The following is a 57179-nucleotide window of genomic DNA, read 5'->3' on the forward strand; positions in this document are numbered from 1 at the left end:
ACCGTATTGACGCCGCACGGGTGTCACTGATGGACCGTTCTGCCCGCGTAATATCTTTTTGCAGGTAGGCGGTGATCTTCAGCCGTTCAGCGCACGCACCTTTTGTGCCGGTTTCTTCGGCCTTGCTGATCTGGTGAAGACGGGACCGCGTATAGCCTTGATCCTTCACCAATCTGCGGGTGTGATCTGCTGCTGTGTGTACTGTTAGCATCGGCTGCGGTCCTATTAGGGTCGGGACGCAGCATGGCACCACATATGGTGTTGAGTCCATATTTCTGGTACGATAAAAACCTTATTTTATTGATGCTTAGGGTATAGAGTTAATTCTATATGCTACCAGATATAGTTACCAGGTGGCGGTCGTTTTGCACCGGAGTCCAAGACGGATCGTCAAAGTTTGGCGGTCGGTTTGCTCAGTTGAGCAAACCTAATCGTGAAAATCGGTTTGCTACTGTTAGCAAACCTAATCGTCAAAGTTTGGTTTGCCGGGTCCAGCGATTCCAACGCTTCAGAGCGGCCAGACAGTCGTCATCGCCACAGAAATAATTGCCCCGACCGAAATGGCCGATCCTATCCAGCGGCACGATCTGGCCACAGGCATCACAGACGCGTTTGGCCCGACGTTCCAGCACGGGATTGCCTTGCGGGTCCATCGTGCCGTGCGCTTTGAACGTGCGGCCCTGTACGCCGCGATTGTCGCGCATCACTTCCAGCATTGCGGCGTTCTCGGCTGCGGCGAATTGCTCAAGCAGGGTCACGACAACGCCAGATCGCGGACGCCTGACCAGTAGGTCCGAACGTCAATGCCCATCATCGCGGCCACCGCCAAACCGTCGCGGCTCAGAAATATCTTGCTTTCCTCGCTGCCCTTTTCCGCCTGTTTGATGTGTTCCGCTATCACTGCGGCCCACAGGTTCGCGCATGCTTCGGCCTTAAGATCGCGCATTGGCTTGCCTTTCACGTTTTGGCGGGCGTCGTCGTCTACCCATTGGCTTCGGTCCATTGTTGCAAGATGTGTTTGCTGGATTTGCTGTCTGGTGCCACCAGCAGGTATCCCCCACCGCTGGTGATTTCGTGCGTTGTTCCGTCACGGTGATAGGTGGTCGGTTGGCCGGTGTGTCGGGCGATGCAACGCCGCGCGTGTTTGATCATGCTGGACACTTTTGCGTCACGTACGATTTCGGCCAAATCTTCGCGCATACTCACCACCAAGGACACGCCGGGACAGGCGCGTGATGGGGTATCCTAGCACCCCATCGGGTTTCGGCAAGACTCTTTCAAATCGGAAGTCGACTTCGTATTTGGCGGGTGGATATTCGCAACCGATTGCGCATTTGCCGGGTCGGTACCGGCAGTTGACTGCCGATTTGTGTATTCGAGTACACATTTGACGTGATCCGGTGTGATCCGCTCTGATTTGGTGAAATCCAGCGTAATTGAACGGCTGAAACATTGCGTCAACGCAACTTTTAGACCGGTTTTTATAGCTTTTTACCGAAAGGCATTTTTGCCGTTAGTTCTAAAGATTCACTCCCCCGCGCGGTGGACCACCCTCGAACTATGTTTGGTGATGCCCTCCCCACCGTTTGACGATCACCGTCGCCAACACACGCAGCGTCACGGCATCGGATCGCACGCAACACACGTGACAAATCAACCAACACAACAGATCACATCAGATCACGTAACCTATAGCGTAACGTCTATACCCTCTTTCGATCCGTGATGGTGCCGCTGCTTGTCGGGCCTACCGTTCTGTCCGTCGCTGTTGCCAAAACATATAGGCGTTTGACTAGGGGATTTGGGGTATAGTTGGATTGGTATATGCCCCGATTTGGACCCCTTTGCACGTCATGCACGTCGTAATCCAATAGAGGTTAAAAACGCTTGCACGTCTAGATGCACGTTGCTCGTCTAAATCACACCTATAGCCAAATTCCTAAGCTATAAACCTTTGATATTATTAGATAGTAGAACCCGTTTTCCTCCAATGGAATCTAGACGTGCTGACGTGCATGGCATATGTTTGGAATTTTATACCCGAATTACGACGTGCAAATGCACATCACGACGTGCGCTCATAAACGACCTTTCCACGGTGCGCACCAGACCATTGGCGACCCTTACTGTAGAACCCCAAACCTTCCAGACATGCGATCATTTCTTGCTGCTTGCGTGGCGTCTGATCCTTCACAGCCATACCCATCAGGGCGAAACATTCACCAACGGTTGTCTGTATACGCTGGGCCAACAGGCTGGCCAGAGTGTCCATCCACGGATGAGCAGCCACACGTTGTTTCTGTACCTGTGTGGCAATCGCTTCGATAGCTGGGTCCAGATACCACTGTTCGCCGCTCTGGTACGCAGCAAACGCTTCGGCCCAAAGCTGATCGCGCACGTCCTTCAAATCAGCGATCCGAAACTGGCCGTCTGTCTGGACGATCCAGAAACGGCGTTCGCCTGCGTGATCCTTCAGGTAATCGTTGCGGTTGGTCGATCCGGCAAAAACGCAGCGTCGTGGTCTGCTGCCAGTTCTGCGGCCATAGGCTTCACGGTAGCGTTCCACACGGCGCGTGATGAATGACCGCATGCTTTCCAGTTCGGATCGGTACACGCTGGTCAGTTCTGCCATTTCAACGATCCACACCCCGTCCAGATGTTCTGCGGCGTCCTTCTGGTGGAAGTCGGGCAAGCTGTCGCTGAACCATTCCTTGTGCGGTACCAAGGCGCGCAGGGCGGACGATTTACCGCGTCCCTGTGGACCTTCAAAGATCAGGCAATAGTCAGCCTGACAGCCGGGTTCCATCGCCCGTGCAATGGCACTGATCAGCCACTTGCGGCCCACGGCATTGATATAGGTCAGGTGGGTCAGGTCTTGGCTGGTGACGCCGCAGTATTGGGTCAGCCACGATCCGATGCGTGGCACCCCGTCCCATTGCACCCCGCTCAGATAATCTTGGACAGGTTCACGGGTGTTGCTTTTCGCGGCCAGTTCCACGGCGTCGATCACATCCGCCTTGCCGATCTTGGCGAACACGTGCCGCTGAAACCATGACCGTATCGCAATGTAATTGTCATCCGTCAGTTCCCGGTGCCTGCCGTTATCCACGATCATGTATCGGTTGGTGAACGCGTCATAGTACAGCCGTTCGCGCCAGTGATCCTGATTGATCAGATACGCATAGACGTTGTGCATGTTCGGGACCAGATTCCCGTTGCTGTCGTACGCGTAGTCTTCCACGTGCTGCTGATCTGTAACGGCAATTGTCGGTGCCGCCATCGGCATTCCAGCCTTACTTGCTTCGGCCAATCGTGCCGCGTTGCGGACCTGTCCGTCCAAATTTCCAGGTAGCTGTCCACCACACGCATGACGGGCCAGAAACACCAGTTTACCAAAGCCGTTCCCACCGTCAGGCTTGAAGCCCTGCCACGTCCGCTGCGTAAACTTCGGATCGTCCTTTGGTGCCTTTGCTGACCACTTGGCGAACACGGGCCACGCCGCATCCCCCATCGCGTTTTTCATCGCATAGGCCACAGCGATCCATTCATCATATTCAAGGTCATCATTGGGGATCAGATCGCAGACCGGTTCGAACAGGCTCTGGTCGGCTGGCTGCGCACCGTGGCGGGATATGCCGTCATTCATCTGGTGGACGTTGGTGGCTTTGCCTCTGGTCCAGCCGCGTGACTCGGCCACCTTCAGCATTTCTTCGACCAGCATGTCCATCTGTGCCAGCGTACACGTCTGCACCTGATCGGCCTGCGGCCAGCGGTTCCACTGGTATTCACTGCCCGACGGATGGACACCAAAGATCACGGCCTGTGTGGGCTGTTCACGGGCTGTCAGCCCCATGACTTCGACCCGTTGCGTTTCGCCCTCACGCTTGATCGGGTACTGCTTGCGGCGGATCGTTTCGCCCGGTGCGATCCGAAACAGGACAAAGAATTTCGGCACCGCACCCCATCGGATGAAATAAGAATCCCCGCCCAATTCATTCACACGGTTCAACATGGCCTGTGCGGTCACATCGTCGGTTATGTCGACATCCAGACCACACCAGTTGTGACCCATCTTCAGACCGACGTTGGTTCCGTGCTGGTCCCAGCGTGCCACCTTTACGGCGTCCATTTGATAGCTGGGCCAGCTTCCCATGCCATCGAACGCGCCACCGTAGAAGTCGCACGGCACCTTGCCGCGTGCCTTCGGATCGACCTTGCTGTGTTCGTGCAGTTCGGCCCATGGCGGCATGACCGGTATCGTGTCGGTCAGCCCTAATGACAGCGCATGTGCATGCCATGTGTAGCTTTGTTGCGGGCTGATCTGAGATTGTATAATGTCGTTCATATCTGACGACCCTTTCGGCAAAACAGGGTTACGATTTCGGCCCGCTGCGCAGCACACGCAGCGGGTTTTTCTTTGCCGTCGGATCGCGTCAGTTTGGACTCTCGCCCACCACCGTCAGCCCTTCCATCATTGGTAAAACCGGATTGCCGAGCAAGGCAAAAAATCCTATAAAAACAATGCTATATGCAGACTTGAGATTAGCTAGATTAGGAAAAATCAAATGGACTTAGATGCTCTGATCCAGCAGCGCGTTGACGCGTTGATTGCCGAAAAGTTGGGTATCCGTGAACACGACGCAGCAAAAATTGCAAATCCGTGTACACCGGTTCGATTCCGGTACTCGCCTCCAATACCTCCAACGACTTGCGATACTTTTTCCTCCTCGAGGTTCAATATCCAACCAACTATTGGATTTTTCGTGTTGCGATCTTGTTCTGTTCCATCCGACTGCGAGCATTCTGGGCATATGCCGCCAGCTTGCGTTTAGGCAACACCCCGCCGTACTTCCTTGGCATCTTCACCTCGAAATGATCAGAATTGGTGACCTGAATTATTTGTCCGGCCCGTTTAGGTGTAAACCATTCTTGTGGGCAGTTTGCGATCAGGGACGGCCAAGCCGGCCCTTTGCCCGGTTCAGGCGGCGGCAGAATGGTACTGCAAACAAAGCTGTCGGATTGTCTGTTGTTCGTGGCTGGAATTGACTTGCCATTACCTGTGCTGCTTCGACCTTGTTGGAACGGCATCGCGCCGGTACGAAACGTGCTGGTTTCTTCATGCAATTTGGTCAATCCTTCTTTCTGACGTGTTCGTCAAACGGGGTTCCCGAAAGCACTGCTCCCACAGCAACCATTGAGCAACATTATGTCTCAACATCGCCGAAAAACGAAACTTCATGACAAGTCAGGAGGGATGAACTAGGACTCTAACAAAGAAAAAGTTCTGGACGTATTGTGGAACATATTGCCTTTACCTTCGAGATGGGGGTCGTTTGCACCCTTCTGGCTTTCACCGTTTTTCTGTTCGTTTCCGAGATCATAAGGATCGACCTTTCCGCCATATTGGTTCTGGTTCTCATAGGCTTGCTCAGCTACGCGCCCGGGCTGGAAAATCTGGCGGATGTCACCCTTCTGTTCGACGGCTTCGCATCCAATGCCGTCATCTCGATCATTGCGGTCATGATCGTCGGGGCCGGTCTGGACAAGACGGGGATCATGAACAAGGTGGCTGCCGTCATACTCAAATACGGCGGCAAATCCGAAGGCAGGGTTGTACCAATTATTTCCGGCACCGTTGGCGTCATATCCTCGTTCATGCAGAATGTCGGCGCCGCTGCTCTGTTTCTGCCGGTTGTCAGCCGAATTTCCACACGGTCAGGCATACCGCTGTCGCGCCTGCTCATGCCAATGGGATTCTGCGCCATTTTGGGCGGCACAATGACGATGGTCGGGTCGTCTCCTCTTATCCTGCTGAACGATCTGATCCTGACGGCAAATGACAGTCTGCCGGCCTCTCAGAAAATGGAGCCCTTCGGCCTGTTCTCGGTCACGCCGATCGGTGCGGTTCTGATCCTGACGGGAATTGGTTACTTTCTGCTGTTGGGACGCTGGGTTTTGCCCGAGGCTGAAGGACCTGACAATACGGGTACCGGACAAGGGACACAGGAATACCTGCAAAGGGTCTATGGCCTCAAAGCTGATGTGTTCGAAGTCGTGGTGCCCGAGGACAGCCCCCTGGTCGGCGAGATTCTGGCCGACATCAACCACGAAAACCACCTGTACATCATTTCAACCTTCTATCGCGGCAAAACCTCGATGGTTCAGGTTTTGACAGCGGAAATTGCAGCGCCGTGTCGGCTGGCCATCGTCGGCCGCCGTTGGGAGGTCGAGAAGTTCGCCGAGAAATACGGGCTGACCGTTCTTCCGGACTTGGACATTTTCGTCGAAGAGTTCGCCCCAACCAATGCAGGCGTGGCCGAGGTGGTCATCACGCCTGACAGCAAGCTGATCGGCAAATGCCCCCGCGAGCTTTTGTTTCGCAAGACCTACGGGATGTCGCTGCTGGCCATTCACCGCGGCGAAGAGACGCTGAGCCATGTCGAGACCGAGGATCACGAATCCACGCAGATCGGGCTCGAAAAGTTTCAGGCGGGCGACATGCTTGTGGCCCATACCAGATGGGACAACCTGATGCGGATCAAACGAGATCCGGATTTCGTCGTTGTGACGACAGACTTTCCTCAGGACGAGCTGAGGCCGCAAAAAGTCGGCTGGGCCCTGGCATTCTTCGCCATTTCGCTGTCGTTGATCCTGTTCACGGACGTCCGGCTTTCACTCTGTCTTCTTACCGGCGCGGTGGGCATGATGCTGACCCGTGTGCTCAGCGTGGACGAGGCGTACCGCGCGGTCGGATGGAACACCGTATTCCTGCTCGCCTGCCTCATACCTTTGGGACAAGCCGTGCAGAACACAGGCACGGCCGCGTGGATCGCCCAGCAGATCATGATAATTCTGGACGGCTGGCCGCTCTGGTCGTTGCAAACCGGCATCGCCATTCTGGCGACGGCCTTTTCTTTGGTCATGTCCAACGTGGGGGCCACGGTCCTGCTGGTGCCTCTGGCAGTATCGATTGCGGTGGCGGCGGGTGGAAACCCGGCCGTCTTTGCCCTGACGGTCGCCATATCGACCTCGAACAGCTTCATCATCCCAACCCATCAGGTAAACGCGTTGATCATGGGTCCGGCCGGATACAAGGTGATGGATTTCGTCCGCTCCGGCGGAATAATGACGGCGCTGTTTCTGGTCGTCTCCCTGCTCATGATCAACGTCATCTATTAGCGCAAGAGGATCTGCGGTGTTCGGTGGTCTTTTCCCATCATCGGGACAGGTTCAGTCAAGGCACTCGTTCACCATAGTCTACGCCCCTTGCTAACATACTGTTCGTCGCCCGGCCCATCTCAGGCTGGGTCCCGGCACGCCATGCCGCCCATCGACGCCCACAGGTCGCTTTCCATGCCTCTGCATCATTGTTGCGCGCGACTCGCTTGACAAGCAGGCCAGCGGTGCCGCATGTCCCTTTCGTTGGTGTCGGTGACAGCCGATGAAAAGGGAATGCGTCAACGGTCTTGCCGCCAAACGCAGCCGCCCCCGCGACCGTGAACGGAGAGGATGCCCAATGCCACTGGCCCGAAAGCCGGGAAGGCGGGACATCCGACAGAGGCCCGCCTCTGGCATCCGCAAGCCGGGAGACCTGCCAACAACCGAAGTTGAAACCGGGCGGGGTGTTCCGGTGTCGGGTCCATGACCATTCGTGGCCCGCATGAAACCCCGTCCCCCGCGAAGAGGATTTGGGGGGATGAGAGACATGACCGATACCGCACCAGTCGAGTTGCTGGTCTGTACCACCTGCCGTCGCGGCCTGCCTGTGGAAGATGACACGCAACGCCCGGGCGCTTTGTTACACAAGGCTCTGGAACAGGCGGACCTGCCCGACGGTGTCACCCTGAAAGCCGTTGAATGCCTGTCAAACTGTGATCAAGGCTGTTCGATCGTGTTGCGCGGGCCGGGCCGCTGGACCTTCGTGTATGAAAACCTGAACGAAACAGATCATGTCGACGTCATCGTCGACGGCGCGACCAAGTATCTGGCCACCGAAGATGGTTTGGTGAAATGGCGCGAACGCCCCGAACATTTTCGCAAGAACTGTGCCTCGCGCATTCCCCCCATTGGAGCCTGACATGTCGAACCTCGAAAAACTCCCCGTCACAGTGATCACCGGCTTTCTGGGCTCGGGCAAGACCACTTTGGTGCGTCACCTGATGCAGAACCCACAGGGCAAGCGCCTTGCTGTCGTGGTCAACGAGTTCGGCGATGTAGGCGTCGATGGCGACATCCTGAAATCCTGCGCCATTCCTGATTGCCCGGCGGAAAACATCATGGAACTGGCCAATGGCTGCATCTGTTGCACCGTGGCAGATGATTTCATTCCCACCATCGAGGCCCTGATGGCGTTGGAGCCACGCCCGGATCACATCCTGATCGAAACCAGCGGTCTGGCCCTGCCGAAACCGCTGCTCAAGGCATTCGACTGGCCTGACATCCGCTCGAAGATCACCGTCGACGGCGTGATCGCCCTGGCCGATGCCGAGGCCGTGGCCGCAGGCCGCTTCGCGCCCAATGTCGAAGCAGTGGATGCGCAGCGCATGGCCGATGACTCGATCGACCACGAAACGCCCCTGTCCGAGGTGTTCGAGGATCAGATCTCCTGCGCTGACATCATCCTGCTGACCAAGCCCGACCTCGCCGGCCCCGAAGGCGTGGCCAAAGCGCGCGAGATCATCGCCGCCGAGGCGCCGCGCCCCCTGCCCGTCGTCGAAGTGGCCGAAGGTGCCGTGGACGTGCGCGTTGTGCTGGGTCTGGAAGCCGCCGCCGAGGATGACATGGACGCCCGACCCTCGCATCACGACGGCCATCACGATCACGAGCATGACGATTTCGAAAGCATCATCGTCGAGCTGCCCGAGCAGACCGATCCGGCCCAACTGGTCGCCAATATCGAACGCCTGGCCAATGAACTGAACATCCTGCGCGTCAAAGGGTATGCCGCCGTTCAGGGCAAACCCATGCGCCTGCTGGTCCAGGCAGTGGGTGCCCGCGTGCGTCACCAGTATGACCGCCCGTGGGAACCCGGTGAAGAACGCCGTTCGCGTCTGGTCGTCATCGCCGAGCATGACGATATCAAAGAGGCGGAAATCCGCGAAATCCTCGTGGGTGTGCGTGAGGCCGCCGAGTAAGCCATGCACGTCGTCTTTCGCGAAAGCCACGGGCTCGAGGAAACCGAGACCCCAACCGATCTGGGCCAGAGCCCGGCGGACCTGGTGGTGCTGTCCTTTTCGGACAGCGACCTAGGCGCTTTCGCGGCGGGCTGGCATCGTGGTGGCGGACCGGAAGGGCGAATGCCGACCCTGCGGCTGGCGAATTTGACGGCTCTGAAACACCCGCTGTCGGTCGATACCTATGTCGAACAGACGCTTCAAGGCGCCAAGGGCATTCTGATCCGTCTGATCGGCGGGGTGCCCTACTGGGCTTATGGGTTGCAGCAGGTTCTGGCGCTGGCGCAGGCCAAGGGCATCGCACTGGCGGTGCTGCCCGCCGACGGGCGCGAGGACACGCGGCTGGATGACTATTCCACCCTGCCGGTCTCGACCCTGCGGCGTCTGGCGCATCTGTGCGATACCGGCGGCGAGGTCGCGGCACAGGCCGCGCTGGCGCAGATGGCTTTGGCGGCGGGGCTTTATGCCGGTCCGGTGATGGGCGCCAAGACCTTGCCCGAATATGGCGTGTGGTGTCCGGATCGCGGCGTAATCCCGGTGGAAACCGCATTCGAAGGCACGACCAAACGAATCCTCGTCACCTTTTACCGCGCTTACCTGACCTCGGCAGACACCGCCCCGATCGCAGCCCTGATCCGCAGCCTGCGCGCCCGTGGATACGCGGCGGTGGGCCTGTTTGCCCCGTCTCTCAAGGCGCCTGTGGCCGCCGAATGGTTGCGGGAACAGGTTGTTGCGCTGAACCCATCTGCCATTGTCAACGCCACTTCGTTTTCGGGAAAAGGTGCGTCGGGAACGTCGCCTCTGGACGCTGCAGGCGTGCCGGTGTTTCAGGTCGCTCTCGCCACCTCGCGCCGCAAAGCCTGGGCCGAGGCGGAACGCGGTTTGTCCCCGGCCGATCTTGCCATGCATGTGGTACTGCCCGAGGTGGATGGACGGATCTCAGCAGGAGTTGCGTCTTTCAAGGAACCCGGAAAACGCGATCCGCATCTGGAATACGCGCGCTTTGCACACCGTCCCGAACCGGACCGGATCGAAGCGATCATCGACCGTGTATCGGGCTGGCTTGCACTGAACGACAAACCCAAGGCAGATCAGATTCCTGCGTTGGTCCTGTCCACCTATCCCGGCAAAGACTGGCAGATGGCCCATGCGGTTGGCCTCGACGCGCTGGCCTCGGCCCAGGCGATGCTGTCCGATCTTGACGAAGAAGGCTATGACATCGCGACTGGCGAGCCGATTGCCGACACTCTTCTGGACGCACGGATTTCGTGGTCGCTTGGGGATTATCAGGATGCGCTTGCGGAATTGCCCGAGACCCTGCGCGCTGATCTGCACACCGTTTGGGGCGCGCCCGAAGATGATCCGGCCTGTGCCGATGGGGCCTTCCATTTCACCGCGCTTCGGCGCGGCAAGGCGCTGGTCGCGCTGCAACCCGAACGCGGCACGCCCGAGCTGCGGGATGACGACTATCATGACCTCTTGCGCACCCCGCGCCACGGTTATGTCGCCTTCTATCTGTGGCTGCGCAAAGGGTTGGGTGCCGATGCGCTGATCCATATCGGCGCGCATGGAACGCTGGAATGGTTGCCCGGAAAATCGGTCGCCTTGTCTGCCGATTGTTGGCCCGAGGCGCTGATCGGCGATCTGCCTGTAATCTACCCGTTCATCGTGAACGACCCGGGCGAGGCCGCGCAAGCCAAGCGCCGGATCGGAGCCGTCACACTGGGCCACATCCCGCCCCCGATGAAGGAAAGTGGCACGCCGGATCGGATGGTGCGGCTTGAATCGCTGCTGGATGAGTTTTCGAACGCCGACGGGCTTGACCCCAAACGCCGCGACCGCTTGCAGGAAGATATCCGTGATGAGGCGCAGGCGATAGGGCTGGAAAGCGATCTCGGCCTCGATCAGGCTACCTGCACCGCCGAGGCCATCACCCGCATCGACCGCTTTGTCTGTGACATCAAGGAAAGCCAGTTTGGCGACGGGCTGCACATCTTTGGGCGCGTGCCCGAGGTGACGGGCAGTTTCGATCCGGCCCCTTCGGCCCACGCCGAACGCGACGCGTTGATTAAAACGCTCGAAGGCAAGCGGATTGATGCCGGGCCTTCGGGGTCCCCCTATCGTGGCCGGTCAGATGTTCTGCCCACCGGGCGGAACCTTTACACCACCGATCCGCGGTCGGTTCCGACCCGTGCGGCCTATGCTCAGGGTGTGAAACTGGCCGAGGAACTGGTGCGGCGCCATCTTCAGGAAGAAGGCGATTACCCGAAGGGGCTGATCATCGATCTGTGGGGGTCAGCCACCATGCGCACGGCGGGCGAGGAATTCGCCATGGCCTTGCACCTGCTGGGCGTCAAACCCGTGTGGGACAAAGGGTCCGAGAGGGTTTCCGGCATCGAGGTTCTGCCGATCACCGACCTGAGCCGCCCGCGCCTGGACGTGACCCTGCGGGTCTCGGGCCTGTTCCGGGATGTTTTCCCGACGCTGTCCGCTTTGTTTGGCCAAGCGGTTCGCGCATTGGCCGCGCGCGATGAAGCGACGGATTGGAACCCCTATGCCGGGCAGGCGCCGGCAGCGCGGGTCTATGGACCTGCGCCCGGAAGTTACGGCGTCAATATGACCGAACTTTCCGAAGTGTATACCGACGAGGCCCGTGCGCAGGCCGGTGAAGCATGGCTAGAGGCCAGCTCTTTTGCATTGGAAGGCGAACACATCTCGCAGGACAAGGACGGCATCACCCAACGCGTTGCAAATGCGGACAGCTTTGTCCACTTGCAGGACCTGACCGAAACCGATCTTCTTTTGGCCAACGATTATGCTACGCACGAGGCAGGCTTTGCCGCCGCCAAGAAGGTCGCCGGCGGAACCGCGCAGCTGTACCATCTGGACAACACCAACCCCGAAAACCCGCGCGCCCGAACTTTGCGTGAAGAAATCAGCCGAGTCGTCCACGCCCGTGCCGCCAACCCCTGCTGGATCGCCGGAATGCAACGCCATGGTTTCCGGGGGGCGGCCGAAATCGCGGCAACGCTGGATCATATGGCTTCTTTCGCGCATCTGTCTGGCACGGTCGCACCACATCTTTTTGACCTCTACCACGATGCCACTCTGGGCAACGAAGAGGTCGACGCGTTCCTGCAAGAGGCCAATCCCAAAGCGCGTCAGGCCATGCAGGACCGGTTTCGCGCGCTGCTTGAGGCCGGGCTTTGGAACACGCGCCGGAACTCTATCAGGGCTGATCTGGAGGGATTGAGATGAGTGCACCGATCGTTCAGGGCTGGTGCCCGGGCGCCCATCGTCCGATGATGTCCGGTGACGGTCTGGTCGTCAGGGTCAGGCCCCGGCTGGCGCGTCTGGACGCCGATCAGGCACTGGGACTGTGCGATCTGGCTGACCGCTTTGGCAACGGCTCGATCGATTTGACCAATCGCGCCAATCTGCAATTGCGGGGCGTGGAAGAGGAAGACCATCAGCCTCTGCTCAAAGAGCTTGCCGCGCTGAACCTGCTGGATGCGGAACCCGGTATCGAAATACGCCGCAATATTCTGGTTACACCGCTCTATCAGGCGGGCGATTTGACTGCTCGGCTGACCCATGAACTGATTGACCGGCTTGCGGAGCTGCCGGCCCTGCCGGCAAAGTTCGGTTTTGCAATCGACACGGGCCCCGAACGTCTGCTGGCGTCGGATTCGGCTGATATTCGTCTGGAAACCAGTGCAGGCGGCCTGATCCTGCGCGCCGATGGCTGCGAAACCGGGCGGAGCGTGACCGAGACCGACGCCATTGACCACGTGATCGCGCTGGCGATGTGGTTTGCCGAAACCTACACGCCCGAGACACGCCGCATGGCGCGTGTCATCGACGCCCTGCCGCAGGAATGGCAAGGATGTGCGCCCGGTTCTGTTGGCGCAAAGCTTCAACCGGGCCCCTGTGAACTGGGTGCCCTTTACGGCGCGGCTTTTGGGTCGCTGCCTGCGCGCAAGCTGTATGACCTGATCGAGGACAGCGGCGCTTGCGCCCTGCGCGTCACCCCGTGGCGGCTGATCCTGCTGGAAGGCGGGGCGGCGATACCTGCCCCGGCCTTTGTCGAAAATGGAACCGATCCGTTGATGACCACCGACGCCTGCCCCGGCGCGCCGTTCTGCCCGCAGGCGCAGACCGAGACGCGCGACATCGCCCGGGCGTTGGCGTCGCGGGTGGCCGGACGCCTGCATGTTTCAGGCTGTAGCAAGGGATGCGCTCGCATGGGTCCTGCCGACATCACATTGGTGGGCGCAAACGGACGATTTGATCTTGTCAAACAGGGCCGCGCGGGGGATGAGCCCAGCCAACGCGGGCTCGACCCGGAAACACTCATGACTATGGACTTCACCTGATGCCCTATACATACGAAACCGATGGCGCGGCGATCTACAAGGAAAGCTTCGCCACCATCCGGTCAGAGGCTGATCTGGCCCGGTTTGATGCCGATGAAGAGCAGGTTGCCGTTCGCATGATCCACGCCGCGGGTATGGTCGGACTGGAAGAGTTCGTGCATTTCTCGCCCGGCTTCGTGCAGACGGCCCGCACTGCTTTGGAAAATGGCGCACCGATCCTGTGTGATGCGCGCATGGTCAGCGAAGGTGTCACCCGTTTCCGCCTGCCCGCCGACAACCAGGTGATCTGTACCCTGCATGACGAACGCGTACGCCCCCTGGCTGCCGAGATGAGCAACACCCGTTCCGCCGCTGCGCTGGAGCTGTGGCGGCCGCATCTGGAGGGCGCGCTGGTCGCCATAGGCAATGCGCCCACCGCACTGTTCCATTTGCTGAACATGCTGGAAGACCCGGATTGCCCGCGCCCTGCCGCGATCATCGGCTGCCCGGTTGGCTTCGTCGGCGCGGTGGAATCCAAGGATGCGCTGTGGCAGGCGCAACCGGTGCCATCCTGCATCGTCAAAGGTCGTCTGGGCGGCAGCGCCATCACGGTGGCGGCCATCAACGCCATCGCAAGCCGGGCGGAATGAAGATGGGCACCATATACGGTGTGGGCCTTGGCCCCGGCGACCCGGATTTGATGAGCGTCCGGGCTGATCGCCTGCTGCGCAATGCAAAGCATGTGGCGTATTTCCGCAAACCAGGTCGCAGTGGTCAGGCCCGCAAGATCGTCAACGGGATGATCCCTGAAGGCGCGGTCGAGTTTCCGATGGAATATCCCGTAACCACCGAGATCCCGGTGACAGACCCGCGCTACAACGAATTGCTGGCAGCTTTCTACGAAAACTGCACCGCCCATCTCAAGGCCCTGTCCGAACAGGGCGAGGATGTGGTGGTCTTGTGTGAGGGAGATCCGTTTTTCTACGGCTCGTTCATGCATCTATACAATCGGTTGCGTGACGAAGCTCCGGTCGAGGTTGTGCCAGCCATCACCGGCATGTCCGGTGCGTGGACGGCCACGGGCGATCCGATCACCTGGGGTGATGACGTGCTGACCGTGCTGGTTGGCACCCTGCCCGAAGAAACGCTGGCGGAACGCATGGCTCTGACCGATGCATTGGTCGTGATGAAAATCGGACGCAACATCGACAAGGTGAAACGCGCTCTGAAGACCGCTGGCCTGTATGACCGGGCGTGGATCGTGGAATATGCGCAGATGCCGAACCAGACGGTGACAAAGCTGTCTGAAGCCTGCGAGAAGATCACCCCGTATTTCTCGATCATCGTCGTGCACGGTCAGGGGCGGCGACCATGAGCGGTTGGGTCAAGATTGCCGGTCTGGGGCCGGGTGACGAGGCGCTTGTTACACCAGAAGTAACAGCCGCGCTGGCCGAAGCCACCGATGTTGTGGGCTATATCCCATATGTGGCGCGTATTGCCGAGCGCCCCGGCCTTACACTGCATGCCAGTGACAACCGGGTCGAAATCGACCGCTCGCAACACGCGCTGCAAATGGCTGCCGATGGCAAACGGGTGGTCGTTGTATCCTCGGGCGATCCCGGCGTGTTTGCCATGGCGGCGGCCGTCTTCGAAGCACTGGAAAACGGCCCTGCGGAATGGCGTGACCTTCAGATCGATGTGCTGCCGGGGATCACGGCGATGTTGGCTGCATCCGCGCGCGCGGGTGCCCCGATGGGACATGATTTCTGCGCCATCAACCTCAGCGACAACCTCAAACCATGGTCATTGATCGAAAAACGCCTGCGCCTTGCCGCACAGGCGGATTTCTCGATGGCCTTTTACAATCCCCGCTCGAAGTCTCGCCCGGAAGGCTTTGTAAAAACGCTGGAAATCCTGCGTGAAGAGTGTGAGCCCGAACGTTTAATCCTGTTCGCCCGCGCCGTATCGCGGGCCGATGAAGAGATGCGCATTTCGACACTGGCCGAAGCCACGCCCGACATGGCGGATATGCAGACTGTGGTGATCGTGGGGTCATCCCGAACGCGCGTCATCGAGCGCGATGGCGCACCCATCGTTTACACCCCTCGCTTCACTCCTGGTGAGGATTAGGGATGAGACAGCCAGTCCAGAACCTGTGCGACCTGCGAAAACTCGGTCCGCTTCGGCAGAACCGGGCGGTCGATCATCAGCACGGGCACGCCCAGCGCCCGCGCCGCGTCCAGCTTGGCGCGCGCGCCCGTGCCGCCTGCGTTCTTGGACACGACCAGCTGCGTCCCATGGCGCTGCATCAACGCCCGGTCGTCGGCTTCGGTAAACGGCCCTCGGGCGACGACCACCTCTGCGTTCGGCAAGGGCAGCTCATTGGGCGCATCCACCAGACGCAGCAAATAGCGATGCTGGGGCTGGACCGTGAAGTCCTCAAGGTGCATGCGGCCAACGGCAAGGAAAACACGCTGAGCATCGCCGGACAATGCGTCGACGGCGGCAGCGATGTCGGGCACATGACGCCAGACATCGCCGGGCTGCGACACCCAGGCCGCGCGGGTCAACGCGGCCAATGGCGCCCGCGTCGCGGCGCATGCCTCGATCGCGTTCCGACTCATCCGGGCCGCAAAGGGATGGGTCGCGTCCACGACATGGGTGATGGCATTCTCAAGGATATAGGCAGCCAGACCCTCCGGACCGCCGAAACCGCCGACCCTTACCGGCAAGGGTTGAGGACGCGGGTTTTCCACCCGTCCGGCGTAGGAATACACAGCCGCAATGCCTTGTTGCGAAACAGCTTTGGCCAGCGCGTTGGCCTCGGTCGTGCCACCAAGGATCAGGAGGGTTGTCATGTCTGAATCTCCGTGGCTGACCGTTCTGGGACTGGGCGAAGATGGGTTTGATGGCCTGTCGCCATCCGGCCGTCAAGTGCTGGACCGGGCCGAAGTGATCATGGGGCCGCCGCGCCACCTGTCATTGCTGCGCGAAACAGGGGCGGAGCGTGTCGAATGGCCTGTGCCGTTCTCGGAAGGTCTGCCGATCCTGAAAGGATTGCGTGGCCGGCAGACCGTTGTTCTGGCCTCGGGCGATCCGTTCTGGTTTGGCGCAGGCTCTGTCATTGCGCGCAATTTCGATGCCGGTGAATGGACCGCCCTGCCCGGCCAATCCACCTTTTCGCTGGCGGCTGCCCGGCTCGGCTGGCCTTTGGAAAGCACACTGACCTTCGGCCTGCACGCCGCGCCGCTAACCCGTTTGCGTCCTCATCTGGCACCGGGAGCGCACGCGATCCTGTTGCTGCGTGACGGAAAGTCCGTGGCGGAACTGGCACGGTATCTGACCGAGACAGGCTTTGCCGACTCGGCCCTGCATGTGATGCAGGCCCTAGGTGGCCCGCGCGAAAACACCCGAACAGTCACGCTGACCGAGGCGCTGTTGGGTACGTTCGACCATCCGGTCTGCGTCGGTCTGGAGGTTTCCGGTGCAGGACCTGCCCTTTCCAAGACGTCTGGCAAACCGGACCACATCTTCGAGACGGACGGTCAGATCACCAAACGCCCGATCCGCGCCCTGACACTCTCGGCGCTTGCCCCGCAACGCGGCGAACATCTGTGGGATATAGGTGGAGGCACAGGTTCAATCAGCATCGAATGGCTGATGTGTGATCCGACCCTTTCCGCGACGTGTTTCGAGCCCCGTGCCGACCGGGCTGAGCGAATCCGCCGAAATGCAGATACGTTGGGGCAAGATCGATTGAATGTAGTACACGGAACCGCACCAGAAGCGCTGTCAGGTGTCGACCTGCCGGATGCCGTTTTCATCGGCGGAGGATTGAGCGCCAATCTGCTGGCGTGGCTGCGCGATGCGCTTCCTAAAGGCACACGCCTTGTCGCCAATGCAGTCACATTGGAAAGCGAGGCCCTGCTGGCACGTTGGCACGAAGACTTGGGCGGTGACCTGCTTCGGATAGAACTTGCACAATCAGCCCCGCTGGGACCAAGGCGCGGCTGGAAGTCCGCCTATCCGGTGGTACAGTGGAGCGTGACGCTATGATCGTTGCTGGCCTCGGTTTCTCCTCTTCTGCGACAGCCGACAGCTTGCGTGAAGCGTTTGACGCGGCAGCCGCAAACCACGACGTCGCCGCCTTGGCAACCGTGGCCGACAAGGAAGGTCATCCGGCCCTGACATCCTTTGCAGAAGAGGTGTCTCTGCCCTTACATTTCGTTGCCGCAGGCGATCTGGCCGGTCAACGTACACTCACCTGCTCAAACCGCAGCCGCGCAACCTATGGCACCGGAAGCGTGGCCGAAGCATCCGCCTTGGCTGCCGCCGGAAAGCTTGTTGGCTCGGGCGCGCGGCTGCTTTCACCCAGACAGATTTCAGACGACCGGCTGGCCACATGCGCCATAGCCATCGGAGGACAAACATGACCGTTCATTTCATCGGCGCCGGACCGGGCGCCGCCGACCTGCTGACGCTGCGCGGGCGCGACATCATCGCATCCTGCCCCGTTTGCCTTTATGCAGGTTCCCTGGTTCCGGAAGAAATTCTTGGCCACTGCCCCGAAGGCGCAAGGATCGTGAACACCGCGCCAATGGATCTGGATCAGATCATGGCCGAGATCGAGGCCGCACATCAGGCCGGCCAGGACGTGGCCCGCCTGCATTCCGGTGACCTGTCGGTCTGGTCGGCGATGGGGGAACAGATCCGCCGCCTCAAGGAAATGGGCATTCCGGTCAGCGTAACCCCAGGCGTTCCGTCCTTTGCGGCGGCTGCGGCGGCTTTGGGAACCGAGCTTACTCTGCCCGGGCTGGCGCAATCCGTGGTTCTGACCCGGACGCCGGGCCGTGCATCTTCCATGCCCGAAGGCGAGACGTTGGAGAATTTCGCACGCACGGGGGCGACACTTGCCATTCATCTGTCCATCGGCAATCTGGACAACGTCATTGCCGATCTGACCCCGGCCTATGGGGCCGACTGTCCGGTCGCCGTGGTCTATCGCGCAAGCTGGCCGGATGAACGGATCATCCGCGCGACGCTGGGAACGCTCAAAGAGGCGCTGGATGACAGCATCTCGCGGACTGCGTTGATCATGGTCGGTCCGGCACTGGCGGGCGAAGGTTTCGACGAAAGCTGCCTGTATTCGAAAGATTACGACCGCCGCTATCGCCCGCAAAGCGCCGAGAGCCCCTGGTCAAGCTGGAGCCATGGTGATGATTAACCCTCCGGGCCTTCTGATTTCCGCCCCGTCTTCGGGCACGGGCAAGACAACGGTCATGCTGGGCCTGTTGCGCGCGTTGGCCGAGGATGGCCTGACCGTTCAACCGTTCAAGAGCGGACCGGACTATATCGACCCTGCCTTCCACCGAGCCGCGTCCGGGCGGGCTTCGTTCAATCTTGACAGCTGGGCGATGGGCGATCCTTTGTTGAACGCGATCTCTGCGCAGGCCGAAGGCGCCGACATCGTGGTGGCGGAAGGTTCGATGGGCCTGTTCGATGGCGTGGCCAAGCCGGGTGAGTTGGGTCATGGGTCCAGCGCCGAGACCGCTGCACGGATGGGTTGGCCGGTTGTGTTGGTGCTGGACGTCGGCGGTCAGGCGCAATCTGCGGCGGCCACCGCGCTGGGGTTCAGGATGTACAACCCCGATCTGCCCTTTGCCGGCGTCATTCTGAATCGCTGTGCCAGCCCCCGGCACGAGCGTCTGACCCGGCTCGGGATGGAACGTGCAGGCCTGCCGGTTCTGGGTGTGCTTCCGCGCAGAGGCGATCTGACCCTACCCGAGCGGCATCTGGGGTTGATCCAGGCCGTCGAACACCCGGATCTGGAAAGCGCCATCGTGGGCTATGCCGCATTTCTGCGCGAACATGTGGATCTCGAGGCGATCAAACAGGCGGCTTCCTCAAGCCCCATTGGGCCATCGTCAGACGCGCTGCCGCGCCCTCCGGCCCAGCGGATTGCATTGGCACGGGATGCGGCTTTTTCTTTCACCTATCCACATTTGCTGGAAGGCTGGCGCACCGCCGGGGCCGAAATCCTACCCTTCTCGCCGCTGGCTGACGAAGCCCCGGCGGCGGATGCCGACCTGGTCTGGCTTCCCGGCGGATATCCTGAACTGCATGCCGGGACGTTGGCTGCCGCCCAAACGTTCCTCGCGGGTCTGCGCAAGCACGCGGAAACAAGGCCTGTGCATGGCGAATGCGGTGGGTATATGGCGCTGGGTCATGCGCTGATCGACAAGGATGGCGTGCGGCATGAAATGGCTGGCCTGCTGGGGCTGGTGACGTCGTACCAAAAACGCAAATTCAACCTGGGCTATCGCAAAGCGGAACTCTTGGCCCCGATGCCGGGATTTGCACAGAATGCGGCGCTGCGCGGGCATGAGTTCCACTATTCCTCGATCGTGGATCAGCCTGACGCGCCACTCGCCCGTGTGTTCGATGCCGAAGGCGCAGAAGGACCTCAGACCGGCTCTGTTCGCGGCAATGTCACAGGTACGTTCTTTCACCTGATTGCGGAGGCAACTGCATGAGCGGATTTGTGTCTTTCATCGGCTCGGGCCCCGGCGATCCGGAGTTGCTGACGTTGAAGGCCGTCAACAGGATGCAAAAGGCCGATGCGATTTTGTTCGATGACCTCAGCAGCGGGCCGATTCTGAGCCACGCGCGCGAAGACGCCGATCTTGTGGGCGTGGGCAAACGGGCCGGTCGCCCCTCGCCCAAACAGGACCATGTCAGCCGGTTGCTAGTGGACTACGCCCGGACCGGCCAACATGTCGTGCGGTTGAAATCCGGCGATGGCGGCATGTTCGGGCGGCTTGAAGAAGAGCTTGTTGCCCTTCGTGATGCGGGCATTGAATTCGAGATCATCCCCGGCATCCCGTCTGCGGTGGCTGCCGCAGCTGCCGCAGGTATCCCGCTGACGCGCCGTCTGACCGCACGGCGCGTGCAGTTCGTGACGGGACATGACGTCAGCGGCGCGCTGCCGGACGATCTGAACCTGACCGCACTGGCCGATTCTCAGGCCACCACCGTTGTATTCATGGGCAAACGTACTTTCCCGCTTCTGGCAGAAGCGCTGCATTCACACGGCCTGTCATTGGACACGCCTGCCCTGATGGCTGAATCTGTTTCGACCCCGGATCAAAAGCTGACGCGCACCACCATCGGTGCTTTGGCCGAACAGCTAAAATCCGAGATCGGCACGGCTCCGGCCCTGATCCTTTACGGGCCGCTGGCGGAGTTCGAAGATGATTGATCTGAGCCTGATTGGCATCGGCACCGGCAACCCGGATCACGTGACCTTTCAGGGCGCGCAGGCGATCCGGTCGGCCGATCTGATCCTGATTCCCCGCAAGGGCGAAAACAAGGCCGATCTGGCCGGGCTGCGTGAGGACATCATCGACCGGGTAACCGAGACACCGCCAAGGTTAGCCTATTTTGACATCCCAAGGCGCCGGGCGGACGATGGCTATCTGCGCGGCGTGGACGAATGGCACGACGCCATTGCGCTGCGCTGGCACGAGGCGATCGAGGCTCACCCGGGGGCGCAGCACATTGCTCTGCTGATTTGGGGCGACCCGTCCCTGTATGACAGTTCGCTGCGCATTGCGGCGCGGCTGGACCCCAAGCCCAACACCAGGGTGATTCCGGGCATCACGGCCTTGCAGGCTTTGACCGCGGCTCATGCGATCCCGATCAATGACCTGGGCGCACCCTATGTCGTGACCACCGGGCGTCGTATCCGGGATGAAGGCTGGCCTGAAACCGCTTCGAAAGTCGCTGTCATGCTGGACGGGGAATGCTCGTTCCAGTCCCTCAGGATGGCAGAGTATGACATCTGGTGGGGGGCCTATGTGGGCATGAAAGAAGAGCTGCTGATCAGCGGCCCTTTGGATCAGGTCGCGCAGCGGATCCTTGACACGCGCGCCCGCGCCCGAGCCGACCATGGCTGGATCATGGATATCTACGTGCTGAAGAAACGCGACGTGCAGCAGCGCGCGGCGAACACGGATTCGTGACTGCGCAGAACTCTCAAGTCTGGCACACAGGTCAGAGCAAGATACCGGAGACGCGTTGATGAAAGTCTTCATTCCCCTGCTCTGCCTGATCGCGTTGCCCCTGTGGGCTCAGAATGCGCCCGAGGGCTGGGCCGTATACCCAACCCAGAAACCGTATGCGGAACTGGTTGACGCAACCAAAGCCGCGATCAAGGAAAACGGGCTGATCGTCGTGACTCAGGCGGGCCCGACCAAAGCGGCGGCAGCACGTGGGATATCGATTCCCGGAAATCGCGTGATCGGCGCGTTCAACAATGACTACGCCGTGCGGGTTCTGGAAACCTCGGTCCACGCGATGATCGAGGCCCCGATCCGGTTTTACGTTACCGAGAACAAAGACGGGACGGCGAACCTGTCGTATAAAACCCCCAGTTTCGTCTTTGCGCCCTACGCCTCGGAAGGCGGTCAGAACCTGATGGATATTGCAGCAGAGCTTGACTCGACGTTTCAATCGATCGCTGAACGCGCAGTCAAATAGTCACACTGGCGTGAACCGCCTTGCGTCCGGGAACGTCCTCCGCAATCTGCTTGAAACGGTTCTATCGGAGCATGACTGATGCAAGACCCCTCGCCCCGCGCTGCGGATATTCTGGCCCAACGCTTATATGAAGCGGGGTGCCGACACGCATTCGGGATGCCGGGGGGCGAGGTTCTGACGCTGGTCGATGCGCTGGAAAAGGCTGGGATCACCTTTCATCTGACCAAGCACGAAAACTCTGCCGGGTTCATGGCCGAGGCCGTTCATCATCGCGACGGTGCACCTGCGATTCTGGTGGCCACTCTGGGTCCGGGCGCAATGAACGGGATCAATGTGGTAGCGAACGCTTTGCAGGATCGTGTGCCGATGGTCGTTCTGACCGGATGCGTCGATGCGGACGAAGCGTTGACCTATACCCATCAGGTCATGGATCACAGCCGGGTTTATCGCTCAATCACCAAAGGCACTTATACGCTGACAGCCAAAGGCGCGGATATCATTGCCGACAAGGCGGTGTCGCTGGCCATGCAGCCACGACCCGGCCCGGTTCATATCGATGTCCCGATCTCGGTTGCCGACACGCCTGTTAACGGCGTGAAACGCCGCCGGCTGGCCAAGGTCGCGCCGGTCAGCCCCGGTGGGGAATGCCTTGAGAAGGCCCGCCGCTGGGTGGCCGAGGCCGAACGCCCCATCGCCATCATCGGTCTGGATGTCCTCTATGACGACTCGCGCAGTGTCGTGCAGGCGTTCCTGGAGCATTTTGGCATTCCTTTCGTGACGACCTACAAGGCCAAAGGCGTCGTGCCCGAGGATCACGCGCTGTGTCTGGGCGGCGCGGGGCTGTCGCCGCTGGCTGACAAGCATCTTGTGCCTCTGATCGAACAATCGGATCTGGTATTGTGCCTGGGATATGACCCGATCGAAATGCGCCCCGGCTGGCGTGAGATCTGGGATCCGGAAGAAAAGCGCGTCATCGATATCTCTGCCGTGGTCAACGACCACTACATGCATCAGGCTGGATTGAACCTTGTTGCCCACACGGGCGAGACATTGGAGGCAATAGCCAAAGGCAACCCGGCCCGTGAAACATGGCCGGGCAACGAACCCGCGCAGGTCAAAGCCGCGCTGGCAAAGGCCTTCCCCACCGATGAAAGCTGGGGGCCCGCTGCCGTCATTGCCGAAACCCGCGCTGTCCTGCCGCCTGAAACACTGGCCACGGCCGACAGCGGTGCACACCGCATTCTGCTGAGCCAGATGTGGGCGTGCAGCGAAGAACGCGGGCTGATCCAGTCCTCGGCGTTGTGCACGATGGGATGCGCCGTACCCATGGCCATTGGCTTGAAACTGGCCGAACCCGACCGCCCGGTGATCAGCTTCTCGGGGGATGCGGGGTTCCTGATGGTTGCGGGCGAGTTGTCGACAGCGGCTGAAATGGGCGGCAACCCGATTTTTCTGGTCTTCGTGGATGCCAGCCTTGCCCTGATCGAGCTGAAACAACGTCAGCGACAGATGCGCAACACGGGCGTGGATTTCGGCCATCATGATTTTGCTGCCATGGGCCGGGCCTTTGGCGGCAATGGCCATACGGTTCGTAACAGGACAGAGTTGCGCGCCGCACTGGAAGCTGCTGTAAAGGCTGAGACATTTACGGTGATTGCTGCTGAAGTTGAGCGTGGAGGCTATGATGGCCGCATCTGAAGGCCCGTTGAAGGGTGTCAAGGTTCTGGACCTTAGCCGGATCCTGGCAGGCCCAACATGCACGCAGCTTCTGGGCGATCTGGGCGCAAGCGTCATCAAGATCGAAAACCCGGCAACCGGTGGCGATGACACGCGGCAATGGGGCCCGCCCTACGTAAGCGATGCCCAGGGCAACCGCTCGGATCTGAGCGCCTATTTCATGTCTGCCAACCGCAACAAGAAATCCGTGGCGCTGGATATCTCCTCGGCCGAGGGTCAGGCGGAAATCAGACGCTTGGCGTCACATGCGGACATCCTGATCGAGAACTTCAAACCGGGCGGGCTGACCAAATACGGGCTGGACTATGCCACCCTGTCGCAAGAGTTTCCAAGCCTCGTGTACTGTTCAATCTCGGGCTATGGTCAAACCGGCCCGAATGCCAGCAAGCCCGGCTATGACCTGATGGCGCAGGGCTATGGCGGGATCATGTCGCTGACCGGCGACCCCGAGGGCGCGCCCATGAAAGTGGGTGTTGGCATTGCTGACGTGATGTGCGGGATGTATGCAACCGTGGGTATCCTGGCCGCGCTGCGCCACCGCGACTTGACCGGCGAGGGCCAGCAGATCGATCTGGCGCTGGTGGATTCTCAGATCGCCTGGCTGATCAATGAAGGCGTCAACTATCTGACGTCAGGCAATGTTCCGCAACGACGCGGAAACGGGCACCCCAACATCGTTCCTTATGACGTCTACGAAACCGCCGATGGGCACGTGATTCTCGCGGTCGGAAACGACGGCCAATTCAAAAAACTCTGCAACTTCATCAATGCTCCTGAACTGGCAGACGATCCGAGATTCGCGACCAACCCGGCCCGTCTGGAACATCGTGATGCGCTGAATTCGATTCTTCGCCCCGCAGTGAAGGCGCTGGACACCCACACCGTCATTTCCGGTCTGGAGGCTGTCAAAGTGCCCGTCGGCCCGGTGCAGACGCTGGATCAGGTGTTCAACACGGAACAAGTGGCCGCAAGACAGATGCAGATTGCCATGCAGGCCCAGCCGGGTCAGGTCAACCTGATCGGGAATCCTCTGAACCTGTCTCGTACACCTGTAACATATCGAAACGCCCCACCGGTCTGCGGGGCCGATACTGAGGCTGTTCTGAGCGCCGAAAACCCGTTCGAGGATTGAAATACTTGCACATCTAGGCGACAAGTCGCTGAAACATGTCCTTGAATCGGCGGTTTTTTTCATCTTTTTCGCACACGTCATTTCACCAATTCGAGAGCAGCGTCGATACTGTTACGTCCCTCTCGCACACTCTGGTACATCGAACAGTGTCAAATATCGCAATCAGATTGGACCCAAGTATGAAACAAGACGTTTTCGGACAGATGAACACCCTGACCCAGCCGGCGGCAGTCGAAGCGTGGAATGGTGTTCTGCTTGGGTTCATGGCTCATGCCGCTGTCACGCCCCAGCACTTGGGCAAAGTGCTGGAACTCGAGCCCGACTTCGCGCTGGGTCAAGCGGTCAAAGGTCTGTTCATGGCGCTGCTTGGGCGGCGCGAGATGATGGCGGTTGCTGTCGAAGCGCTGGCTGCTGCCAACGCAGCGATGGAACGTCAACCTGTAACTGAACGCGAACGTCTCTACGTGGATGCGCTGGCCTTGTATCTGGCCGGACAACAGGCACAGGCGGTTCAGAAATTTGAAGCGATTCTGCGTGACCATCCGCAGGACACCCTGGCGATGAAACTAAGCCATGCGACCCGCTTCGTTCTGGGTGATGCAAACGGGATGCGCCGCTCGATCGAGCGTGTGATGCCCGCTTATGAGCCGGACCACCCCGGGCGCGGCTATCTGCTGGGCTGTCATTCTTTCGCGCTGGAAGAAACAGGCGCTTATGAAAAGGCCGAAATCGCGGGCCGTCAGGCGCTGTGGATGGTGTCCGATGATGCCTGGGGCCTGCACGCGGTGGCCCATGTCCACGAAATGACGGGCAATGCGCAGCTGGGCCTTGACTGGCTGGCCGGTCGCGAGGCGGCCTGGGCCCACTGCAACAACTTCCGTTACCACGTGTGGTGGCACAAGGCACTGATGCATCTGGATCTGGGTCAGGTCGATCAGGTGATCGAACTGTATGACAACCATATCCGCAAGGACAAAACCGACGATTATCGTGACATTTCAAACGGCACTTCGCTGTTGATGCGGCTTGAACTTGAGGGGGTAAATGTCGGAAATCGCTGGGAAGAGCTGGCTGATCTGAGTGCCGCACGAACGGAAGACGGCTGCCTGATCTTTGCGGATCTGCATTATCTGCTGGCGCTTACCGGTGACAATCGCGCTGATGCCACGGCCAAGATGCTAAACCGCATGAACAAGGATGCGGCCCGCGCCGACGACGACACCACCCGCCGCATGGCAGACCCCGGTATCGCTGCGGCCATGGGCCTGGAGGCCTTTGGTGACGGCCACTATGGAACCGCCTTTGATCATCTGCTCGCGGCGCGCGATTCCATGCAACTGGCCGGTGGCAGCCACGCGCAACGTGATGTATTTGAACGCATTACCATTGATTCCGGCCTGCGCGCAGGTCGCCTGGACGCGGTGGAACGCATTCTGGATGACCGTCGCGCCAAGCGCGCCGGGGGCGAAGACAATTATGCCATCGCGCGTCGCGCCCTGATCGACGCGGCCCGCGACAGCGGTGACGTCCAAAGCGTCCCCGCCGAATAACAAGAAGACCAAGAAGGACAGAAAACGTATGGCGACCATATCGCCCGCTTCTGATTTTGTACCCGCTGCGGCCCCGGCCGCAGCCCCTGCCAGTGCGCGTGATCCGCGTCTGGATTTCTATCGCGGCATCGCGATGTTCATCATCCTGATCGCCCATATTCCCAACGACCCCTGGGCAAAGTGGATTCCTGCCCGCTTTGGGTACTCGGACGCAACCGAGATTTTCGTGTTCTGCTCGGGCATGGCCTCGGCCATTGCGTTTGGCGGGGCATTTCTGCGCAAGGGATGGTGGATGGGCACCGCCCGAGTGGCCTACCGCATCTGGCAGGTCTATTGGGCGCATATTGCCCTGTTCTTCTTTGTTGCAATGACAATGGCCGCGTTGGATCAGACCGGCGCGTTCGAGAAAACCTATGTCTCGTCGTTGAACCTTCAGCATTTCTTCAATGACCCGGCCCCGCAAATGGTCGGGATTTTCACACTGACCTATGTGCCGAACTACTTCGATATCCTGCCGATGTATCTGGTCGTACTGGCGCTTATGCCGCTTTACATGGCGCTCTATCGAGTCAGTTTCTGGCTGATGGCGGCAGTTTGCGTGGCCATCTGGTTCGTCGCGCAAACCGGCGCGCTTGCCCTTCCCGCTGAACCCTGGTCCCAGCGCCAGTGGTTCTTCAACCCCTTCGGATGGCAATTGCTGTTTTTCACCGGCTTCGCCTTCATGCGCGGTTGGATTCCGGCCCCGCCCGTGTCGAAATCCTTGATCTGGGTGGCGATTGCCTTTGTCGTGTTGTCAGCCCCGTTCGGGTCATGGAAAGTCTTCACCTGGATCAACACGGCTGCACCCGAGCTTGGCGCAGTGATCCGCAAGGGCTGGCCCCTGACCGAAGAGCTGCGTGGCAAAACCGAGTTCGGCCTTCTTCGATATGTCCACTTTCTGTCGCTGGCCTATCTGGGATGGGTTGCAGCGGGCGAACACGGCCACCGCCTGATCGCGACGGGTCATGGTCTGGGCGCACGTATCTGGCAATTCCTGCTGGCCGTCGTCACCAAGGTCGGCCAGCAATCGCTTGCCGTATTTGTGTTTTCCATGGCTGCGGCACGGCTTATCGGTGTCGCGCTGGATCAGGCTGGGCGGGATGTCGCCACTGTCTTCGTCGCCAACATTATTGGGTTTGCGATGATCATCGGCGTTGCCTATCTGGCAGCTTGGTTCAAGTCACAACCCTGGAAGTCGAAGAAATGAATTTTACCCGTCGCGCATTCCTCGTCTCGACGACTGCTTTGGCCTTCGCTCCATCCGCTTATGCGACGAGCGGTGAGACGCCTTTTGACCGCGACTATGTAATCGAGGTGGCCCGCGATCTGGCCAGCCGCCCCTATGTGGAACGCGAGATGGTACCGCAGGAATGGCAGGATCTGACCTATCAGCAGTACCGTTCCATCCGGTTCCGGCTTGACCGGGCGCTGTGGTATGAAACCGACACGCCCTTCAACGTGGATTTCTTCACCCCCGGCCTCTATTTCCCGCGCACCGTCAAGGTGGAAACGGTCGAGAACGGCATGACCAAGCCGGTCGCCTTCGATCTGGAAATGTTCGACAAGTCAGAAGACGTGCCGCAACTGCCGATCGATGACACGCTGGGCTTCTCGGGCCTGCGCCTGCGAACTGAAATGCACCGCCCCGGCAAGACAGATGAATTCTGCGTCTGGCAGGGGGCCAGCTATTTCCGCGCCATTGGCCTGCACGAGGTTTACGGACTGTCGGCGCGGGGTCTGGCGTTGAAAACCGGCGATCCGGATGGCGAGGAATTTCCCGAATTCATCCGTTTCTGGCTGGAACGTCCCGAACCGGGCCAACGCAACATGGTCGTGCATGCATTGTTGGACAGCCCCAGCGTGACCGGCGCCTATCGTTTCAACGTCACGGCGGGCGCGGATTGCATTATGGATGTCGAGGCAACGCTGTTCCCGCGCGAAGACCTGCCCCATGTAGGGATCGCTCCGGGAACTTCGATGTTCCTGTTCGACCAGACCAACCACAGCCGGTTCGACGATTTCCGCCCTGCTGTGCACGACAGCGACGGGTTGATGATCCGCAATGGCGCGGGCGAGGTCCTGTGGCGTCCGTTGGCCAATCCGACCCGATTGCAGGTCTCATCCTTCGTCGATACAAACCCACGCGGGTTTGGTCTGATGCAGCGCAAACGAGAGTTTTCGGACTACGCCGATCTCGAGGCCAATTACCACAAGCGCCCGGGCCTGTGGGTCGAGCCCCAAGAAGACTGGGGCAAAGGCTCGGTCACGCTGGTCGAGATCCCGGCAGATCAGGAAATCTATGACAACATCGTCGCCTATTGGAGGCCCGCTGAACCCTATGCGGCAGGCAGTCAGGTTGATCTGTCCTATCGCCTGATCTGGGGGGAAGAACCCCAGCGCACACCGATGCCGCGCGTGATCAACACCGCGATGGGCGAGAACACCTTTGGCGAAGGCCGGCTGGCCATCATCGATTTTGAAGACAGCGAACTGTTCGAGGACCTGGGCGCAATCACGGTCTTTGTGGATTCGCCACATGCGGAAACTTCGGAAGGCGTCTTGCAGCGCAACCCGGATACCGGCGGTCCACGGCTGGCGTTTTCATTCCAGCCCGGCGAACGCAACCATGTCGAGTTGCGCGCACAATTGTTGAAAGACAAACAGCCTGCCTCAGAGGTCTGGCTGTACCGTTGGACCACATGAGCCGCGATCTGCATATCATGCCGCCCGAGGCCCCTCTGGCGATGCCTGCGCAGAACTTCAGCGCACGGTTCCGGGATGCCGATGCGCCTTCCGGTCAGCACAAATCCGCTGCCGGTTTCTGGCGCGCGCTGGCTTTTTCGCCCGCGATGGCCGCCACTCTGGCCTTGCTGTGGGTCATGAGCGACTGGTTCGGCGCGGAAGGCATCAACGTGGTCGAAGCCATCCTTTTGACCTTGATTTCGTTCAACTTCTTCTGGATTTCCTTTACCGTCTGCACTGTTTTGCTGGGCATGGTGTCGCTGGCGAAACAGGAACGGCCCGAGCGTCGGACCGCGGCGCAACCCCTGCGGGTGGCCCTGCTGACCCCGGTCTACAATGAAGTCCCCTGGAACGTGTTGGGCAATGCCCGCACCATGCTGGAGGATCTTCAGGCGCGCGGCGGTAAACACCACTATGCCATGTTCATTCTGTCGGACACGCGCGATCCCGAGATTGCGGCGCAGGAACAGGCCAGCGTCGAAGCACTGCGCACCACCCTGGCACCCGGGCTTGAGCTGTATTATCGCCGCCGCGAACAGAATACCGACCGCAAAGTAGGCAACATCGCCGACTGGGTCAGCCGTTGGGGCGCGGATTGGGATGCCATGCTGGTGCTGGATGCTGACAGCCTGATGACCGGGCGCGCAATCCATCGCCTGACTGATGCACTGGCATGCGATCCGGGTGCGGGCTTGATTCAAAGCTATCCGCAGCTGATCGGCGCACAGTCAGTCTTTGCCCGGATGCAGCAATTTGCAAATGGTGTCTATGGCATCGCCTTTGCCGAAGGTCTGGCCCGTTGGTGCGGGCAAGAAGGCAACTATTGGGGCCACAACGCGATTATCCGCACCAAAGCTTTTGCCACCAGCGCCGGCCTGCCCAAGCTGCGTTCGTTCAGCGGTCAGGACAAGCTGATCATGAGCCACGATTTCGTCGAGGCCGGCCTGCTGCGCCGCGCTGGATGGGCCGTGCGATTTCTGCCGCGTATTCGCGGGTCATATGAAGAAACACCGCCGACCCTCATCGATCACGCCATGCGGGATCGCCGCTGGTGCCAGGGCAACCTGCAACACCTGAAACTGCTCGGTTCTTCCGGATTCCGTGCGGTGTCGCGGTTTCACATGTTCCACGGCGCGGTCGGCTATCTGATGTCCCCGTTGTGGTTTGCACTATTGTTGATGTGGGCGCTGATCGGTCAGGGTCAGGATGCCTCTGTCCTGCATTATTTCAGCCCCGACAATCCTCTGTTCCCGCAATGGCCCGAGATGTCGGAAACCCGTCACGTGCTGATCATTCTGGTCATGTACGCGATGCTGTTGGCCCCCAAGGTTCTGGGCGTTCTGGCCCTGCCGTTGAGCGGTGTACGCTACGCGGATTTCGGTGGCGGGCGCAAATTCCTTGCCTCTTTCCTGGCCGAGGTTCTGTTGTCGATCCTTTACGCTCCGATCCTGATGGTTCAACAGATGATCGCTGTGTTCCGTACGGCTTTTGGCATTCAGCGCGGCTGGTCGCCTCAGGCCCGCGACGGTGGCACCTATGGTCTGCGAACGCTGATCCTGTGCCATGCGCTGGAAACCGTAAGCGGAGTGGCGCTGAGCGTCGGTATCCTGTCCGGTCTGGTGTCGGTCTGGCTGGCCCCGATCGCCATCAGCCTTGCGCTGGCTATCCCGTTGTCCGCGCTCAGCGGTGTCTCGGCAGGTGCCGCGCGCAAGATGGTCGGAATGCGGGAAGACTTCAGCGAACCCGCCATTACCCGGTCAGCGCGCCGCTATCGCGATGAACTGAAGCGACTGGTCGAAGGCAAAGGCAACATGACCCCGGCCGAGTGATCAACTGCCGGGAAGCCCTTCGTACCAATCGATTATCATGTCGGCCCAGCCCGCGGGAACGGTGTGCCCTCCGGGGAACAGAGCAAATTCCAGCGCACTGCCTTCGGCACAGGTGGTCCAGCGGCGGCGCATGAAATCACCCGTCGCGCTGAACCCGGTCGGTTTGTGATCGACACAACCGTTCGCATCGCGCCAGATTTCGAGACCCGCATAGATATCACCCTGCTGAAAGCGTCCTCCGCCCAGCAAGCGCCCTTCCAGCGGCACCACATTGTCGGTCCAGCCATGCGTATGGAACATACGGATCGGACCATTGCAGGTTTCAGGGTGCGGGCGCCAGAAACCACCGGACACCGGGACATAGGCCGAAAACGTATCAGGGCTCTCGCAGGCCAGATAGTTGACCATGAAAGCTCCGGCGGAAAACCCGCCCAGCAGGACACGGTCAGTGTCGATGCCAAACCGCCGTGCCGCGTCTTGCACCGCTTCAGTCAGAAAGGCGGCTTCGTCCCGCTCACCAAAACCGGGATAGAAATTCCAGCTTTTGGTGCCGCCCCGGTCGGGCCTATCCAACCCCTCAGGGGCCATCACCGCATAGCCGCGCTCCAACAGCGGTTCGACCATCCCGCGATTGCGCATCGTGCCCGACCCGCTGCCGCCATACCCATGCAGGAACACCACCATTGGCGCATTGTCCGCGTCGGGCAGTTCGATGTGATAGGCACCCATGGGTGTCTCACAGGTATCCTCTTGACCGGCACACCCCGCGAAAGCGGTCTGCCCGGTCACTGCCAAGGCCAACGCCAGACTGAATTCCCGGATCATCCTGCATCCTCATCATATTTGCGCACCGGCAATCCGGCCCGAACCCATCCCGGCCCTGCGGCCGAACCCAACATACCCTCGGGCACGTCGATCACATTGGTGAATCCAGCTTCGATCAGGCGGTTGCTCAGGCGTGCCGAGCGCACGCCGCGCGCGCAAATCAAGGCCACCGGGGTCGCCGGATCGCCGCCAGCCAATTCCGTCAGTGCTTTGACAAAATCCTCGCGCCGCATGTCCAGCGGCACGGCACCTTCGCCTATGCCCGATGCGCGCCATTCACGCGGCGTGCGGATATCGATCAACAGAACGTTTCCCTTCGAGGCCTGCTCATGGGCCTCGGCAACCGTTATCCGGCCGCCGTCGTGGTCTTCGGGGATCAAACGGTATTCCCTGATCGCAAACCCGCCTGCAATCGCCGCGCATGCGCCGATCAACATCCATCTTCGGGCTCGGTTCACTTTCTCGGCCAAGCTTCAGCCTCCTGTTCGCTGACATGTGTTCTATCACAGATGGTCTGAAACGGGGGCGTTGAAAAACCCGGCCCGCATCAAGATCACGTCATTTTTTCGAATCCTTGCAGAGTTTCTGATGGGGCCAATAGGACTCTGTAAAAAAGTTACAATATCTGGACAGTCGGGAAAATATCCTTACAAAATTGGCTTCACACTGACCGCCCAGACCGGAGTATCGCACTTGTCCCTATTCCTTATCGCGGCCCTTCCCTTCCTCGGCGCTGTTTTTCCTGCCCTGCTGATCCGGGCAGGTCGGAACGCAGCCGCCTCCGCCGCCGGGTTAACCACATTCCTGGCCCTGATGGGCCTGTTGATCCATGCCCCTGCGGTGATGCGCGGAGACGTCGTGACCGCCCGGTTCGACTGGATACCGGGGCTGGGGCTGAACGCGAACTTCATGCTGGACGGCCTGGGGTTTTTGTTCGCGTTGCTGATCCTCGTCATTGGATTGCTCATCATTCTCTACGCACGGTTCTACCTGTCGCGCGAAGATCCGATGGGGCAGTTCTATACCTACCTGCTGCTGTTTCAGGGGGCGATGGTTGGTATTGTCCTGTCCGACAATATCCTGCTTTTGATTGTTTTCTGGGAGCTTACATCGCTCAGCTCATTCCTGCTGATCGGCTATTGGAAGCACCTTCCCGAAGGTCGGCAGGGCGCGCGCATGGCCTTGGCCGTCACCGGCTCTGGCGGCTTGGCGATGATCGCCGGGATGCTGATCCTCGGCAATATCGTGGGGTCTTACGATCTCAGCGTCATTTTGCAGAACAAAGAACTGATCCAGGCCTCACCCTACTACATGCCTGCGCTGATCCTGATCCTGCTGGGCTGTTTTACCAAGTCGGCGCAGTTCCCGTTTCATTTCTGGCTGCCGCACGCCATGGCCGCGCCGACACCGGTTTCAGCCTATCTGCACTCTGCCACCATGGTGAAAGCGGGCCTGTTCCTGATGGCACGGATGTGGCCGGTTCTGGCAGGCACGGATGCGTGGTTCTATATCGTCGCCACGACGGGGCTGGTCACCATGCTGATTGGCGCGTCTATCGCGTTGTTCAAGGACGACCTTAAGGCGCTGCTGGCGTTTTCGACCGTTTCGCATTTGGGCCTCATCACCATGCTGCTGGGCTTTGGCACAAAGATTGCAGCCGTCGCTGCCGTGTTTCACATCATCAACCATGCAACGTTTAAAGCCGCCTTGTTCATGACCGCCGGGATCGTGGATCACGAAACCGGCACACGCGATATCAAAAGACTGGGTGGCTTGCGCCACCTGATGCCGATCACCTTCACCATTGGCACGATTGCCGCCCTCTCGATGGCCGGGCTGCCGCCTCTGAACGGTTTCCTGTCCAAAGAAATGATGCTTGAGGAAACCGTGCACACCACATGGATGCACTCTCATTACCTGGTGCCGGGGCTGGCGCTGTTGGCTGCATTGTTCTCGGCCGCGTATTCCTTCCGCTTCGTCAGCCACGTCTTTCTTGGACCTCAGCGGGAAGATTATCCGGCACATCCGCATGATCCGCCCGTTGGGTTGTGGATTGCGCCCGCTTTCCTGGTCGTACTTGTCATTCTGATCGGCCTTTATTCCGCGACCATTGTCGGCCCATTGGTCGCAGTAGTGTCCAGCGCGGTGATCGGCGGCGAGAAGCTTCCGTATTACTCGCTGAAACTCTGGCATGGCTTCACACCGGCGCTTTACATGTCGGTCGTGGCCACGCTGGGCGGTCTATTCCTACTGGCGTTGCACAGACGAGGTGAGCGGATCTGGAACGCCCTGCCCCGCCCCGAAGCCAAGCAGATCTTTGAAACAATCATAGAAGCGCTGACCCGGCTGAGCCGCTGGATCACCGATGAGATGCACAACGGGGTCCTCAGCCGCTATGCGATCATCTTTGTCGCCTTTACCGTTGGCCTGGGCTATTACGCGTATTCGACCGGAACCATCGGCATTGAAACCCGCGTTCCGCTGCCGGCTCAGATCATTCCGATCATTGGCTGGATCTGCCTTGTGGGTGCGACGCTGGGCATTATGTGGTTCCACCGGAATCGTCTTTTGTCACTGGTATTGATCGGTGTCGTCGGCCTGATCGTTTCGATTGCCTTCAACTATCTCTCGGCCCCGGACCTTGCCTTGACGCAAATCTCGGTCGAGGTGGTGACAATGATCCTTTTGTTGCTGTCGCTGAACTTCCTGCCGACCGAAACGCCCTGGGACAGTTCAGCGGCGCGGCGCTGGCGGGACGCGGCGATTTCTGTGGTCGCGGGCCTTGGCACCGGTGCGTTGATCTACGCGATGATGATGCGCGATTTCGCGTTCCCGACGATTTCAGAGTTCCATCTGGCCAATTCCTACAAAGGCGGCGGCGGCACCAATGTGGTCAATGTGATCCTCGTCGACTTCCGGGGTTTTGATACCTTTGGCGAGATCATCGTTCTGGGCATCGCCGCGCTGATCATCTTTGCGCTGACGGAATCCGTTCTCGGGACAAATGTCCGCAGTTACCTGCTGAACCGCAAACCGCATTGGCCGCAATCCGGGGATTCGCATCCGCTGATGATGGTTGTGGTCACCCGCGTCATGATGCCGATCGCACTGATGGTCGGGGCGTATATCTTTTTCCGCGGGCACAACCAGCCCGGCGGAGGCTTTATTGCCGGCCTGATCGTCGCCATCGCTTATCTGATGCAATACATGGCCAGCGGCTATACCTGGGCCATCGAGCGGCAGAGGTTCTATTACCACGGCACCATCGGCTGGGGTGTTCTGATCGCTGCGGCAACCGGGTTGGGCGCGTGGTTCAACGAACGCCCCTTCCTGACCAGCGATTTCGGCTACATCAACTGGCCTCCGCTTGAGGAATTCGAATGGGCCACCGCCATGCTGTTTGATACAGGCGTATTCCTGGCGGTTCTGGGTGCGGTCATGCTGGCATTGGACAGCCTGTCCCGCTTTGCGTGGCAACCGGGGATGGCACAGGAATTCCCGATGGATATCAATCCCCTGCGAGACAACCCACCGGAAGAGCAACAAGAGAAGGAGCAGGCCTGATGGAAGCGCTCGTAGCCTCTGCCGTCGGTATCATGACCGCCGCCGGGATCTTCCTGATCCTGCGCCGCCGGACGTTTCCGGTCATTCTGGGCCTGTCTCTGATCACATACGCGGTGAATGTCTTCCTGTTCGCGACCGGACGACTGGCGCTGAACGCGCCTGCGGTTCTGAACAAGTACAAGGACGTGCCCTATACCGACCCACTTCCACAGGCGTTGGTCCTGACGGCCATCGTGATCTCGTTCGGGATGACCGCCGTGATCGTGATGATCTCGCTCAGCGCATACCTGTCCGCCAAGAATGACCATATCGACATGACCGCCCAGGACAATGTTGACGCGCCGGGAGATGACGCATGAACCACTGGATCGTTGCGCCGATCGTCCTGCCCGCGATTCTGGCCCCTTTCATCATCATGGTCCTGCGATACCATCTGGACTTGCAACGTATCTTCTCGGTCGCGGGTGTCGTGGCTTTGCTTGGGATTGCGCTGACAATCACGGCTCAGGCCTCGGGCGGGGAAATTCAGGTGTACGAGCTTGGCGACTGGCCCGCCCCCTTTGGCATCGTTATGGTGCTGGATCGCATGTCCGCAATGATGGTTCTGCTGACCGCCCTGCTGGCCCTGCCGATCGTGCTTTATGCCATCGCCTCGGGCTGGGATGACCGGGGCAAGCATTTCCACGCGCTGTTTCATTTCCAGCTCATGGGCGTCTGTGGCGCCTTCCTGACCGGCGACGCCTTCAACCTTTTCGTGTTCTTCGAGGTGCTGCTGATCGCGTCTTACGGCCTTATGACCCATGGCGGTGGCGCGGTACGGTTGAAAGCGGGTGTGCAGTATGTGGCGTATAACCTGTTGGGGTCGACCCTGTTTCTGTTTGCCCTTGGCACGATCTATGGCGTGACCGGAACGCTGAACATGGCGGACATCGCCGTGCGCGTTGCGGAGATCCCAGCCGAAGATACCGCATTGTTGCGGGTTGGTGCGGTGTTGTTGCTGCTGGTCTTCTGCATCAAGGCTGCCGTTCTGCCGCTGCACTTCTGGCTGCCCGCCAGCTATGCCAACGCCCCGCTGCCGGTTGCGGCCCTGTTTGCAATCATGACCAAGGTAGGAGCCTATTCGATCCTGCGAATGTACACTCTGGCCTTCGGTCCCGACGTCGAAGTCACGCAGGGTCTGGTTGGCGATTGGCTGCAACCCGCGGCGCTGCTGACGCTTGCCGTCGGTGCCATCGGCATTCTGGGTTCGCAGCATATTGCCCGCATGGTTGCCTTTTGCGCCATCGCGTCCATGGGTACTTTGCTGATCGCGATTTCACAGTTCACGCCCGGCGCGACGGCTGCCGCCCTTTATTACGTGTTCCATTCGACACTTGCGACCGCGTTGCTGTTCCTCATTGCTGACCTGATCATAGAACGGCAGGGAGGGGCCATAGCCCCCAAGCCGCCGATGCCGCAAAGCGGGTTGATTGCCGCCCTGTTCTTTGTCGGCGCCATTGCGATGGCTGGAATGCCGCCGCTGTCCGGCTTTGTTGGCAAGCTTTTGGTTCTGGACGCTTCGCGCGATGCATCCGATGCCACCACGGTCTGGGCCGTTATCCTGATTGGATCATTCGTCACCATCGTCGGGCTGGCCCGTGCCGGGACGCTGATCTTCTGGAAAAGCTACGACGCTGAGGTTGTCACAACCGATGAAACCGCCGAAGGCGAAAACGCGTCTGTCGCCGCCGCCCCCGAACCGCACCCCGGCCTTGCTTTTACGGCTGTGTTCGGGGCCGTGGCAGGTCTGGTCCTGCTGACCCTGTTCGCGGGTCCGGCCCTGGAGTACACGAGCAAAACCGCAGAGCAGTTGTTTACCCCTGAAAACTACATCTCTGCCGTCTTGGGAAGGGAAGAGTGATGAAACTGCTGCGCCGAATTTTCCCGCACCCTCACCTGACGATTTTGCTGACGCTTGTCTGGATTCTGCTGGCGAACAAGCCTTCGCTGAATTCTTTGATCTTTGGCCTGATCCTCGGGATCATCATTCCATTCGTCACACAACCCTACTGGCCGGATCGTCCCAAACTTCGCAACTGGCCAATGGTTGTGGAATACATGCTGGTGGTGCTTTGGGATATCGTGGTTGCGAACGTGACGGTGGCCCGGATCATCCTGTTCAAACGCAATGACAACCGCCAGCCCAACTGGGTCTGTGTCCCGCTTGAGCTGCGCACACCCGAAGCGATCACGGTTCTTGCGGGCACCATCACGATGACTCCGGGCACCGTTAGTTGTGATTTGTCAGCTCAGGGGCATAATCTGCTGGTGCACTGTCTTGATGCCCCCGACCCCGAGGCCGTGCGGGACCAGATCAAACAGCGCTATGAACGTCGCCTGAAGGAGATTTTCGAATGATCGACTACGCGATTTATTTTGCATTTGCCTGTTTCGGTGCGGCGATCATGATGTGTCTGTGGCGTATCATCACCGCTGACGGGGTCGGCACCCGGGTTCTGGCCTTGGACACTATGGTAATCAACACAATCGCCCTGATGATCCTATATGGGTTGGATCAGGGGACCGAGATCTTTTTCGAGGCCGCCATGATCATTGCCATGCTCGGTTTTGTTTCCACCGTGGCCTATGCGCGCTTCATGTTGCGCGGCAACATTATCGAATGAGGGCGGGATGACATTCTTCGTGGAACTGCTGATCGCCTCTTTCCTGATCGTCTCGGGTATCTTCGGCTTTGTCGGGTCTTTTGGCATGATCAAGCTGAATGACCCAATGTCCCGCCTGCACGCCCCGACCAAGGCAACGACCTTGGGGGTGGGCGGCGTGCTTCTGGCTTCGATCGTGCATTCTGTTCTTCTGGAAGGAAAGCTGTCCCTGCACGAGCTGCTGATCACTCTGTTCCTGTTCCTGACCGCTCCGATCACGGCCCTGTTCATTGCAAAATGGCACATACACCGGCATGAAAAACCCGAGGACCTGCCGGATGCCGGCGAGGATGAACTTTGGGCCACCCACGCCGTCGAGCAGGTCGAAGACGTTCCGGATCATAGCGCGAATTGAAACCGATGCATATTCCTCCGCTGCCCCTGACCCGCGATCTGGTTCTTGTTGGCGGAGGCCACACCCACGCGCTGCTGCTGCGCAAATGGGGGATGGACCCGTTGCCCGGGGCGCGTGTGACCGTGATAAACCCCGGCCCGACGGCCCCGTATTCCGGAATGCTGCCAGGCTATGTCGCCGGGCACTATGACCGGTGGCGGCTGGACATCGATCTGGTCAGACTGGCCCGCTTCGCAGGCGCACGCGTCATTCTGGGCGCGGTCGATGGAATCGATACCGAACGTCAGGAAATCCATGTTCCCGGGCGTCCTCCGGTGGGTTTCGATGTGGCATCGATCAATGTTGGGATCACTTCGGACATGCCCGCAATGCCCGGCTTTGCGGAACATGCTGTACCGGCCAAACCACTTGGACCATTCGCGGCAGAATGGGCTGCTTATCTGGCGGGCAACGGCCCTGCCTCGGTCGTCGTGATCGGCGGTGGAATCGCCGGGGTTGAACTGGTCATGGCGATGGCTCATGCGCTCAGGGCCAAGGGTCGGTCAGCGCAGGTTACGCTGATCGACAATGCCATTGCCTTGACGGCCACCAAACCCAAAGCGGCAGAGACGATCCGCCGTGCGATGCAGGATCTTGGTGTAGAGGTGATCGAAAACGCCGCGATCAGCCGGATCGCTTCGGATCACGTCGCTTTGCAGGACGGGCGCAAAATCCCGGCCGGTTTCGTGACAGGTGCGGCCGGAGCCCGCCCCTATGGCTGGATCGAAAAGACCGGGCTGGACCTTGAGGATGGCTTCATCCGGGTAAACAGCTACCTGCAATCCAGCGATCCCGTGGTTTTTGCCGCCGGTGATTGCGCCTATCTTACGGACAATCCCAGACCCAAAGCCGGTGTTTATGCAGTGCGCGAAGCACCGGTTCTGTTCGACAATCTGCGCGCGGCGTTGGGGGCTGGACGGATGCGCAAGTACGTCCCGCAGAAAGATTACCTGAAGCTGATTTCACTGGGCGGCAAATCAGCGCTGGGCGAGCGGTTGGGGTTGTCCCACAGCGGAGCGATGATGTGGAAATGGAAGAACCACATCGACCAGACTTTCATGAACAAGTTCCGGGACTTGCCGCAGATGAAGCCCCCCGCGCTGCCGCGCGCACATGCCGCCGGGCTTGTCGAGGCGCTAGGCGAAAAACCGATGTGTGGCGGATGCGGTGCCAAGGTCGGGCGCGGAGCATTGCAGGTGGCGCTGAAATCGCAGCCCGATCCCGTTCGCCCGGATATCATCCCCCTGCCCGGCGACGACGCGGCTCTGCTTCAGACGGGCGGGGTTCGGCAGGTCATGACATCAGATCACCTGCGGGCTTTTACCAATGATCCCGCACTTATGGCGCGCATCGCCGCTGTACATGCCCTGGGGGATGTGTGGGCCATGGGGGCCGCACCTCAGGCTGCCACGGCAACGATCATCCTTCCGCGCATGTCTGCTGCCCTGCAACGCCGTACCATGGCGGAAATCATGTCGATCGCAGGAGACGTCATGCGGGACGCCGGTGCCGATATCGTGGGCGGGCACAGTTCCATGGGTGACGAGATGACAATCGGATTCACACTGACCGGCCTGTGCGACGCCGACCCGATAACACTGGCCGGCGGGCAACCGGGCGACTGTCTAATCCTGACCAAACCCATAGGAAGCGGCGTTCTTATGGCGGCCGAGATGGCAGGCCAGGCCAATGGTGTCTGGGTCGCCGCAGCCTACCGGCACATGGTGCAGCCGCAGGGAAAGGCGGCCCGCATATTGGCCGGGGCCCATGCGATGACCGACGTGACCGGGTTTGGTCTGGCCGGACATCTGCAAGGTATCTGCGACGCTTCCGGATGCGGGGCCACGATGGATCTGGATGCCGTGGAGTTGATGGATGGCGCGCTGGAACTGACGGACCGGGGTGTTCGATCAAGCCTTTTTGCAGACAACCGGGCAACAGCACCTGCCCTGCCCGCCGAGGGCAAAGCCGCCCTGATATTCGACCCGCAGACAGCAGGCGGCCTGCTGGCCGCAGTGGCGGCAAAGGATGCCGATACCGTCCTGGAAGACCTCAGGAACGCCGGATATCCGGCCATGGCAATCGGCGAGCTCACCGATGCACCGGGACTGCGCCTTCAGGACTGATCCAGCAGGGTTTCGATCCGGGTGGCCGCCTCGCTCAGGCCGGCATCGTTCAAAAGGGCGATCTCAATATCGGCCAGAACCTTGACGGAACGGGATCGCCGCGCCTTTGCGTATGCCGGGTCGTAATGCTGCTCCATCAGGGCCTGGGTCAGCACCTGTTTTTGACCTGCTTCGATCAGCTGCATCCAACCATCCACGACCTCGTGCCCGCGATGAAAGCGCAGCGGCGACAACCGGTCCCGCAAACGGTCGCCGTCAGACAGGATGTCGTCGTAGGCCTGAACGAGATAGGCGGCGCGCGCCTCGAGCGGAGCCGTGATGTTCACCCGTGGGGCTGAACACAAAGCGTTCCACAGGCTGGGCGGCAATATCAGGCTGCCGATCTTGGACGATTCCGCTTCGATGACGACCGGGCGCGCCGTATCCATCGCACAAAGCGCCCCTGCCAGGGCCGATTCAAAAGCTTTCTGGCTGGGCTGGCCGCCCGGTCTTTCCCCCAGCAGGGAACCCCGGTGATTGGCCAGTGCTTCGAGGTCAAGAACCTGCACCCCGCGTGACTGCAAAAGTGCCAGCAATTCTGTCTTGGCCGTTCCGGTATAGCCATCCAGCGCCACCAACCGATGGGGCAACGGATCATCGTACAAATACGCATTCACCAGCCTGCGGTAGGTGCGATAGCCGCCCTCGATTACATCCGCGCGCCAGCCGATTTGTTGCAGCATCCATGTGAACGACCCGGAACGCTGTCCGCCGCGCCAGCAATAGACCAGAGGGCGCCAGCTTCCTTCGTGGTGACTTAGATGTTGCTCGATGTGGTTGGCCGCATTGCGGAACACCAGAGCGGCCCCGAGTTTACGCGCCAGAAACGGGCTTTCCTGTACATACATGGTCCCGACACGGGCGCGTTCCTCGTTGTTCAGAACCGACAGGTTGATCGCGCCTGGCAGATGATCTTCAGCGAACTCTGCCGGGCTGCGCACATCGATGACCGTGTCAAAACCATGCGCATAAAGCTGTGTCAGATCAGAAAAGGTCAGGGCCATGCCGAAGGTCTAGCTTGCCGCGTTTGCAAAGAAAAGGCCGCACGCCCTCACTCGTGCAAAGGCTTGATCAGATCAGGTCCGCTGGCCCGGTTCGAGTTCACGACCGGATCAACGCGATGAAACGTCAGCACATCCTCTGCCCCCGGCTGCATCAGACGAGCAGCGCCCTTTCCCGCTTCTCCCAACCACAATGACCAATGCTCGGGTTCGAGGATCAGGGGCATCCGGTGATGGATGGTGCCAAGGTTTTCGTTGGCCGCCGTCGTCACGATGGCACAGGTGCTCTGACGGTTTTCATCCACCCCCCAGTCCTGCCAGATCCCCGCAAAGGCAATGGGGGCGCCGTCCCTGCGATGGATGTACCAGGGCAAGCGCTTTCCCTCGTCCGTCTTGGTCCATTCGTAGAACCCTGTTGCGACAATCAGACAGCGACGCGACCGGCAGGCATCACGAAAGGCAGGCTTTTCCGCCAAAGTCTCGGCACGGGCGTTGATCAGCAAAGGCCCGGCGGTTTCCGTCTTGTACCAATGCGGCAAAAACCCCCAGCGCAGCGCATCCAGACGCCGACCTGAGTCACCACCCCGAACCACATGCACCTGATTTGTCGGACAAACATTGAAGTTCGGCACGGTTGGCAACGCGTTCGCCGGGCGCGCGGAAAACAGCTGCGCCATCGCGTCATTGGGAAGAGTTATTGCAAACCGTCCGCACATGGGTAATCAACCGACGATACAATCTTGATACTGGTACAGGATCTTACGGGGTCATATGGATAACCAAATAACGCAATCCCTCAAGAGCAAAGCAATGGCCCTTTTGGATGCGGGCAAGCTGCCACAGGCGCTGAAATAGGCCCAGCTGGGTATCAAGAAATTCCCAAAGGACGCTGACTACCAAGCCATCGCCGGTTTCGTTTTGACCGAAATGAAGCAGTACAGGAAATCCATTCCGCATTTCATTGAAGCCTCGCGGATGAAGCCCGATGATCCACAATTTGCCGAGAATCTGGCTAACGCCTTGATGCAAACAGGGCAAATTGTGCAGGCATTGACCTACGCAGAGAAAAAGATTGAACGATTTCCAAACAATCGGGAACTCACCAGAGTCATCGACGAAATTCAGCGCCAAGGGGAAAACTGGCGATCCATCATCCAGTTCACAACACACAAACTGGCGTCAGATCCGGACAACGCGGAATTGCTTTCAAAGCGTGCCCGCGCCTTCCAAAGCATCGGTTTTGTCGAAGAAAGCACGCGGGATATCCAACGCGCGTACGAGTTGGCACCAAAGAACACAACGATTGCATTGCAAACGGCCATCAATCTGCATCAGGCCGGTGACAGAGCCCAAGCGATCAAAGTTCTGCAAAACATACTGGAAACCGATCCCCACAACCCGAATGCCCTGTTGCAATCCGCAATATTGACCGCACCGGAAAACGTGCCGCAGATGATCCCTGCGTTGAACGAAGCCATCGCTCAGACAGATCAACCATTGCAAGAGCTCGAGTTTGCCAAAGCACATCTGATCGAAAAAAGCGAAGGCTTGGCCAAGGCTTTGCCGCAATTTGCAAAGGCAAACGCAATCCAACAGAGTATTCTGCCCTACGACCCCGAAATCGAAGAGAACAAAATATCCGATATTCTGAACCTGTTCCCTGAAGGGTCGCCTGGGGTCAGTGCAGAGCAAAACAGTATGCCGGTACCAATTTTTGTTATCGGTCAGCCGCGATCCGGAACCACTTTGATGGAGATGATGCTGAGCTCTGCGCCCGGTATCGCCGGTTGCGGCGAGCTAATGCTGATGACCGACCTTTCCGCCAAGTTTTATTCGTCTGGCACGTCGCTCGATTCAGAAGCCGCGAAGGCGATTGCCCAAAGCTACCTGGACCAGATGCCTGGGATTCCGGCGGATTCAATCGCCTTTGTCGACAAGATGCCGCACAACTATCAAAATGTCGGCTTCATTCTTGCAGCCTTCCCGAATGCCCGGATCATCAACATGTTGCGGGATCCACGCGATGTCGGTTTGTCAAAATGGATCCAGCGGTTCCTAGCAGATGGCATGAACGACGCATCCAACCTTGAAGCGATCGCGCATACCGCAAATCTGTATCGCCGTTACATGTCTCATTGGGATAAGCTGTTCGGAAACCGCATTCTGACAATGCCCTATGAAGAACTGGTGGCGGACCCCCTGACCCACAGCCAGCGCGTTGCCGAGTTTTGCGGTATTGAGTGGTGCCAATCCATGGTACATCCCGAAAAGAACACCAGACAGGTGCGAACGGCCAGCGTGGATCAGGTGCGCAACAAGATCTCGACCAAGTCAATCGGACGCTGGCGCGAGGTCGCGGATCAGATCAAACCGATGCTGGATGGCTTTTACCCGGAACTTTGGCCGGAATACGATTTCAGTTGATCCGCAATAAAAGAAAAGCCGCATCATGGTGACGCGGCTTTTGTTCTTTTCAAAAACAGAGTCACTTCTGCTGGATGCGTCCGTCGACATAAGGCTGGTACGGCGCGTTTTCGGCCAGATATTCCGCGGTTACATCCGCAAGATCCGGACCGAAGTCATAGGCGTTCTTGTCGTCGCCCTCGAACATTGAATACCCATCGCCGCCATTGCGGACGTAGTTGTTGGTTACGGCCAGGTAGGTTTTGTTCGGGTCGATCGGAACGAACCCATCACCCTCGGCGACCATCACATCAATGATACGCCCTTCGTTCGGCGCTACGCTGGGATCCCAGGTAAAGCGCAGGCCTGCCACTTGCGGGAACCGGCCCTTGACCTCTTCCACCTGGCTTACGCCGTTTTCCAGCGCGTCAATAACGGTCTGCCCGGTGATCTCAAAAGTAGACAGCGTGTTCTGGAACGGCAGCACGGTCAGCACTTCGCCCATGGTCACGTCTCCGGGGTCGATAGACGCCCGCAAACCACCCGAGTTCGCGATGGCAATCTGAACGCCCTGATCGGCAACCCGCGCCAGCATCGCATCGGCAACAAGATTGCCCATCTGGCATTCCTGTACGCGACATACAGAGCGATCCCCCTCGATGGCCTCGGCCGCGCTGGCGACAACCTTGTTTCGGATTTCATCCAGAGGCTGAGCAAGTTCCGCGATCCGATCCAATGCGGCCTGATCCTCGGTCACGGTGTTGTCCATGATCAAGGGTTCACCAACCGCTTCGACCACATTGCCGTCATCATCAAACGTGACGTTCAGTTCGCCCAGAAACTTGCCGTAGGCATAGGCTTGAACGATCTGCACACCGTTGACCACCGTCGGATAAGGGCCCACGGCCTTGTCCGATGCATTCGAAAGATAGGTGTTCGAATGGCCGCCAACGATCACGTCGACGCCGCTTGTCTCAGCCGCGACACGCTGATCGACGCCATAGCCCGAATGGCTGAGTACGATGATCTTGTTGACGCCTTCGCCCGTCAGCTTGTCGACCTCGGCCTGAACCGCGGGCACCGGGTCTGAAAAGGTCACGTTGGGACCGGGCGACGCAAGTTCATGCGTATCGATCGGCGTCAGCCCGATCAGGCCAATCTTTTCGCCCCCCACCTCGATCACGGTGGATTTCTTGATGTGGTCAGTCAGAAGTTCTTCGTCGCGAATATCGGCATTGGACATCAGGACCGGGAAATCAACCGCGTCGATAAAGCCACGCAACACTTCCGGGCCGTCGTCAAACTCGTGATTGCCCACGGTCATGGCATCATAGCCCAGCTTGTTCATGAACTCGGCAGCGACCTTGCCCTTGTAGTACGTGTAGAAAAGAGACCCCTGAAACTGATCGCCGCCATCCACCAAAATCGAATTGTCGGCACGTTCACGTGCGTCTTTCACGGCTGTGACCAGGCGCGCCGATCCACCAAAGCACTTCCCTTCGGCATTGTCTTCCGCATCGCATCCGCTGTCGTATTTGTTGATCGGCTCGAAACGAGCATGAAAATCGTTGGTGTGCAAAATTGTCAACTTGTAGTCGGCTGCCGCAACTCCGGCGGTCAGGCTCAGAACCGCGACTGAAGTCAAAATTCGGGTCTGCATTATGGTACTCCCAGTTATTATTTGTGGTGATCGTGCGCGCATGACGGCAGAGAGTCAAAGAAGAAATCCGACTTGATTCCATCTTCCGCGCGGGGCATCAGGTCCGTATGCTGATTTACAAGATTTTCCGAGCCGAAGAGTGGGCCGCCTTGCAGAACCAGGGTGCCTCGGACGGTGCTCCGATCGACGTCGCTGACGGGTTTGTCCACTTTTCCACCGCTGAACAAGCCGCTGAAACAGCAGCCAAACATTTTGCCGGTGTCGATGGTCTGGTTTTGCTGGCCTGTGACGCAGATGCGATGGGCGACGACCTGAAATGGGAGGTCTCGCGCGGCGGTGCCCTGTTCCCGCATCTCTATCGCCAGATCCGGATGAGCGATGTTGTCTGGTCACGCCCTCTGCCGTTTGACGGCACCGCGCACCAGTTCCCAAAGGATATGTCATGACATCCTATATTGACCCGGACCGCGACCAGTTCGAGGCCTTCAAGGCATTGGATCGGGACAAGCCGATCGAAATGCTCAACCTGGTGAACTTTCGGGCCAAGGCGCAGCACCCACCCGCGCATGAACTGGCGGATGCAGACCTGACCGGAGCGCAAGCCTATCAGAACTACGGGGCTGAAACCGCTGCGATCATTGAACGTATCGGGGCGCGCATCCTCTGGCGTGGGGTGTTTGAATCAACCCTGATTGGCCCGGCGGACGAGGTGTGGGATGCCGTTTTCATTGCCCGCTATCCGACGGCACATGCATTTTTGGAAATGGTCACCGACCCGGCCTATCAGGCGGCGGTGATCCACCGTCAGGCGGCGGTGGAAACGTCGCGCCTGATCCGATGCGGTTCTGGTGAAGCCGGGGCGACATTCGGATGAAACTGATAGAAAAACTGGGCCTTGCCGCCCTGCACCGCATGGACCCCGAGACCGCCCACGGGATGTCGATCAGGGCGTTGAAGGCTGGGCTTGCACCCGCACCCGGGGCGGTAACGACGCCGCGCCTGAAAACGGTCGTTGCCGGGCTGACCTTGCCGAACCCGGTTGGGCTGGCCGCCGGGTTCGACAAGAATGGTGAGGTTTTGGCCCCGCTGTCCCGCGCCGGGTTCGGTTTTGTCGAGGTCGGGGCGGTCACGCCGCGCCCGCAACCGGGAAACCCCAAACCCCGCCTGTTTCGCCTGACCGAGGACAAGGCAGCCATCAACCGCTTTGGCTTCAACAATGAAGGCATGGAGGTGATGGCCAAACGGCTGGCAGACCGCCCCAAAGACGCGGTCATCGGCCTGAATCTGGGGGCCAACAAGGACAGCGAAGACCGTGCCGGAGATTTTGTCAAAGTGCTGGCCCATTGTGCCGAACACCTAGATTTTGCAACCGTCAACGTATCATCCCCGAATACGGAGAAGCTGCGGGATTTGCAGGGCAAAGCCGCTCTCACCGCGTTGTTGAGCGGTGTGATCGAGACACGTGACGCGCTGCCGCGCCCGCTGCCGATCTTCCTGAAAATCGCTCCGGATCTCACCGAGGCGGAATTGCAGGACATTGCCGAGGTCGCACGCGAAACCGGGGTGGACGCTGTGATCGCCACCAATACCACCTTGTCCCGCGACGGGTTGCGCAGCGCGCAGAAAGACGAACGTGGTGGTTTGTCGGGCGCCCCGCTGTTTGAAAAGTCGACCCGCGTACTGGCTCGGCTGAGCAAACTGACGGACGGGGATATCCCCCTGATAGGCGTGGGCGGCATCAGCAATGCCGAGCAAGCCTATGCCAAGATCTGCGCCGGGGCATCGGCCGTGCAGTTCTACACCGCAATGGTGTATGGCGGCATTTCCCTGGCGGCCGACATCGCCAAAGGGCTGGATGACTTGCTGGCGCGTGACGGTTTTGACACTGTATCGCAAGCCGTCGGCAGCAAACGAGAGGATTGGCTGTGATCGAATACTGGCACAACCCCCGCTGTTCCAAATCCCGCGCCGGTCTGGCGCTTTTGGAAGAAAACGGTGCACAGGTCTGCGTTCGAAAGTACCTGGAAGACGCGCCGTCAATCGACGAGTTGCGCGCTGCGCAATCCGCCCTTGGGCTGTCGCCCATCGAAATGATGCGCACAGGAGAAAAACGGTTCAAGGAACTGGGGCTGGCCAAAACCTCGCCCGACGAAGATCTGATCCGTGCCATGGCCGAAGACCCGATCCTGATCGAGCGCCCTCTTGCAATTGCCGGAGACAAAGCCGCCATCGGGCGTCCGCCGGAAAACCTGTTGACGTTGCTCTAGGCCACCTTGGCCTCAAGCTTGGGATAGCGCCAGCCCATCGTCACACCACGCGCGATATTGAGAACCATCAGCGCAGCCCACAGGCCATGGTTGCCGAAGACAGGCACCAGCATGAACAAAGCGACCACATAGATCGCCACCGACTGAATCATCGCGTTTCGCATGGCGCGGGTCCAGGTGGCGCCGATGTAGATACCATCGAACATCCAGCTTGCCACCCCGATCACCGGGGCGATCGCGGCCCAGAACAGGTATTCGCGCCCGGCTTCACGCACCTGTGGTGAAGTTGACATCAGGTCGATCAGTGCCGGTCCGGCAACGAAGAAAACCGCCGCCAGCAACAGCGCCCCCCCGACACCCCATTGCGAGGCCATGACAGAGGCGCGACGCACCTGATACCTGTCTCTGGCACCGACTGCGCCTCCGACCAGCGCTTCGGCGGAAAAGGCAAACCCATCAAGCGCAAAGGCGGTGATTTCAAGAAATTGCAGCAAAACTTGATTGGCCGCCAGATTCACGTCACCCAGATCCGAGCCAACAAAAAGGAATGTCGTGAACGATCCGGTCAACAGAACCGATCGCAGCATGATATCACCGTTGACCTGCAACATACGCCGCAGCCGGGCGGCATCGAAAACCCGAGCCCAATCGCGCCAGATTCCATCTGCGAACCCATCCCGGCAAAGCCACAACCCCAAAGCCAATCCGGTCCATTCTGCAATCAGGGTGGCAATGGCAACCCCCTCGACCCCCCAGCCAAGGCCCAAAACGAACCACAGGTCTAAACCGATATTCAACCCGTTCATCCAGACCTGAAGGATGAACACGCCGCGCGTACGTTCGACGGCGATCAGCCAGCCGGTAACGGCATATAACGCGATGGTGGCGGGCGCCCCCCAGATGCGGATTTCCAGATAGGATCGGGTCAGGGCTTCGACTTCGGGGCTTGCCGGGGAAAGCGCGAACGCACCCGCAAACACGGCCACCTGCGCAAGGATAAAGAACAGCCCTGCCGCGCCTCCCAGGATCAGGCCGCGCATCAGCAGCGCCCGGGTTTCGACGGTATCGCCTGCCCCGCGTGCCTGCGCCACCATCCCGGTCGTGCCCATCCGCAGGAAACCGAAGATCCAATAGACTGTGGACAGGATCACAGCCCCGATGCCGACCGCCCCGATCGGGGCCGCCTCGCCCATCTGACCGACAACGCCCGTATCCACCGCACCCAGTATCGGCACGGTGGCATTCGACAGAACAATGGGCACCGCGATCTTCAGCACCCGCCTGTGCGTGATGGGCGCCGAGGTGTCCTGCACGGTCAGCTCTTATCTCTGGGAGGTTGCGGCATCAGGAAATGTCCGGAAGCCTGCGCAAACAGTTTCGCATGGTTATCCTGCCAGGCTTCGACCCGGACCGAGGCATACCGCCGCCCGGATCTGCTGATGAAGGCCCGTGCATATGCGTCCCGTGGAAGGCCCGAGCGCAGATAGTCGACAGTAAAGTCGATGGTCTTGGGAAAGCGGATATTCGGGTCGGTCACAATCGCCTCTCCGTCGATCTCGCCACTTTCGATACGTGGGAACATATGTTCCCAACTGAGGGTAATGACGGCGGTCACTTCGAGGAATGCCGCGGTTACACCGCCGTGAATCGCAGGCAGAAACGGGTTGCCGATCAACTTGTCGTCGAAGTTCAGAACACCGGTCAGTTCGTCCCCGCGCCGGTCGAAGCTGATATTGAGAAAGCGGATATACGGGACGCCGTCAACCAGCGCTCGCAACGCTGCATCGCGTCGCTGCTTGACCACCTGCATTGGTTCGGGACGAGGTCTTGCCATGTTATTTCCCCTCAACCGTAAAGGACCCCGAGGCCGTGGCCACCGGCAGGTCTTTGTCCTGGTCCCTAGCCGTCGCGCGTACAAACGCCACGTTCCGCGTGATGTGATAGCAGACGGCGTGCGCAGTCACCGTCTGACCCGGTGTCGCCGCGCGCATGTAGTCAATGCGCAGATCGATCGTGGCTGTCCCGCCTGGGGCCGACGGGTGGCTCATCACGGCAGCACCGCAGCACGTGTCCAGAATTGTGGAAATCGCTCCACCGTGAATTACCCCTGTGCGCGGATCACCGATCAGATCCTCATTGTAGGGCAACGTGATCTCTGCCTCGCCCTCGCCGATCTGCGTGAGCTTGAGGTTCAATGCCCGCGCATGGGGGATCGCCTCGATAAACTGGCGGGCTAAAACTGTCTTGTCGACCATAGGTTTGCGTCCTGTTCTCTGCCCCTCCTTTATGAGCCGCTGTTTCCGCAAAGGGCAAGCCCACCTGTTGCGCTTGGGATCGGGACCGCCTAGGTTGCTGACAAGGAGATCGGGAATGTCCAACAACCGTTTGTCATTCAAAGAGATGTGCGCCGAGTTCGACGTGACCCCGCGCACTCTGCGCTATTACGAATACATCGAGCTTTTGCAACCGGACCGTGAAGGTCGGTCTCGGTTTTACGGCCCGCGCGAATGCGCGCGGATGAAGCTGATCATGCGCGGCCGCAAGTTCGGATTCCCCCTGGAAGAGATCCGCCAATGGCTATTGATCTACGAAGATCAGGGTAATGAGGCGCAAATGGCCACCTTCGTCGAGATGGCGGATCGCCAGATGAGCGAGCTTCAGCAGCAGCGCCAGCAACTGGACGAAGCCATGGACGAGCTCAAGCGTCTGCGCGACCAGACGGCCAAGTCCTTGGGATAGCCGCCCCCAATCCGAAAATTCGAATTGATCACCCTGAATCTGCGCAAGCAGATGCGCGGTGTTTCCGCAATTGCGACAGCTTTGGCGGGAAATTCCGCATGACGCTACGGAAAGAAAATTGCGTCAGACCGTGCTTACGTGACCGGATGTTACGTCAACTTTGAAATGACGCAGCGTCTGGATTACGTAAACGTCACTCTCGTGTTGTAAAGCGCGTACCAACTGCGCAACTCATATCTCATGACGCCAGTGACGAGAGTATGACGAATGACCGAAGATGTGATGACCATCCGTGAGATGTGCGAGACCTATGATGCCACGCCACGCACCTTGCGGTTCTATGAGGCCAAGGAACTTCTGTTCCCGATCCGTGAAGGCCAGAAACGTCTGTTCACCAAGCGTGATCGGGCGCGGCTCAAACTGATCCTGCGCGGCAAACGATTTGGGTTCAGCCTGGAAGAAATTCGGCAATTGCTGGATTTGTACCATGTCGGCGACCAGCAGGTCACACAGATGACCCGCACCTATGAAATCGCGTGCGAGCGTCTGGAGGACATGGAAGCGCGCCGCGAAGAGCTGACGCAGGCCATCGACGATCTGAAAGAGCAGTTGCGCTGGGGCGAGAAAGTCATCGCCTCGATGAAACAGGAAAAGAAGGCAGCCGAGTAACCTCGACCTGTCATCCGGACATATGAATTAAGGGAGCTTCACATGCCCGTTTACAACGCGCCAACCAAAGACATGCAGTTCATCCTGCACGACGTACTGAATGTCTCGCAGTCGGACATACCCGGCTATAACGAACTGGAAGCCGAGTTTACCGGCGCGGTTCTGGAAGAAGCTGGCAAAGTTGCCACCAATGTTCTGCATCCGCTGAACGTGGTTGGCGACACCGAAGGGTGCCGGTTGGAAAACGGTATTGTGTACACCCCGACCGGGTTCAAGGAAGCCTTCGAGCAGATGAAGGAAGGCGGCTGGACTGGCCTCGACATGCCGGAAGAGTATGGCGGCCAAAACATGCCCTATGTGCTGGGCACTGCTGTGGGTGAGATGTTCTCGGGCTCTAACCAGGCCTTCACCATGTACCAGGGCCTGACGCACGGCGCGGCCTCGGCGATTCTGGCGCACGGAACGGACGAGCAGAAGAACAAGTACCTGCCCAAAATGGTCAGCTGTGAATGGACCGGTACCATGAACCTGACTGAACCGCATTGCGGCACCGATCTGGGCCTGATGCGCACCAAAGCGGAACCGCAGGGCGACGGCAGCTACAAAATCTCGGGCCAGAAGATCTTTATCTCGGCTGGCGATCACGACATGGCCGACAACATCATCCATCTGGTGTTGGCAAAAATCCCCGGCGGCCCCGAGGGTATCAAAGGCGTATCGCTGTTCATCGTCCCCAAGTTCATCGTCAACGAAGACGGCTCTTTGGGCGAACGCAACGGCGTCTCGGTCGGCAAGATCGAAGAGAAAATGGGCATCCACGGCAACTCGACCTGCGTCATGAACTATGACGAAGCCACCGGCTGGCTGCTGGGCGAAGAGCACAAGGGCATGCGCGCCATGTTCACCATGATGAACGAAGCGCGTCTGGGTGTGGGTATGCAGGGCCTGTCGCAGGCCGAAGCGGCGTACCAGAACGCTCTGGAATATGCCAAGGATCGTTTGCAGGGGCGCGATGTGACCGGTGTCAAAAATCCGGATGGTCCGGCCGATCCTCTGATCGTGCATCCTGATATCCGTCGCAACCTGATGGATCAGAAAAGCTTTACCGAAGGCGCGCGCGCGTTCATCCTTTGGGGCGCGACCATGATCGACAAGGCGCACCGCGCAGGAGACAAGGATGCGGACGGGCTCATCTCGCTGCTGACCCCGGTCATCAAAGGCTTCCTAACCGACGAAGGCTACGACATGACCGTTCAGGCGCAGCAGGTCTATGGGGGCCATGGTTACATCGAAGAATGGGGCATGTCGCAATACACCCGCGATGCCCGGATCGCCATGATCTATGAAGGCGCCAACGGCGTACAGGCGTTGGACCTTGTTGGCCGCAAACTGGCGCAGGATGGCGGTAAGCACGTCATGGCCTTCTTCGACATGGTCAAAACCTTCTGCAAGGAAAACTCAGGCCAGAACGAGGCTTATGACAAAGCCTTCATCGAACCGCTGAAGGCTGCGTCCAAGGATCTGCAGGCGGCTGGTATGTATTTCATGCAGGAAGGCATGAAAAATCCGAACAACGCGCTGTCCGGTTCCTATGACTTCATGCACATGTTCGGTCATGTCTGCCTGGGCCTGATGTGGGCCCGTATGGCCAAGGCCGCACAAGAAGCGCTGGACAGTGGCACGTCGGACAAAGAGTTCTACGAGACCAAGATCGACACCGGCCGCTTCTACATGGCCCGCCGTCTGCCCGCCACGGCGTTGCATCTGTCGCGCATTCAAACTGGCGCAGATACGGTCATGGCGCTGGAGGCTGCAAACTTCTGATCTTTCTCCGGTTCCGGGGCCCCGCCCCGGAGCCGGTTTTCGGAGGAGATACAATGCCAAAACGATTTCGCCTGACCCGCCGATTCCCGGTCGCCATGACCGAGGACGGCTATCGAAAGCTCAGGGCTTTTGCCCGTGAGGCAGGATTAGATGAAGGCGAAGCGCTGTCTTTTCTGTTCGAAAATTTCAACAGCGTCATTGATGAAGACAACCTTACCCATCGATTGCGTCTTTTCAATTCCGAGTTGGAGGCGCGCAAGCGCTAGGCACCAGAACCGCCAAGCTAGGATGAAAGATGCACTAAACGCCACGGGAGGGGCGATTGCATGACCATAAAACTGCACTGCTTCGGAGAAAGCGGCAATTCCTACAAGGCCGCTCTGGCGCTGGAAATGTCTGGCCTCGATTGGGAACCGGTCTTTGTCGATTTCTTCAACGGCGTCACCCGAAGCCCCGAGTTCCGTTCGGAAATCAACGTGATGGGCGAAGCGCCCTTCATGGTCGATGACGATTTCCAAACCTCCCAATCCGGTGCCATTCAGGCCTATGTGACTGAAAAATCAGGCAAGTTCGGAGGCAAAAACCGGGAAGAGAACTATGACATCCTGCGCTGGGTGCTGTGGGACAATCACAAGCTTAGCTCGATGGCGGGCCTGACCCGGTTCCTGATCAACTTTCTGCCCGAACAGCATCGCAACCCGGATGTGATCGCCTTCAACCAGGGCCGCCTGAAGGCCGCTTATCAGGTGCTGAACGCGCATCTGGAAGGCCGTGACTGGATCGTCGGCGACGGCGTGACCAACGCCGATCTCAGCTGCTGCGGCTATCTGTATTACCCCGAACCATTCGGCTTTGACCGTGCCGACTGGCCCAACATCGACGCCTGGCTGACTCGCCTGTCCGAACAGCCCGGCTGGAAACACCCCTATGACCTGATGCCCGGCAACCCGTCGGATCGAGCTTGAGGAGAAGACCCATGACCGAAGCTTATATTTATGACGCCCTGCGCACCCCGCGCGGCAAGGGCCGCAAGGATGGCAGCCTGCACGAGGTAACCTCGGTACGCCTGTCCGCCCTGACCCTGAACGCGATGAAGGAACGCAACAACCTGGAAGGCCACGCCGTCGAGGACGTGATCTGGGGCAACGTCACGCAGGTGATGGAGCAAGGCGGCTGTCTGGCACGTTCGGCGGTTCTGGCCTCGGATCTGGACCAGTCGATCCCCGGCCTGGCGATCAATCGCTTCTGCGCGAGCGGGATGGAAGCCGTGAACCTGGCCGCAAACCAGGTCAAGGGCGGCGCGGGCGACGCTTATATCGCCGGTGGCGTCGAGATGATGGGCCGTGTTCCCATGGGCAGCGACGGGGCGGCGATTGCCGTTGACCCCTCTCTGGCGATGGAGACCTACTTTGTGCCGCAGGGCATCTCGGCCGACATCATTGCCACAGAGTACGGGTTCAGCCGCGATGACGCAGACGCTCTGGCGGTTGAATCGCAAAAGCGCGCGGCCGAAGCTTGGGCCGACAACCGGTTCGAAAAGTCGATCATCACGGTCAAAGACCAGAACGGCCTGCCTATTCTGGACCGCGACGAATACATGCGCCCGGGCACCGACATGCAAAGCCTTGGCGCGCTGAACCCGTCCTTCCAGATGATGGGCGAGCAGATGCCCGGCTTCGACAAGGTGGCGATGCTGAAATACCCACATCTTGAGCGGATCAATCACATCCACCATGCGGGCAACAGCTCGGGCATCGTGGATGGGGCTGCGGCCGTGCTGATCGGCAACAAGGAATTCGGCGAGAAATACGGCCTGAAACCGCGCGCCCGCATCAAGGCCACCGCCAAAATCGGTACCGACCCGACCATCATGCTGACCGGCCCAGTTCCAGTGACCGAGAAAATTCTGGCCGACAACGGCATGAAGATCAGCGATCTGGACCTGTTCGAAGTGAACGAAGCCTTCGCCTCGGTCGTACTGCGGTTCCAACAGGCGTTTGATGTCGACCCGGCGTTGGTGAACGTCAACGGCGGGTCAATCGCGATGGGTCACCCGCTGGGCGCAACCGGTGCGATCATCATCGGCACCTTGCTGGATGAACTGGAGCGTCAGGACAAGGAAACCGGTCTGGCCACGCTTTGCATTGCGTCCGGCATGGGTGCGGCAACGATTATCGAGCGGGTCTGATGCCCAAGCTGGATCTCTCTCAGATCCCGTTCAAGGGGGGCTCGTCCTATCCGGGCAAGCTGGCCGAGGCGACCGCTGGTCGTTTCGTGCAGCGCGTCGGGGATGCGGGCGGGTTGACCCAATACGGGGTCAACATCGTGCGGCTGGAGCCTCAGGGCCTCTCGTCGCTGCGCCACTACCATATGGAGCAGGACGAGTTTGCCATCATGCTCAGCGGCAAATGCGTGCTGATCGATGACGATGGTGAGCATGAGATGCTGCCCGGTGACTGCGCCGCTTGGCCCGCTGGTGAGGCCAATGGCCACCACCTTGTGAACAAGACCGATACGCCCGCGACCTTTCTGGTGGTGGGCACACGGACCCCGACCGAGACTGGCTATTACAGCGACATAGACATGATGGTGAAGGATGATGAAAACGGATTCTCTTTCACCCGGAAAGACGGCAGCCCGCTGACGGCTGACCAGATTGGAGATGACAATGACTGATTTCACTCTGACCAAAGACGCGGACGGCGTCGCCTTTGTGACCTGGGACGCCCAGGGAAAATCCATGAACGTGCTGACCCGCGAGGCTTTTCAAGAAGTCAGCCAACTGATTGATCAGGCCCTGAGCGACGACGAGATCAAAGGTGTTGTCATTACCTCGGGCAAGGAAGGCTCGTTTGCCGGCGGAATGGACCTGAACACATTGGCCACTATCCGTCAGGAAGCGGGGGACGAACCTGCGCAGGCGTTGTTTGATTTCGTCATGGGCGGGCATCACATCCTGCGCAAACTGGAATTGGCGGGCATGGACCCCAAGACCAAGAAAGGTGGCAAGCCCATCGCCTGCGCGATCAACGGAACCTGCGCCGGGATCGGGACCGAGATCGCACTGGCCTGCCATCACCGCGTCATGACAAGCAACCCAAAATCCAAGATCGGGCTGCCCGAAATCCTGCTGGGCATCTTCCCCGGCGGCGGCGGCACCATCCGTTACAGCCGCATGGTGGGCGCCATGGCGGCGGCCCCGGTGCTGCTTGAGGGCAAGATGATGGACCCGGCCAAGGCCAAGGGCGCGCAGTTGATCGACGCAGTTGCCGACGATCCGGTTGCCGCTGCCAAGGAATGGGTTCTGAATGCCAAGGACGCCGACCTGGTGAAACCCTGGGACGCGAAGGGATACAAGATGCCCGGTGGTGCGCCCTACCATCCTGCCGGTTTCATGACCTTCGTGGGCGCGAGCGCCATGGTTCATGGGAAAACGCAAGGCGCCTTCCCCGCGGCCAAAGCCCTTCTGAGCGCAATCTATGAAGGCGCGCTGGTCGACTTTGACACCGCTTTGAAAATTGAAGCCCGCTGGTTCACCAACGTTCTGATGAACCCGTCCTCGTCGGCGATGATCCGGTCACTGTTCCTCAACAAGGAAGCGCTTGAAAAAGGCGCGGTCCGTCCGAAAGGTGTGCCCGATCAGCGTGTTAAGAAGATCGGCGTTCTGGGCGCTGGGATGATGGGGGCCGGTATCGCGCTGGTTTCGGCCCAAGCTGGCATGGAAGTCGTTCTGGTCGACCGCGATCAAGAGGCGGCCGACAAAGGCAAAGCTTACACCGAAACCTATCTGGACAAGGGTATCAAGCGCGGCAAGGTCACGGCCGAAAAGAAAGAGGCCATGCTGGCCCGCATCACGTCGACACCGGATCTG

57 protein-coding genes and 1 riboswitch (2 of these 58 cut by a window edge) are annotated in these 57179 nt (G+C 59.5%); of the genes, 41 read left to right on the plus strand and 16 right to left on the minus strand.

Going from position 1 to position 57179, the window contains the following annotated elements; all coding sequences use genetic code 11:
• From ACR0LI_RS08205 to ACR0LI_RS08230, 6 genes are all read right to left on the minus strand, one after another.
• Positions 1–211 carry the beginning of a hypothetical protein gene (locus ACR0LI_RS08205; RefSeq protein ID WP_480718311.1) on the minus strand. Its footprint begins 317 nt before the window's first position, so 211 of the gene's 528 nt are visible here — the first part of the coding sequence; it begins with the start codon at positions 209–211; its stop codon lies off the left edge, out of view.
• 259 nt (positions 212–470) lie between these two features.
• Positions 471–758, minus strand: coding sequence for a hypothetical protein (locus tag ACR0LI_RS08210; protein ID WP_480718312.1), 288 nt, complete (start codon positions 756–758; stop codon positions 471–473).
• Positions 755–946 carry a hypothetical protein gene (locus ACR0LI_RS08215; protein WP_480718313.1) on the minus strand — a complete coding sequence of 64 codons (192 nt, stop codon included), beginning with the start codon at positions 944–946 and terminating at the stop codon, positions 755–757. Before ACR0LI_RS08215 ends, ACR0LI_RS08210 begins: the two co-directional genes overlap by 4 nt.
• Positions 947–981: 35 nt before the next feature.
• Entirely contained in the window at positions 982–1200 is a 219-nt protein-coding gene (locus ACR0LI_RS08220) for a hypothetical protein (protein WP_480718314.1), read from the minus strand.
• A gap of 865 nt (positions 1201–2065) precedes the next feature.
• On the minus strand, positions 2066–4345 hold the full coding sequence (locus ACR0LI_RS08225) for a virulence-associated E family protein (protein WP_480718315.1): 2280 nt from the start codon (positions 4343–4345) through the stop codon (positions 2066–2068).
• A gap of 404 nt (positions 4346–4749) precedes the next feature.
• Positions 4750–5133 (minus strand): hypothetical protein, encoded by a 384-nt coding sequence (locus ACR0LI_RS08230; protein ID WP_209833597.1) that lies wholly within the window; start codon positions 5131–5133, stop codon positions 4750–4752.
• A 189-nt stretch (positions 5134–5322) separates the two neighbouring features.
• On the opposite strand from ACR0LI_RS08230, the gene ACR0LI_RS08235 reads away from it, so the two are divergent.
• The 8 genes from ACR0LI_RS08235 (at position 5323) to cobJ (ending at position 15658) form a co-directional block, all read left to right on the plus strand.
• Entirely contained in the window at positions 5323–7179 is a 1857-nt protein-coding gene (locus ACR0LI_RS08235; protein ID WP_171633868.1) for an SLC13 family permease, read from the plus strand.
• Positions 7180–7406: 227 nt separating this feature from the next.
• Positions 7407–7613, plus strand: a riboswitch (cobalamin riboswitch).
• A 92-nt stretch (positions 7614–7705) separates the two neighbouring features.
• Positions 7706–8077 carry a DUF1636 family protein gene (locus ACR0LI_RS08240; RefSeq protein ID WP_171633608.1) on the plus strand — a complete coding sequence of 124 codons (372 nt, stop codon included), beginning with the start codon at positions 7706–7708 and terminating at the stop codon, positions 8075–8077.
• A 1-nt stretch (position 8078) separates the two neighbouring features.
• Positions 8079–9134: a cobalamin biosynthesis protein CobW gene (gene cobW, locus ACR0LI_RS08245; protein ID WP_171231961.1), complete on the plus strand. Its 1056-nt coding sequence runs from the start codon at positions 8079–8081 to the stop codon at positions 9132–9134.
• 3 nt (positions 9135–9137) lie between these two features.
• Positions 9138–12431: a cobaltochelatase subunit CobN gene (cobN, locus tag ACR0LI_RS08250; protein WP_480718316.1), complete on the plus strand. Its 3294-nt coding sequence runs from the start codon at positions 9138–9140 to the stop codon at positions 12429–12431.
• A complete protein-coding gene (locus ACR0LI_RS08255; protein WP_171633613.1) occupies positions 12428–13549 on the plus strand; it encodes a cobalamin biosynthesis protein CobG in 1122 nt (373 codons plus the stop codon). The genes cobN and ACR0LI_RS08255 overlap by 4 nt, the downstream gene beginning before the upstream one ends.
• The gene (locus ACR0LI_RS08260; protein WP_152457460.1) at positions 13549–14178 is read left to right on the plus strand and encodes a precorrin-8X methylmutase; all 630 of its coding nucleotides are present in this window, start codon (positions 13549–13551) and stop codon (positions 14176–14178) included. Before ACR0LI_RS08255 ends, ACR0LI_RS08260 begins: the two co-directional genes overlap by 1 nt.
• On the plus strand, positions 14175–14903 hold the full coding sequence (locus ACR0LI_RS08265) for a precorrin-2 C(20)-methyltransferase (protein WP_171633615.1): 729 nt from the start codon (positions 14175–14177) through the stop codon (positions 14901–14903). The genes ACR0LI_RS08260 and ACR0LI_RS08265 overlap by 4 nt, the downstream gene beginning before the upstream one ends.
• Positions 14900–15658 (plus strand): precorrin-3B C(17)-methyltransferase, encoded by a 759-nt coding sequence (gene cobJ, locus ACR0LI_RS08270; protein WP_480718317.1) that lies wholly within the window; start codon positions 14900–14902, stop codon positions 15656–15658. The genes ACR0LI_RS08265 and cobJ overlap by 4 nt, the downstream gene beginning before the upstream one ends.
• Here the strand turns inward: cobJ and ACR0LI_RS08275 are convergent.
• Complete coding sequence (locus tag ACR0LI_RS08275) at positions 15655–16386, minus strand: cobalt-precorrin-6A reductase (RefSeq protein WP_209547195.1); 732 nt, start codon at positions 16384–16386, stop codon at positions 15655–15657. The two genes, cobJ and ACR0LI_RS08275, sit on opposite strands and share 4 nt — an antisense overlap.
• On the opposite strand from ACR0LI_RS08275, the gene cbiE reads away from it, so the two are divergent.
• From cbiE to mdoH, 13 genes are all read left to right on the plus strand, one after another.
• Positions 16385–17584: a precorrin-6y C5,15-methyltransferase (decarboxylating) subunit CbiE gene (cbiE, locus tag ACR0LI_RS08280; protein ID WP_480718318.1), complete on the plus strand. Its 1200-nt coding sequence runs from the start codon at positions 16385–16387 to the stop codon at positions 17582–17584. The two genes, ACR0LI_RS08275 and cbiE, sit on opposite strands and share 2 nt — an antisense overlap.
• Positions 17581–17961 (plus strand): cobalamin biosynthesis protein, encoded by a 381-nt coding sequence (locus ACR0LI_RS08285; protein ID WP_480718319.1) that lies wholly within the window; start codon positions 17581–17583, stop codon positions 17959–17961. The genes cbiE and ACR0LI_RS08285 overlap by 4 nt, the downstream gene beginning before the upstream one ends.
• Positions 17958–18752, plus strand: a complete 795-nt coding sequence (cobM, locus tag ACR0LI_RS08290) for a precorrin-4 C(11)-methyltransferase (RefSeq protein WP_171723587.1) — start codon at positions 17958–17960, stop codon at positions 18750–18752. The genes ACR0LI_RS08285 and cobM overlap by 4 nt, the downstream gene beginning before the upstream one ends.
• Complete coding sequence (locus ACR0LI_RS08295; RefSeq protein WP_480718320.1) at positions 18739–20061, plus strand: cobyrinic acid a,c-diamide synthase CobB; 1323 nt, start codon at positions 18739–18741, stop codon at positions 20059–20061. The genes cobM and ACR0LI_RS08295 overlap by 14 nt, the downstream gene beginning before the upstream one ends.
• On the plus strand, positions 20058–20786 hold the full coding sequence (gene cobA, locus ACR0LI_RS08300) for a uroporphyrinogen-III C-methyltransferase (RefSeq protein WP_209833613.1): 729 nt from the start codon (positions 20058–20060) through the stop codon (positions 20784–20786). The genes ACR0LI_RS08295 and cobA overlap by 4 nt, the downstream gene beginning before the upstream one ends.
• A complete protein-coding gene (gene cobF, locus ACR0LI_RS08305; protein WP_171633636.1) occupies positions 20779–21549 on the plus strand; it encodes a precorrin-6A synthase (deacetylating) in 771 nt (256 codons plus the stop codon). The genes cobA and cobF overlap by 8 nt, the downstream gene beginning before the upstream one ends.
• A 58-nt stretch (positions 21550–21607) precedes the next feature.
• A complete protein-coding gene (locus ACR0LI_RS08310; protein WP_480718321.1) occupies positions 21608–22066 on the plus strand; it encodes a DUF302 domain-containing protein in 459 nt (152 codons plus the stop codon).
• Positions 22067–22144: 78 nt separating this feature from the next.
• Positions 22145–23764 carry a thiamine pyrophosphate-binding protein gene (locus ACR0LI_RS08315; protein WP_209547182.1) on the plus strand — a complete coding sequence of 540 codons (1620 nt, stop codon included), beginning with the start codon at positions 22145–22147 and terminating at the stop codon, positions 23762–23764.
• Entirely contained in the window at positions 23751–24935 is a 1185-nt protein-coding gene (locus tag ACR0LI_RS08320) for a CaiB/BaiF CoA transferase family protein (RefSeq protein ID WP_171633642.1), read from the plus strand. The genes ACR0LI_RS08315 and ACR0LI_RS08320 overlap by 14 nt, the downstream gene beginning before the upstream one ends.
• Positions 24936–25114: 179 nt before the next feature.
• Positions 25115–26485, plus strand: a complete 1371-nt coding sequence (locus ACR0LI_RS08325) for a tetratricopeptide repeat protein (protein ID WP_171633645.1) — start codon at positions 25115–25117, stop codon at positions 26483–26485.
• A 28-nt stretch (positions 26486–26513) separates the two neighbouring features.
• Entirely contained in the window at positions 26514–27731 is a 1218-nt protein-coding gene (locus tag ACR0LI_RS08330) for an OpgC family protein (RefSeq protein ID WP_171633647.1), read from the plus strand.
• Positions 27728–29227 (plus strand): OpgD/OpgG family glucan biosynthesis protein, encoded by a 1500-nt coding sequence (locus tag ACR0LI_RS08335; protein ID WP_480718322.1) that lies wholly within the window; start codon positions 27728–27730, stop codon positions 29225–29227. Before ACR0LI_RS08330 ends, ACR0LI_RS08335 begins: the two co-directional genes overlap by 4 nt.
• The gene (gene mdoH, locus ACR0LI_RS08340; protein ID WP_171723595.1) at positions 29224–31095 is read left to right on the plus strand and encodes a glucans biosynthesis glucosyltransferase MdoH; all 1872 of its coding nucleotides are present in this window, start codon (positions 29224–29226) and stop codon (positions 31093–31095) included. Before ACR0LI_RS08335 ends, mdoH begins: the two co-directional genes overlap by 4 nt.
• On the opposite strand, the gene ACR0LI_RS08345 is transcribed toward mdoH, so the two are convergent.
• Positions 31096–31920, minus strand: a complete 825-nt coding sequence (locus tag ACR0LI_RS08345) for a CE1 family esterase (RefSeq protein ID WP_480718323.1) — start codon at positions 31918–31920, stop codon at positions 31096–31098.
• Positions 31917–32357, minus strand: coding sequence for a rhodanese-like domain-containing protein (locus tag ACR0LI_RS08350; RefSeq protein ID WP_171723661.1), 441 nt, complete (start codon positions 32355–32357; stop codon positions 31917–31919). The genes ACR0LI_RS08345 and ACR0LI_RS08350 overlap by 4 nt, the downstream gene beginning before the upstream one ends.
• Positions 32358–32613: 256 nt before the next feature.
• Here ACR0LI_RS08350 and ACR0LI_RS08355 point away from each other — a divergent pair, with 256 nt between their 5' ends.
• From ACR0LI_RS08355 to selD, 7 genes are read left to right on the plus strand one after another with little or no spacing between them, the layout of a single operon-like run.
• Positions 32614–35484 (plus strand): monovalent cation/H+ antiporter subunit A, encoded by a 2871-nt coding sequence (locus tag ACR0LI_RS08355; protein ID WP_480718324.1) that lies wholly within the window; start codon positions 32614–32616, stop codon positions 35482–35484.
• Complete coding sequence (locus tag ACR0LI_RS08360; protein WP_480718325.1) at positions 35484–35843, plus strand: Na+/H+ antiporter subunit C; 360 nt, start codon at positions 35484–35486, stop codon at positions 35841–35843. Before ACR0LI_RS08355 ends, ACR0LI_RS08360 begins: the two co-directional genes overlap by 1 nt.
• Positions 35840–37384, plus strand: coding sequence for a monovalent cation/H+ antiporter subunit D (locus ACR0LI_RS08365; RefSeq protein ID WP_480718326.1), 1545 nt, complete (start codon positions 35840–35842; stop codon positions 37382–37384). The genes ACR0LI_RS08360 and ACR0LI_RS08365 overlap by 4 nt, the downstream gene beginning before the upstream one ends.
• Positions 37384–37881, plus strand: a complete 498-nt coding sequence (locus tag ACR0LI_RS08370) for a Na+/H+ antiporter subunit E (protein WP_171633666.1) — start codon at positions 37384–37386, stop codon at positions 37879–37881. The genes ACR0LI_RS08365 and ACR0LI_RS08370 overlap by 1 nt, the downstream gene beginning before the upstream one ends.
• A complete protein-coding gene (locus ACR0LI_RS08375) occupies positions 37878–38147 on the plus strand; it encodes a K+/H+ antiporter subunit F (protein WP_152457439.1) in 270 nt (89 codons plus the stop codon). The genes ACR0LI_RS08370 and ACR0LI_RS08375 overlap by 4 nt, the downstream gene beginning before the upstream one ends.
• A 7-nt stretch (positions 38148–38154) precedes the next feature.
• Positions 38155–38541: a Na+/H+ antiporter subunit G gene (locus ACR0LI_RS08380; protein WP_480718327.1), complete on the plus strand. Its 387-nt coding sequence runs from the start codon at positions 38155–38157 to the stop codon at positions 38539–38541.
• A 5-nt stretch (positions 38542–38546) separates the two neighbouring features.
• Positions 38547–40706, plus strand: a complete 2160-nt coding sequence (selD, locus tag ACR0LI_RS08385; protein WP_480718328.1) for a selenide, water dikinase SelD — start codon at positions 38547–38549, stop codon at positions 40704–40706.
• Here selD and mnmH read toward each other — a convergent pair.
• Genes mnmH through ACR0LI_RS08400 form a run of 3 tightly spaced genes read right to left on the minus strand, consistent with a single transcriptional unit; the run spans position 40697 to position 42877 of the window.
• Positions 40697–41749, minus strand: coding sequence for a tRNA 2-selenouridine(34) synthase MnmH (mnmH, locus tag ACR0LI_RS08390; protein ID WP_480489732.1), 1053 nt, complete (start codon positions 41747–41749; stop codon positions 40697–40699). The two genes, selD and mnmH, sit on opposite strands and share 10 nt — an antisense overlap.
• Before the next feature lie 47 nt (positions 41750–41796).
• Complete coding sequence (locus ACR0LI_RS08395) at positions 41797–42462, minus strand: SOS response-associated peptidase (RefSeq protein ID WP_171633676.1); 666 nt, start codon at positions 42460–42462, stop codon at positions 41797–41799.
• A 43-nt stretch (positions 42463–42505) separates the two neighbouring features.
• Positions 42506–42877 (minus strand): hypothetical protein, encoded by a 372-nt coding sequence (locus ACR0LI_RS08400; protein ID WP_253283244.1) that lies wholly within the window; start codon positions 42875–42877, stop codon positions 42506–42508.
• 69 nt (positions 42878–42946) lie between these two features.
• Between ACR0LI_RS08400 and ACR0LI_RS08405 the strand changes: the two genes are divergently transcribed.
• The gene (locus ACR0LI_RS08405) at positions 42947–44170 is read left to right on the plus strand and encodes a tetratricopeptide repeat-containing sulfotransferase family protein (protein WP_480718329.1); all 1224 of its coding nucleotides are present in this window, start codon (positions 42947–42949) and stop codon (positions 44168–44170) included.
• A 61-nt stretch (positions 44171–44231) separates the two neighbouring features.
• On the opposite strand, the gene ACR0LI_RS08410 is transcribed toward ACR0LI_RS08405, so the two are convergent.
• Positions 44232–45809, minus strand: coding sequence for a bifunctional metallophosphatase/5'-nucleotidase (locus tag ACR0LI_RS08410; RefSeq protein ID WP_480487043.1), 1578 nt, complete (start codon positions 45807–45809; stop codon positions 44232–44234).
• Positions 45810–45916: 107 nt separating this feature from the next.
• Here ACR0LI_RS08410 and ACR0LI_RS08415 point away from each other — a divergent pair, with 107 nt between their 5' ends.
• The 4 genes from ACR0LI_RS08415 to arsC are packed head-to-tail and all read left to right on the plus strand — an operon-like array spanning position 45917 to position 48076.
• Entirely contained in the window at positions 45917–46255 is a 339-nt protein-coding gene (locus ACR0LI_RS08415) for a DUF952 domain-containing protein (protein WP_171228386.1), read from the plus strand.
• Positions 46252–46683 (plus strand): DUF1330 domain-containing protein, encoded by a 432-nt coding sequence (locus ACR0LI_RS08420; RefSeq protein ID WP_480718330.1) that lies wholly within the window; start codon positions 46252–46254, stop codon positions 46681–46683. Before ACR0LI_RS08415 ends, ACR0LI_RS08420 begins: the two co-directional genes overlap by 4 nt.
• Positions 46680–47738 (plus strand): quinone-dependent dihydroorotate dehydrogenase, encoded by a 1059-nt coding sequence (locus ACR0LI_RS08425; RefSeq protein ID WP_480718331.1) that lies wholly within the window; start codon positions 46680–46682, stop codon positions 47736–47738. The genes ACR0LI_RS08420 and ACR0LI_RS08425 overlap by 4 nt, the downstream gene beginning before the upstream one ends.
• Positions 47735–48076: an arsenate reductase (glutaredoxin) gene (gene arsC / locus ACR0LI_RS08430; RefSeq protein WP_171633692.1), complete on the plus strand. Its 342-nt coding sequence runs from the start codon at positions 47735–47737 to the stop codon at positions 48074–48076. The genes ACR0LI_RS08425 and arsC overlap by 4 nt, the downstream gene beginning before the upstream one ends.
• On the opposite strand, the gene ACR0LI_RS08435 is transcribed toward arsC, so the two are convergent.
• The 3 genes from ACR0LI_RS08435 to ACR0LI_RS08445 are packed head-to-tail and all read right to left on the minus strand — an operon-like array spanning position 48073 to position 50331.
• On the minus strand, positions 48073–49389 hold the full coding sequence (locus tag ACR0LI_RS08435) for an MATE family efflux transporter (RefSeq protein WP_480718332.1): 1317 nt from the start codon (positions 49387–49389) through the stop codon (positions 48073–48075). The two genes, arsC and ACR0LI_RS08435, sit on opposite strands and share 4 nt — an antisense overlap.
• Before the next feature lie 2 nt (positions 49390–49391).
• A complete protein-coding gene (locus tag ACR0LI_RS08440; protein ID WP_152457427.1) occupies positions 49392–49910 on the minus strand; it encodes a PaaI family thioesterase in 519 nt (172 codons plus the stop codon).
• A 1-nt stretch (position 49911) separates the two neighbouring features.
• Positions 49912–50331 (minus strand): PaaI family thioesterase, encoded by a 420-nt coding sequence (locus tag ACR0LI_RS08445; RefSeq protein WP_480718333.1) that lies wholly within the window; start codon positions 50329–50331, stop codon positions 49912–49914.
• A gap of 115 nt (positions 50332–50446) precedes the next feature.
• Between ACR0LI_RS08445 and ACR0LI_RS08450 the strand changes: the two genes are divergently transcribed.
• The 8 genes from ACR0LI_RS08450 to ACR0LI_RS08485 all read left to right on the plus strand — a co-directional run.
• Positions 50447–50815, plus strand: coding sequence for a MerR family transcriptional regulator (locus ACR0LI_RS08450; protein WP_117869541.1), 369 nt, complete (start codon positions 50447–50449; stop codon positions 50813–50815).
• A gap of 267 nt (positions 50816–51082) precedes the next feature.
• Entirely contained in the window at positions 51083–51484 is a 402-nt protein-coding gene (locus ACR0LI_RS08455) for a MerR family transcriptional regulator (RefSeq protein ID WP_480718334.1), read from the plus strand.
• A 42-nt stretch (positions 51485–51526) separates the two neighbouring features.
• Positions 51527–53308 (plus strand): acyl-CoA dehydrogenase C-terminal domain-containing protein, encoded by a 1782-nt coding sequence (locus ACR0LI_RS08460; protein ID WP_171723607.1) that lies wholly within the window; start codon positions 51527–51529, stop codon positions 53306–53308.
• A 53-nt stretch (positions 53309–53361) separates the two neighbouring features.
• Positions 53362–53574: a hypothetical protein gene (locus tag ACR0LI_RS08465; protein WP_152457422.1), complete on the plus strand. Its 213-nt coding sequence runs from the start codon at positions 53362–53364 to the stop codon at positions 53572–53574.
• A 60-nt stretch (positions 53575–53634) separates the two neighbouring features.
• A complete protein-coding gene (locus ACR0LI_RS08470) occupies positions 53635–54273 on the plus strand; it encodes a glutathione S-transferase family protein (protein ID WP_171723608.1) in 639 nt (212 codons plus the stop codon).
• 11 nt (positions 54274–54284) lie between these two features.
• Entirely contained in the window at positions 54285–55496 is a 1212-nt protein-coding gene (locus tag ACR0LI_RS08475; RefSeq protein WP_171633703.1) for an acetyl-CoA C-acetyltransferase, read from the plus strand.
• Positions 55496–55984, plus strand: coding sequence for a cupin domain-containing protein (locus tag ACR0LI_RS08480; protein ID WP_209547121.1), 489 nt, complete (start codon positions 55496–55498; stop codon positions 55982–55984). The genes ACR0LI_RS08475 and ACR0LI_RS08480 overlap by 1 nt, the downstream gene beginning before the upstream one ends.
• Positions 55977–57179 carry the 5' portion of a 3-hydroxyacyl-CoA dehydrogenase NAD-binding domain-containing protein gene (locus ACR0LI_RS08485; RefSeq protein WP_480718335.1) on the plus strand. The gene runs 999 nt beyond the window's last position, so 1203 of the gene's 2202 nt are visible here — the first part of the coding sequence; its start codon is at positions 55977–55979; the stop codon falls past the right edge of the window. The genes ACR0LI_RS08480 and ACR0LI_RS08485 overlap by 8 nt, the downstream gene beginning before the upstream one ends.

It is taken from the genome of Ruegeria sp. CL7 (assembly GCF_056536445.1).

Bases quoted from the DNA above. Each gene is read 5' to 3' on its own strand.
- ACR0LI_RS08325 (WP_171633645.1), top strand. From the start codon at position 25,115: ATGAAACAAGACGTTTTCGGACAGATGAACACCCTGACCCAGCCGGCG.
- ACR0LI_RS08455 (WP_480718334.1), top strand. From the start codon at position 51,083: ATGACCGAAGATGTGATGACCATCCGTGAGATGTGCGAGACCTATGAT.
- ACR0LI_RS08415 (WP_171228386.1), top strand. From the start codon at position 45,917: ATGCTGATTTACAAGATTTTCCGAGCCGAAGAGTGGGCCGCCTTGCAG.
- ACR0LI_RS08215 (WP_480718313.1), bottom strand. From the start codon at position 946: ATGCGCGATCTTAAGGCCGAAGCATGCGCGAACCTGTGGGCCGCAGTG.
- ACR0LI_RS08295 (WP_480718320.1), top strand. From the start codon at position 18,739: ATGGTGATGATTAACCCTCCGGGCCTTCTGATTTCCGCCCCGTCTTCG.
- ACR0LI_RS08320 (WP_171633642.1), top strand. From the start codon at position 23,751: ATGGCCGCATCTGAAGGCCCGTTGAAGGGTGTCAAGGTTCTGGACCTT.
- ACR0LI_RS08260 (WP_152457460.1), top strand. From the start codon at position 13,549: ATGCCCTATACATACGAAACCGATGGCGCGGCGATCTACAAGGAAAGC.
- ACR0LI_RS08220 (WP_480718314.1), bottom strand. From the start codon at position 1,200: ATGCGCGAAGATTTGGCCGAAATCGTACGTGACGCAAAAGTGTCCAGC.
- ACR0LI_RS08370 (WP_171633666.1), top strand. From the start codon at position 37,384: ATGAAACTGCTGCGCCGAATTTTCCCGCACCCTCACCTGACGATTTTG.
- cobA (WP_209833613.1), top strand. From the start codon at position 20,058: ATGAGCGGATTTGTGTCTTTCATCGGCTCGGGCCCCGGCGATCCGGAG.
- ACR0LI_RS08410 (WP_480487043.1), bottom strand. From the start codon at position 45,809: ATGCAGACCCGAATTTTGACTTCAGTCGCGGTTCTGAGCCTGACCGCC.
- ACR0LI_RS08255 (WP_171633613.1), top strand. From the start codon at position 12,428: ATGAGTGCACCGATCGTTCAGGGCTGGTGCCCGGGCGCCCATCGTCCG.
- ACR0LI_RS08315 (WP_209547182.1), top strand. From the start codon at position 22,145: ATGCAAGACCCCTCGCCCCGCGCTGCGGATATTCTGGCCCAACGCTTA.
- ACR0LI_RS08420 (WP_480718330.1), top strand. From the start codon at position 46,252: ATGACATCCTATATTGACCCGGACCGCGACCAGTTCGAGGCCTTCAAG.
- cobJ (WP_480718317.1), top strand. From the start codon at position 14,900: ATGAGCGGTTGGGTCAAGATTGCCGGTCTGGGGCCGGGTGACGAGGCG.
- ACR0LI_RS08465 (WP_152457422.1), top strand. From the start codon at position 53,362: ATGCCAAAACGATTTCGCCTGACCCGCCGATTCCCGGTCGCCATGACC.
- cbiE (WP_480718318.1), top strand. From the start codon at position 16,385: ATGTCTGAATCTCCGTGGCTGACCGTTCTGGGACTGGGCGAAGATGGG.
- ACR0LI_RS08460 (WP_171723607.1), top strand. From the start codon at position 51,527: ATGCCCGTTTACAACGCGCCAACCAAAGACATGCAGTTCATCCTGCAC.
- ACR0LI_RS08475 (WP_171633703.1), top strand. From the start codon at position 54,285: ATGACCGAAGCTTATATTTATGACGCCCTGCGCACCCCGCGCGGCAAG.
- ACR0LI_RS08345 (WP_480718323.1), bottom strand. From the start codon at position 31,920: ATGATCCGGGAATTCAGTCTGGCGTTGGCCTTGGCAGTGACCGGGCAG.
- ACR0LI_RS08395 (WP_171633676.1), bottom strand. From the start codon at position 42,462: ATGTGCGGACGGTTTGCAATAACTCTTCCCAATGACGCGATGGCGCAG.
- mdoH (WP_171723595.1), top strand. From the start codon at position 29,224: ATGAGCCGCGATCTGCATATCATGCCGCCCGAGGCCCCTCTGGCGATG.
- mnmH (WP_480489732.1), bottom strand. From the start codon at position 41,749: ATGGCCCTGACCTTTTCTGATCTGACACAGCTTTATGCGCATGGTTTT.
- cobW (WP_171231961.1), top strand. From the start codon at position 8,079: ATGTCGAACCTCGAAAAACTCCCCGTCACAGTGATCACCGGCTTTCTG.
- ACR0LI_RS08470 (WP_171723608.1), top strand. From the start codon at position 53,635: ATGACCATAAAACTGCACTGCTTCGGAGAAAGCGGCAATTCCTACAAG.
- ACR0LI_RS08235 (WP_171633868.1), top strand. From the start codon at position 5,323: ATGGGGGTCGTTTGCACCCTTCTGGCTTTCACCGTTTTTCTGTTCGTT.
- ACR0LI_RS08365 (WP_480718326.1), top strand. From the start codon at position 35,840: ATGAACCACTGGATCGTTGCGCCGATCGTCCTGCCCGCGATTCTGGCC.
- ACR0LI_RS08265 (WP_171633615.1), top strand. From the start codon at position 14,175: ATGAAGATGGGCACCATATACGGTGTGGGCCTTGGCCCCGGCGACCCG.
- cobM (WP_171723587.1), top strand. From the start codon at position 17,958: ATGACCGTTCATTTCATCGGCGCCGGACCGGGCGCCGCCGACCTGCTG.
- ACR0LI_RS08380 (WP_480718327.1), top strand. From the start codon at position 38,155: ATGACATTCTTCGTGGAACTGCTGATCGCCTCTTTCCTGATCGTCTCG.
- ACR0LI_RS08275 (WP_209547195.1), bottom strand. From the start codon at position 16,386: ATGACAACCCTCCTGATCCTTGGTGGCACGACCGAGGCCAACGCGCTG.
- selD (WP_480718328.1), top strand. From the start codon at position 38,547: ATGCATATTCCTCCGCTGCCCCTGACCCGCGATCTGGTTCTTGTTGGC.
- ACR0LI_RS08310 (WP_480718321.1), top strand. From the start codon at position 21,608: ATGAAAGTCTTCATTCCCCTGCTCTGCCTGATCGCGTTGCCCCTGTGG.
- ACR0LI_RS08440 (WP_152457427.1), bottom strand. From the start codon at position 49,910: ATGGCAAGACCTCGTCCCGAACCAATGCAGGTGGTCAAGCAGCGACGC.
- ACR0LI_RS08285 (WP_480718319.1), top strand. From the start codon at position 17,581: ATGATCGTTGCTGGCCTCGGTTTCTCCTCTTCTGCGACAGCCGACAGC.
- ACR0LI_RS08445 (WP_480718333.1), bottom strand. From the start codon at position 50,331: ATGGTCGACAAGACAGTTTTAGCCCGCCAGTTTATCGAGGCGATCCCC.
- ACR0LI_RS08350 (WP_171723661.1), bottom strand. From the start codon at position 32,357: ATGTTGATCGGCGCATGCGCGGCGATTGCAGGCGGGTTTGCGATCAGG.
- ACR0LI_RS08360 (WP_480718325.1), top strand. From the start codon at position 35,484: ATGGAAGCGCTCGTAGCCTCTGCCGTCGGTATCATGACCGCCGCCGGG.
- cobF (WP_171633636.1), top strand. From the start codon at position 20,779: ATGATTGATCTGAGCCTGATTGGCATCGGCACCGGCAACCCGGATCAC.
- ACR0LI_RS08375 (WP_152457439.1), top strand. From the start codon at position 37,878: ATGATCGACTACGCGATTTATTTTGCATTTGCCTGTTTCGGTGCGGCG.
- ACR0LI_RS08450 (WP_117869541.1), top strand. From the start codon at position 50,447: ATGTCCAACAACCGTTTGTCATTCAAAGAGATGTGCGCCGAGTTCGAC.
- ACR0LI_RS08330 (WP_171633647.1), top strand. From the start codon at position 26,514: ATGGCGACCATATCGCCCGCTTCTGATTTTGTACCCGCTGCGGCCCCG.
- ACR0LI_RS08425 (WP_480718331.1), top strand. From the start codon at position 46,680: ATGAAACTGATAGAAAAACTGGGCCTTGCCGCCCTGCACCGCATGGAC.
- ACR0LI_RS08480 (WP_209547121.1), top strand. From the start codon at position 55,496: ATGCCCAAGCTGGATCTCTCTCAGATCCCGTTCAAGGGGGGCTCGTCC.
- cobN (WP_480718316.1), top strand. From the start codon at position 9,138: ATGCACGTCGTCTTTCGCGAAAGCCACGGGCTCGAGGAAACCGAGACC.
- ACR0LI_RS08240 (WP_171633608.1), top strand. From the start codon at position 7,706: ATGACCGATACCGCACCAGTCGAGTTGCTGGTCTGTACCACCTGCCGT.
- ACR0LI_RS08225 (WP_480718315.1), bottom strand. From the start codon at position 4,345: ATGAACGACATTATACAATCTCAGATCAGCCCGCAACAAAGCTACACA.
- ACR0LI_RS08335 (WP_480718322.1), top strand. From the start codon at position 27,728: ATGAATTTTACCCGTCGCGCATTCCTCGTCTCGACGACTGCTTTGGCC.